Here is a 56,263-nt window from a genome sequence, read left to right on the forward strand (position 1 = left end):
AGCTGCTGCGCCGCCGCTGCGATGCGGGCGCGGCCGGGCTGCTGGTCACGCACGACGCGCGGCACGCGGGCTGGGCCGACCGGGTGGTGTTCCTCCGGGACGGACGCATCGTCGACTCCTCCGCGCCCGCAACTGAAGCCGAGTCGCTGCTCGAAGGGACTCGATGATGCTCGCGAACCAACGCCTGGCGTTCAGGATCGCGCGCCGCGAAGCGCTGCGCTACAAAGGACGCTCAGTCCTTTCCATCACCCTCCTCGGCCTGCCGCTCCTCGCCGTCGCCATCGGCGCGACCGCCTACGACACGGCGAAGCTCTCCAAAGAGGAGACCGCCGAGCAATACCTCGGCGCGAACGACGCCTACATCGAGTTCGCGATCCCCGGCGCGGCCATCGAGCAGTTGAACTGGGACGACCGGTGGGTCTCCTACGACGTCCCGGGCGACTCCGGATTCGAGGAAGTCCCGGAACGGGACGTGCCCGACACCGAGATCCTGGCGGCGCTCCCGGACGGAACCCGCCTCGCGCCCTACAGCCCGCAAGGCGGCGTCGGCATCGCCCTCCAAGCGGAGACCGACGACGGCATCGCGTCGGTCCAGGGCTACGGCTACGACCTGAGCGACGACCTCTATGCGAACGCCGGCATCGAATTCCTCGAAGGCGCGGCGCCCGGCGACGGCGAGACCGTGCTCAACGAGGCCGCCGCGGAACTCCTCGGCTTGGGCGTCGGCGACGACCTGGTCGTGGAAGGTGAGAACGGCCCCACCGAGATGCCTGTGAGCGGCATCGTCGAGATCCCGTGGAACCTCAACGAACCCATGGCGATCGCCGATTCGTTCGAGCCCGAGCCCCTGGGCTGGTTGGTCGACACCCCCGACACGCTCACCAAGGACCAGGCCCTCGCGCTCAACGAACTGGGCTTGACCGTCTGGGCCGGGTCGCTCTTGGACGAGCCGCCCGCGCCGCAGTTCGTCCAGTCGACGGCGCCGATCGACCAGGCCGAGCTCATGATCTACGGCCTCATCGTCGTCGCCGTGATCATGGAGGTCGTCCTCCTCGCCGGACCCGCGTTCGCGATCAGCGCGAAGCGGCGCACCCGCGAGTTCGCCCTCATGAGCGCCAACGGCGCGACCCCGGCCCAGATCCGCAGCGTCGTCCTCTCCGGCGGCGTCCTGTTCGGACTCATCGCCGCCGTGGCGGCGATCGCGGTCGGCGTCGGCATTGTCGCCGCGGCCACGCCGTGGCTCGAGGGGGTGCTCGGCTACCGCATCGCGGGTTTGCGGGTCATGCCCGGGCTCCAGGCGTCGCTCGTGGCCGTCGCGATCGCCACGGGCCTGCTCTCCGCGCTCGCCGCCGCGATCAGCGCCTCCCGCGTCAACGTCGTCGCGGCGCTCATGGGGCGGGCCGGCAGGCGAAGCGGATCGAAGCGTTGGATGGTCGTCGGCGTCGCGATGGTCGCCGCCGGCATCGCCTCCGGTCTGGGCGGCATCGCACTGTGGAGCCTGCCGCTGATGGCCGCGGCGATCGTCCTGGCCCAGCTCGGCCTGGTCACGTGCACCCCAGCGCTGCTCGCGCTGGCCGCGAAGCTCGGCCGGTGGATGCCGCTTGCGCCGCGCATGGCGCTGCGAGAGGCCGGCCGCAACCGCGGCTCGGCCGCCCCCGCGATCGCCGCGGTACTCGGCGTCGTCGCGGCGGGCATGGCCTTCTCGATGATCGCCGCCGCCACCGAGGCCCGGTCGGAGCAGGAGCAGGACCGGGACCTCCCTCAGGGGGCCATGACGTTGACGCTCATCAACAACGGCGGCAGCGACGTCGCCGTCGACTGGGACGCGGCCCTCGCGGAGGTCGAGCCGCGGCTGCGGACCCGCCTGGACGACCTCGAGCTGACGCCCGTCCCCGAGTACTCCGGCTGGGGCGGCTGCGGCGTCGTCACCGCCGGGCCGGGCCAGGACGTCGACTGCCAGTGGACCGCCGTGCGCCCGGAGGAGAACCGGTGCCCCTTCTGGAGCGCCGAGATCTCGACCGAGGAGGCCGAGCAGGCCGCCGTCGAGGCCGCTCGCGAGGACCCGCGCTGCGACGAGACCGTGGATCCCGCATGGGCCTATGTCGACAACGTCGCCGGGACGACCGATCCCGCCGTCGTCGCCGCCTACACCGATCTCGAAGGCGCCGAACTCGACAGCGCCGTCGATGTCCTCGAACGGGGTGGTGTGATCGTCGCCGACGAATGGGCCGTCACCGACGGCAAGGTGGCCTTCCAGCAGCAGATCACGATCTGGGACGAGAACGGCGGTTCGTCCGAACCGCAGGACACGTTCCTCGAACTGCCCGCCATCGCCGTCGACAAGGGGCAGCTCGGGATCAACGGGATGCTCCTGAGCCCGGCCGCGGCCGAGGCGATGGGCATGGAGCTCTCGCCGTGGCAGCGGGAGTACCTGGTGTCGACCTCGACCGAACCCGATTCCGCCGACCTCGAATCGCTGGCTGCCTCCCTCAACCAGGACTTCGCGGACGGCACCGCGCGTGCGAGCTTCGAGGTGGTCGATTACACCGACCCGTTCGTGTTCTACTTCGTGATCGCCGTGACCGGGCTCTGCGCGCTCGTGGCCCTCGGCGCCACGGCGGTGTCGACCGGCCTCATCGTCGCCGAGCAGCGGCGCGACATGTCCACCCTCGGCGCGATCGGTGCGGCGCCCAGTCTGCGCAAGCGGTTCGCCATGTGGCAGACGGTCGTCATCGCGGTCTTCGGCGCCGGCCTCGGCACGGTGGCCGGGTTCATCGGCTACGCGCTCATCCGCGAGACCCTGAACCGGCCGCTCCAGTTCCAGTACCCGTTCGCGGCCCTCTACGGTTGGGAACTCCCGTGGGCGAGCTTCGCGATCATGCTGATCGCGGTCCCGCTCACCGCCGCCCTCGGCGCGGTCGTCTTCACCCGGGCCACGCTCCCGAGCGAACGCCGCCTCACCTGACACCTGCGATAAAGGGCCCGCCCGCACCCGCGGGCGGGCCTGTGCTCGGTTCTAAAGCTTGTCCCGTTATCGAGTGGTAGCTGTTGCCACAATCCTTGAGCTATGCGAGATGGGCGAAATCGTCCTCACCTGGTCGCCATACCATCCAAGCGCGGTCGCTGAATCCCGAAAGCATGGCGATTTCGGGGCCGACAAGATGCGTGGGGGCCGGGTTCACGATGATCGTGCTGGTCCGCAGCTGAAGAGTCAGGCCGGTACCTGACGCTGCGGTGGCCGCTCGCACTTCCTCACCTATCAAGGCTCTGAGAGCGTCGGCATACCCTGGGGAGCTCTCCGTGATCCCCTGCGCACGTTCGCTCTGCAAGCCCCGAATCTCTGGCATGACGTAGCAGGTGAGGTATGGCGCCTCTCCCAGGCTCTCGAAGTGAAGTTGCATGTTGTCGCGAACGAACTGCACCGAGTACAGCTCGCCCCCAACGAGTCGGGTCAGTAGATCGTCGTCTTGGCCCTCGCCCACCGCTCTCGATCCTCCCGGTGTCGGCGGTCTTTCCTTCTGCGCTCAGGCTAAAGGAGCCACACTTCGCGCACTCCGAGGAGAGTTGTGTCTCATTCCCGAGTGCTTGCAGGGCTGCGGCTTCGGGTACCACCACCAGTAGAGGTGCGGGTGCCGCAGGTTCATGACCTGATGCGCTGCAACCCATCTGGGAATTCACGGCCGTCCCCTCGGCTCGTGCGCTCAACTACACTCGCAGCGAACCCCCACTCCCGATGAACACTCGAACTGTGGATGCCCGGCCGAAGCGGATCGCCCGTGCCTCGTGCACGCCAGACCCGTTCACGGAACTGGAGGTCTTGGTGACAGTGCCAGTAGACAGTTGCGGTGGTGACACCGACGTGTTCGGCGGCCGCCAGCAGCGACTGGCCGGCAGCGACAGCGTCAACAACCGCATAGCGCTGCTTGACTGTCAGTCTGCGGAAACGCTGGACTTTCGACGATGTGATGGGCCGCGTTCGGTGTGGTGCGTTGGGGGATCGCATCAGCACTCGCCTCCCGTGCGAGGTGCCTGGAGCCACTGCGGTCGTGACTGATGGGGGTGGCAACGGTAGCGCGCAGTTACGTTCCTCGGCTAGTGAGCGCGCAGTGCTTCCGCCTGCCAGCGTGTGCATCATGCGGCGGCGTACCAGGTCAGGAATCATGAGAGGAGGAACTGGCAAAACGCTCGGAGGTGCGGTGTGAAGTTCGATAATCGTTCTCGTCGCCGGTTCACTGTCGCCCTTGCCCTGCTCAACCTGGCCTTGCTGGCAGGTATCTGGCTCGCGCCGACTGAACGGCTGCACACGATCGCGACGATCACCTTGGTGATGTTCGTGATCGCTTCCGCATACCTTGTCGTCTTCGTGGCGACGCGGCCACGAGGAGACGACGAATGAAACTGTATGGGCACCTGCTGGTCGCTGCCGCGGTGGGACTCCTCCTGTCGGTCACGGCGACGAGTCCGGCCGCAGCCGCACCACTCACACCGCTCGAGCGGGGTTGCGCAGGCGAACAAGGCGACGACGGCCCGGTGAACGCCATCAACGCGGACGAACTCACACAGCGCACGAAGGCGCTCGTTGAGGATGGCGCCATTGCTCTGAAAGCGACCAACGCAGCTGATCTTCACTGGGGCCACGCCAACGCATACGAGTGGCCTGCAGGTTCATTCATCGGCATCCCGGCGACGAAGTTCAATGGTGACGCCTCCAGCCTCGCGGTCTTCTACGACCATGATGGCGGGCGCACAGACACAGTCGAAACATTCGTCGACCAGCGGGACGGGCGCCTGTGGGTCCAAGTGTGGCGAGACGGTGAGCGCACCCTCAACGCTGCCGTTGACGTCGAGGAAATGCCAGCGTGGTGGGGCGAGTTCGAGGGCTGCTTGAACCAGCACGGCAACGTATCGGCCTCGACCGCAGCTACGCTCGGCGCTATTTGCGCTGCTTCGTGCATGGGCACGCTCGGCACCGGATGTGTGATCTGCCTTGGAGCGGCTGGAGGCATCGGCGCAACTGCTCTTGGCTACTGCGCTGGGAAAGTCATGAACGATTGACGCGGGCCGCGCTCACGCTTCCGTGTGGCGCTGCCTGCTCCGCGCGCCAAGGCCGTCCATATGGCTTGTTCGATCGGGTCAAATTCCATGTCTCGCACGGTGAACCCGTGCCGTGCGTATGCGGCGATGACGTCATAGGCGAGGCGTGAAGCGAGGTCGCGGGCTGCGGCCAGGCTCACTGGGGTGGGCTCGCGAGCCGAGCGGTCCCGTTCCAGACGGCGATTGAGGTGGTCGATGAGGCGCGGATGGCCGCGAAGGCGGACTCCGCCTCCTGCGCGGACAGGCCGCACCCGGCCAGTACGACGTGAGGGCGCTACACCCTCTCGATTCGGGTCGCCTTTGACCCGGTGCGCAGACACGATGTGTCTTGCGCGCCGCAATGCTCAGGCCGCCCACTACTCGCACCAATGGTGACGCTGTGCGCGCGCCTTGGGGGATTTCGTCGCGTCCACTTGCGTGCACGAGCTCATCGTTCACAGCCACAACGGCTTCGGCTCGCCGTCGTGAAGGGAGGCGGTCGACATCGAGACGGACCAGCGTGCCTTCACGAACCGGCAGCGCACTGGTGTGGCCGGCCCAGGCGCCCTGGCGGGCCAGACGGGGATGGAGCCGTGGATCTCCGACGCTTCGACGTGCCGTCACGCCGGCTCGGCGAGACGGCTGAATCCGCTGCGGTGGAACACCAGTGGGCCGGAGGTGTCGGCGTGCTCCGCCGCGTGCAGTCGCAACAGGACGATCACATGGTCGCCCGCCTCGACCTCTCGGTAGATCGAGCAGTCGAAGCGCGCCAGGCCCTCGTCGAGCGTCACCGCGCCGTCCTCGCTGACGGTCAGGGCAAGGCCTTCGAAGCGCCGCTCGGGCGCACCGGCCAGTTGGCGGCACACCCCGCCGTGGTGATCGGCGAGCACGGTCAGGCCCAGTCGGGTCGCGCGGCGCAGGTCCGGCCAGGTCTTCGAGGTGGTCGCGACCGAGAACGACACCAGTGGCGGCTCCAGGCTCACCGAGGTGAACGAACTCGCCGCCAGGCCGGTGACCCGGCCGTCCACGCGGGCGGCCACGGCCACCACGCCGGTCGGGAAGACCCCGACGCTTCCCGCAGCCGCCGCGGGTCCAGGTCCTGGTTGGTCGTCATCGAGGGAGTGGTCATGGGGTGTCTCCAAATTGTGTCAGTCGGTGAACGGGACCGCCGCGGGTCTGCGGCGCCGCGGCGAAGGGTGCTCCCACAGGCCGCGCCGGGACAGCTCGGGCAGGACGCCTTCCCCGAACCAGTACGTCCCTTCCAGATGCGGGTAGGCCGAGAGCACGAACTCCTCGACCCCCACCTGGTGGTACTGCTCGATCAGATCGGCCACTTCGGTGTGCGAGCCGACCAGCGCGGTCCCGGCCCCGCCGCGCACCAGGCCGACCCCCGCCCACAGGTTCGGGTGGATCTCCAGGTCCCGCTTGGTGCCGCCGTTGAGGGCGAGCATCCGGCGCTGGCCCTCGGACTCGCTGCGCCGCAAGCCCGCCTGGACGCGGTCGATGGCCGCCTCGTCGATCCCGGCGAGGAGCCGGTCCGCCTCGGCCCAGGCCTCCGCGGCGCTGTCGCGGTTGATCACGTGGACGCGCAGCCCGAACCGGATCGGCCGCTCCCGCCCGGTCGAGGCCGCCAGCTCCCTGATCCACGCGATCTTCGCGGCGACCGCCTCGGGCGGCTCGCCCCAGGTCAGGTACACGTCGGCGTGCTCGGCGGCCACGGCCCCCGCCGCCGGTGACGACCCTCCGAAGTAGATCTCCGGAAGCGGGTCGGGCAGCTGCTGGAGCCGTGCGCCTTCCACCCGCAGATGCTTGCCGGAGAAGTCCACGGTCTCGCCGGTCCACAGGCGCCGCACGATCTCCAGGAACTCGCCGCACCGCTCGTAGCGCGCGTCCTTGTCCTCGAAGTCGCCGTACATGCGCTGCTCGTGCGATTCGCCGCCGGTCACCACGTTGAGTAGCAGCCGTCCGCCGGACAGCTCCTGGAAAGTCCCGGCCATTTGCGCGGCCAGGTACGGCGAGACGACCCCGGGCCGGAAGGCCACCAGGAACTTCAGTCGCTCCGACACCTGGCTGAGCATCGCGGTCGTGACCCATGCGTCCTCGCACCACGCGCCTGTGGGGGTCAGCGCGGCGGCGAACCCGTTGTCCTCGGCGGCCCGCGCGACCTGCCCGAGGTAGGAGACGGAGGCCGGCCGGGACGAGTCCCCGGCTTCGACCCCGTGTCCGCCGTCGACGACCTGGCGGCCGTCGCCGCCGTTGGTCGGCAGGAACCAGTGGAATTGCAACGCGCTCATGGTGTGCAGTCCTCTCGTCGCGTCTATGGGAGTTGTTCGGAAGGCCCCGACGGCGGCTCCCTACAGCTGGCCGTGCCGGGGCGGGGGCGCGCCGTCGAGGGCCCACCGGCCCAGGTGCTGGACCTTCCATGCGGCCGGGTCGTGGAGGGTGTGGATGCGGGCGTTGCGCCAGTGCCGGTCCAGGCCCACGCCCGCCAGGGCGCTGCGCGTCCCGGCGACCTCGAAGACCCGGCTCGCGATCGCGACCGATACCTGCGCGCTGGAGGCGCGGGCGGCGGCCACGGCGAGGCTCGCCTCGGCCGCACTGGCCTCGTACCGCTCGGCGTCGTCGAGCACGGCGTCGGCCGCGTCCACCTTGCGTGCAGCCTCGGCGAGCAGCGCCTCGTTCCCGCGCAGCGCCAGTTCCATCTCCCCGAAGGCGTGCACCGTGAGGGGATCGTCGGCGGCGCGCTCGACCCCCGCGTCCGGGTACGGGCGGCTCTTGTTCCGCACGAACTCGGCGGCCTCCTCCAAAGCGGCCCTGGCGATCCCGGCGTCGATCGCCGCGTGCAGCACTTGCGCGAACGCGCCGTACGTCTGCGGCCCTTCGAAAGTGGCCGCGTACGGGGTGATCCACTCGTCGGTCACCGCGACCTCCCGCAGCCGCACGGTGCCGCTCGCCGTGGTGCGCTGGCCGATCCCGTCCCAGTCGTCCACGACCTCGACGCCCTCGGCGTCGCGGCGCACCCACGCCACGTGCATCGGCCCGTCCACGCCCAAGTGGGTGAGGACGGGAATCCAGTCGGCGAACAGCGCCCCGGTGCAGTAGAACTTCGTGCCGTTCAGACGCCAGCGCCGCACCCCCTCGCCGGTGCGCCCGTCCGGCGTCAGCGCCGTGCGGTGATCCCGCACGTGCTTGGTGCCGAACTCGGTCTGCGCGTTCCCGAACCGTTTGCCTTGCAGCACTTCGGTGAACAGCCGGGCCCGCTGGTCGAGGTCGCCCTGCCAGCGCAGCTGGTTGACGTACACGAAGTGGCTGTGGGGGATCTGCGCGATGTTCGGGTCGCCTTGGGCGATCAGGCGGAACACCTCGGTCACGGTGGCCGCGTCGAGGTCGGCGCCGCCGTAGGCGGCGGGGACGGTGATCGCGAGGAGCCCTGAGGAGGCGAGGCGGTCGAGTTCGGCGTAGGGGAGGGCGCGGCGGGCGTCGCGTTCGGCGGCTCCGGCGGCGAACTCCCCGGCCAGGCTCGACGCCGCGGCGATGGCCGCTGCGGCGTCGAGCACCGGCACCTGCGTACAGGCGGGGTCGCTCATGACACCTTCTCCCGTTCTGCCGCTTCGAGTTCGCGCACGATCGGCAGCACGTGCTCCCCGAAGTACGCGACGTCCTCCAGGTAGTGGAGGAACCCGAGCAGCAGCAGGTTCACGCCGCGGCGCTTGTACTCGATGATGCGGTGGGCGATCTGCTCGGGCGTGCCGATAAGACCGGTCCGGAACCCGTCGTTGTACTGGACGAGGTCGGCGAACTCCGAGTCCTGCCACATGCCGGTCTTGTCGCCTGTGGACTGGCCGGCCTGTTTGACGGCGGCCCCGAAGCCCGCGACGGCCTCGCGGTCGGCCTTGTCGATGATCTCGCGCAGCACCTCCCGCGCCTCGGCCTCGGTGTCGCGGGCGATGAGGAACCCGTTGACGCCGAAGCGGACCGTGCGGCCGTGGACCTGCGCGACCTCCCGGACGTCCCGGATCTGCGCCTCGACGCCCTCGGGGGAGTTCCCGTTGGCGAAGTACCAGTCCGAGACCCGCCCGGCCATACCGCGCGCGTCGATCGAGTTGCCGCCCTGGAAGACCTCCGGGTGCGCCCGGCCCTCGCCCGCGACCGGCTTCGGCTTCAGGTCGAAGTCGTGGAGCCGGTAGAAGTCGCCGCTGAACTCGGCGTGCTCGGAGGTCCAGATCTCCTTGACGTACCGGATGAACTCCTCCGAGCGCCGGTAGCGCTCACCGTGTTCGAGCCACGGTTCGCCGAGCTTGGTGAACTCGTCCTTGAACCAGCCCGAGACGACGTTGACCGCGGCACGCCCGCCCGAGAGCTGGTCGGCGGTGGCCACCCACTTCGCCAGCACCCCCGGGTGCCACAGTCCCGGATGGATCGCGGCGATCACCTTGAGCCGCTCGGTGGCCAGCAGCAGCGCGAGACTGAAGCTGGTGGACTCGTGCTGGTATGCCGCCCCGTACGAGGCGATGTAGCGGACCTGCGAGAGCGCGTACTCGAAGCCGTTGTCCTCCGCGAGCCGGGCGAGCCGCTTGTTGTAGTCGTACCCCCAGTCGGTGCGCTGCTCTATCTTGCTCACCACCAGGCCCCCGCTGACGTTGGGCACCCAGTAGGCGAATTTCAGCGGCTCGGAAGCCGATGCGTTCATGGACTCCTCCAAAGGGATTGGACTGAATGGACGGTCACGTGTACCAGGTGGGCGCGGGCAGCTCGCCCGTGAGCGCGTAGCGGCCGACCTCGGCCCGCTTGTGCGCCACCGGGTCGTGGAGCGAGTGGGTGCGGATGTTGCGCCAGTACAGGTCGAGCCCGACCGCGTTCGCACTGGCGCGGGCGCCGGTGACCTCGAAGATCCGGGTGCCGATCTCCAGCCCCGCGTCGATCGCGGTCTGCTTCGCTGCGGCGATGACCACCGCGGCCTCGCCGCGTTCCTCGGGTGTCACCGAATCGGCGTGGGCGTTGATCGCCTCGATCTGCGCGGCGGCCCGCTCGGCGAGGGCTTCGGCGGCCCATAGCTTCGAACGCAGGTCGCCGTAGGCCTCCTGGACGTAGAACTCGTCGACGCCGCGGTCCTTCCGGTCGGCGGCATACGGCCAGGCGCGGGTGTGGGCCACCGTGTACGCCGCGGCCCGGGTGAGCGCGCCCTCGGCGATGCCGAGGTAGAAGTTGGTGAAGACCAGCTGGATGAGCGGGACGTTCAGGGTGTTGTAGATGCGGGGGACGAATTCGTGGCCGCCGTCTGCGGTCTCCGTGTACCCGGCCGCGGCGGCCCAGGGAACGCGGACGCCCTCGATGAGGGCCGAGCCGCTCTCGGTGAGGCGCTGGCCGAGGTTGTCCCAGTCGCCGGGGAAGGTGATGCCGTCCTGGTCGGTGGGGACGATCGCGAAGACGTGGTCGTCGGTGCCTTCCAGGATGCCTTCGAGGACGGTGACGTTGGAGACCTTGCCTCCGGTGGAGAAGGTCTTCTTGCCGGTGAAGACGAGTTCGCCGTCCTCCTCGCGGATGACCAGGTCGTCATCGCGCGGGTTGACGGCCCCGCCGAAGAACCAGTTCTCCTGGGCCGCTTGGCGTTCGACCGCCTCGATCTGCTCGGGGGTGGCAACCAGGCGCGCGGCCCAGGCCCACAGATAGTGGTAGCCGATGAGCTGGCCGATGGAGCCGTCTCCGGCGGCGACGGCGCGGATGACACGGTAGGCGGTGGTCCAGTCCTGGCCGCCGCCGCCGTATTCGGCGGGGGCGAGGAGCGTGACGAGGCCGGCGTCCTTGAGCAGCTGGACCTCTTCGTAGGGGGTCTGCCCGGCGCGGTCGCGTTCGACCGCGTCCTCGGCGAGCAGCGCCGCGACCTCGTGGGCGCGCCGCACCCATGCGTCGGCGGTCTGCGGTCGCTGCGACCAGTCGGGAGCGGTCCCCGGTGCTTCCTTCGTCATTGTGCTCGAGCCCTTCCTCGTAGTAACCTTTTCCTATCAACTTACTAGGAAATGCAACGGGGGAGTAGCTCTCGAACATCGGTTCGGCCGATACCCCGATCGGCGGTGCCGATGGGTCTCTCGAAGGCGGGCAACGGATGCGCATCGAACAACTGGAGTACGTCGCGGCGGTGACGCGGTACGGGTCGCTGCGGCGCGCGAGCGAGCACCTGCACGTCTCGCAGCCCGCCCTGAGCGAGGCGATCAGCAAGCTTGAGCGCGAACTCGGGGTGACGCTCTTGGAGCGGCGCCGCGAGGGCGCTCGGATCACCTTGCGCGGCAAGGAGCTCCTGGAGCACATGATGGGCGTGTTGGAAGCGGTCGATCGCCTCCAATCGGCCGCGGGCGTCCCGGGCGCCGCGAGCAGCGCCATCCGCGTCGGCACCGTCAACGCCGGAACGGCGAGTCTGCTCCTGCCCGCGATCCGCGACTTCCACCGGGACCGCACCGGCGCGCGCGTCGAGGTCCGGGCACTCCAGCAGGGCGAGATCGAGGCCGGACTCGCCGACGGCTCACTGGACCTGGGTCTGGTGAACGCTCTCGACGACTTCGCGGTGCCCACCCGCCTCGACGGCGCCGTGCTCCGCGAAGGCCGCCCGGTCGCGGTCCTTCCCGGCGCCCATCAGCTCGCCTCGCAGGCCGAAGTGAGCGCCGCGGACCTGCGCGCCGAGCCGTTCGTCGGGATGCGCTCGGGATACGTCATGCACCGCTTCGCCCTGCTGCTCTTCGAAGGCCGCCTGCCGACCGCGTGGCACAGCGTTGACGGCGCCGAGATGGGCAAGATGCTCGTCGCCGAGGGACTGGGCGCGACGATCCTCCCCGACTACTCGGTCCACGGCGATCCGCTCGAACGCAGCGGCCTGATCACCGTGCGGCCCATCAAGGACGACCGGACCCGGGTCACGATGTGGCTCCTGCGCCGACGCGGCGGACGGCCCCCGGCGGTCGTGGACGACCTAGTCGCGCGCTTCAGGGCCCGATCGGCCGCCGCGGGAACCTGGCGGTGACACCACCTGTCACGGCAGCCGTAATCTGTTGTGTTGCAGGTGTTTCGCTGGTAGTGCGATCTCCTTGCGCGAATTCGGTGGCGCCTGCCGGCCTCCGACTGGGCAAGGCGTCGACCTGGCGGAAGCGAAGTCCGAACAGGATCTGACCGCCGCCGACGAAACGTACAGACAGGACACTCTGCGGCTGGCTCAGCTGTTCCCGGTCAGCGAGCACAACCGCCCGGCAGAGACCGACGAGGACGACAGGGTCAACGAGGACGTCGAAGTCGACGAGTGGGACGTGTTCCGACAAGGGCCATCCGTACGAGTTGGACACATGCACAGAGTTCGAGTGGACGGAGGACTGCGAGACCGAGGACTGACCTCCGGACGAAAAGTGACGAGATCGCCACGGATCGTGGGCGATCAAGGAAGAATCTGGAACGCCGCCGACCGCTTGCCGAGCGGTCGGCGAAGTCCGACGCTGAAGGAGCATCGCCCATGACCCGCATACCGCGAACCCGCCGCCTGCTCATCGCCGCACCGCGCTGCTGCTCGCCGCGGCATCGACCGCGCTGGCTGCGAGCCCGGCGTACCGGCGGCGCGGGCGATTGCGGCAATATCAACGGTGGCAACGGCACCGACACGGTCATCGTCACCGCCGGGATCGGCTTCCCTACCGGGGAGGCTCAGACCGACACCGGCAGCCTCGACGGGGGAGCAGACACCGACGTCTGCCAGCTCCTCCTCGGCACCGTCGCCGGATCCGTCACCGACTGCGAACTCTGACCGACCCGGGCGGGCCGGGTCGCCCGGCGCGCCCGGACTTGCATTGCCCGAGACACGGATTCGCGGCGAGCGGATCGAACAGGAGCGTTCATGGCGGCAAGAATCGTCGCGGCGGTCGCCGCGCTCGCAGTCCTCCTTATCGTCGCTCCGGCGGCCGGAACCGAGACGGAGTCCGTGGAGGAGCGCCGGTTCGTCAACGCGCACTTCGGGACCTGCCTGGAGGCCAGCTCGTTCCAGGAGACCGTCGAGGGCGCGCCGTGCTCAGCCGAAGCCGGTGACTACCAGATCTGGTACGCGATCCAGAGCGAGCAGGGCGGTCCCATGCAGATCATCAACAAGGCCACCGGCTACTGCCTTGAGGGATACCTGCCGACCGTCCTCCAGCTTCCCTGTTACGGCTCGTCCAACCCTTCGCAGCAGTGGAAGCCCGTCCCGGGGGACGGCGGGGCCGTGGCCTACGAGAACCTCGGCTACCCCGGGCGGCTCTCTCAGGGGAACCCGAACTGGTTCACGATCGGCCTCTCGACCGCCCCGCTCGGTCCCGAGGGCCTCTGGGTGAAGTGAGCATGCGAAAGGCCCCGGGCGCCGCACACGTCTTGACCAGGCGCCCGGGGCCTTTCGGGTCTCGCTAGCGCGTGATGCGGTCCAGGTTGGGCCCTTCACCGGCAGGGCCGCAAGCGCCTCGGAGAGGCCGGGGCCGGCGAGACCGAACGGGCCGGTCAATGTCCCTGGCCCCATGGGACCGGGTCGCGCTCCAGCTGTCGGTGGTTGCGAGCACCAGCGGTAACGCGATCTTCTACGACGCGGACTCGCCCGCGCGCCCGCTTGCCGTGGGGTCGCAGGTCTGGGATCCAGATTTATTGACCGTATGGTCAATAGAGGGATACTATTGACCGCATGGTCAATAGTATTTCCGCCGTCCGCGTCGGGGCGATGCACCGGGCCGTCGGTGCTTACGCAACGGTTGCGCTCGGCACGCTCGCCGCGCTAGCGGTCATGTCAGTCGTCGCGCCACGACTCGCGACCTCCGAAGCCTGGGGGCATGCCGTCATCGTCGGCGTCTTCGCGCTCCTGCTGGTCATGCGGTCGCGTGCCGCCCGCGGCGGCAGTGCTGCCGGGCTGCGAGCGGTCGTTGTCATCGCCGGGATTCTCACCGCCGCGAACCTCGTCGAAGCCGCGATCCCTGGACTCTTCCCATCCTGGATGCGGGTGGAGATGCTCGCCGTGGCCGCGCTGACTCTGCTGGTCATGGTCCTCGCAGTCAAGGCCCGAAGGGCCGCATGAGCGCGCCGCCCGGAGGCCCGCGCCGGCGGCTCGATGAGGACCGCCGCCGAGCCCAGATCATCACCGCAGCCGTCGAGGTGCTCGATGAGGTCGGCTACGGGGCGGCGACGCTCACGCGGATAGCCGACTGCGCCGCTGTCTCAAAGGGCCTGATCTGGCACTACTTCACCGGCAAGGATGATCTGATGACCGCCGTCGCCGAGTCCACACTCACGACGCTCACCGACGGCATCGCCGACGGTCTGGACCGCACCGCGCCGGTTCCCGACGTCTTGCGCTCAGCTTTGCGCGGTGCCGCCGACCTGAGCCGGACGCACCGCAAGGAGTTGAACGCGCTTTACCGCATCGTGCACAATCTGCACGGCCCCGACGGCACACCGAAGATGACGCTCGCCTTCTACGAGACGACGTACCAGGCGCAGGAAAACCTGTTCAGGCGCGGCCAGGTGGAAGGTTCGCTCAGGGACTTCGACACCCGCGTCATGGCCGTCACCTACCAAGGCGCCGTTGACATGATGCTCGGGTACCTCAACGAACACCCCGAAACCGAACCGCGCGCGTACGCCGACGCACTCGCCGACTTGCTCCTCAACGGCATCGAGCGCAGTTGAAATGATCGCTCGTGCGAGGGCGTCGCCCTGGGAACATCGGTCCGAAGAGCCAATTTCGGAGCCAAGTTGGCTCCTGCTTTCTCCTTTGTGGTCTGTTGCGGGTCGCCGGGTCGCCTTGTCGAGGAGTTCTTTGGAGTTTCGATTTCTGCCGTGCAACGCCGCCGGGCCGCGGGAATCCGGAGTGGATTCGCGCGGCCCGGCGGCGTGCCTGTCGGTCGGTGGTCAGGCGGGGAGCTTGTTGAGCTTGCGGATCGCCTTGTCGAAGACCCCCGCCGGGACGAAGCGGCGCTGGCCGCTGATACGCCGCGCGGTCGCGCCCGCGGTGTACCGCAGGCGCGGTTTCCGGTCGGTGGCAGCGGCGACGATGACGTCCGCGACGACCTCAGGGGCGTCGCCGCCCTGCATCGCGACCGCCATCACCTCGTCGAAGGTCGTGCGGCGCTTCGCATAGAGCGGCAGCGACACCTCGGGCGGGACGGCATTGGCGTCGAACGAGGTCTTGGTGTACGCGGGCTCGACGATAAGCGCGCGGACGCCGAACTCGCGGACCTCGTGGTCGAGCGATTCGGTGTAGCCCTCGACCGCGTGTTTGGACGCGACATAGGAGGCCATGTACGGGTTCGGGATGAGACCGAGCACGGACGAGAGGTTGATGATGCGGCCACCGCCCTGGGCCCGCATGTGCGGCAGCACGGCCTTGGTCATGCGGATGAGACCGAAGACGTTGATGTCGAAGACGCGCTCCTCCTCGGCGACGGAGCGTTCCTCGACGGCGCCGACCGAGCCGATCCCGGCGTTGTTGACCAGGACGTCAATACGCCCGTGCCGCTCGATGACCTGCTGGACGGCGGCCTGGACCGAGGACGCGTCGCCCACGTCGAGCGGGACGAAGGACACGCCGACGGCGCTCCCGGTGCCGCTGCGGCTGGTGCCGACGACCTCGAAGCCCTCGTCGGCGAGGGCTAGGGCCGCCGCCTCGCCGATGCCCGAGGATGCTCCCGTCACGAGCGCTACCTGCTTCTTCACTGCCATGCCGAACTCCTCAAGGATGGTATTATGATCATAATACCATGATCGCCAGGGGCGCCGGATCGAACGGAATCCGCGGCGGGAGAGGATGGCGGGATGCGGTACACGGACGACCACAAGCAGACGACGAGGCAGCGGATCATCGCGGCCGCGGGCCGCCGTTTCAAACAGAACGGCATCGACGGCTCCGGCATCGCCGCCGTCATGAAGGACGCCGGGCTGACCAACGGCGCCTTCTATGCGCACTTCGCATCGAAGGACGACCTCGTCGCCAACGTGATCGCCGACCAGCTGCGGACCCAGATCGCGGACCTCGACGCTCTACCGCCCGGCCGCGCCGGGATCGAGGCCTACGTGCGCTCGTACCTGTCTCCCAAGCACCGCGACCACCCTCAGGACGGCTGCCCCTCGGCCGCCCTGCTCGACGAGATCGGACGCTGCGGCGACCAGGCGAAGGCCGTCTACTCGGACGGGACACAGGCATTCGTCGGCGAGATCGCCGCGCGCCTGGCCCCTGAGGACCCGCAGTCGAAACTCGAGCAGGTCGCCAGCGCCTTCGCGCTGATGATCGGCACGCTCCAACTCTCCCGGGCCACCACCGATCAAGCCCTCTCCGCCCAGATCCTCGAACGGGGCGCCCGCAACGCCCTCGATCTCATGCACGCCGAAAGCTGAAGCTCCACAGGGGACTGAACGGTGTGCCTGCATGGTGTCTGCACCCGCCCGGCTCGGGGTCGACGATGCCCGCGTCCGCGCTGTGCGATCGCCCGTGGCCGATAGGTCCGCTGCGGATCTGCGCCGAAACCGGAGCATTCCTGTTGCGAATGGGCCGTTCGGCCCCCGAGTTCCAGCGGTCCGCCTGAGCCCATTTCGCCTCAGCAGTGCCATGCTCGGGCGATGAGCCGAGTGGACAGCGACGAAGCGTACGTACTGGACCTCTGCGACGAAGTCCTCGGCAGCGCAGGTCTGCGCCAGCACCGGTTCGACTGGCTGGTGGGCGATCCCGACGGACAGGGCCGCCGAGTCCAACTCCCGGTGGACGGGTACTGGCCCGAGCACCGACTCGTCATCGAATACCAGGAACGCCGGCACGAGGAACCGGTCGCGCACTTCGACAAGCCCGACCGCCCCACGGTGAGCGGCGTGCACCGCGGCGTGCAGCGCGCCCGCTACGACGCCCGCCGCCGGACTGAGATCCCCGCCCACGGCCTGCGCCTGGTCGAGATCCGCCACACCGACCTGGCCGCCGGACCCCGTGGCCTGCACCGCGAGCGCGTAGCCGACCTGAAGGTCGTCGGCTCCCTGCTCCTACCCGAACCGGTGGCCTCCGAAGTGGCCGGTGCGGCCGATCGCGTGCTGGAAGCCTTCCAGCGCTGGCTGATCGCCGAGGGCTGGGAGCCGACCGTCCCCGAGTCGGGGCGGCACCTCATCGAAGCCGTCCGGGGCGAGGAGCGTCTGATCGGACAGGTGAAGGGCCACACGGCGTCTGTCGGCACGGACGTCGACACCGGGTACGGGCAGCTCCTGCGCCGGATGGCCGACGCCCCGGGCATCCGCTACGCCTTGATCGTGCCCACTTCCGTGCTCCCGCATGCCGAGCGCGTTCCCGATCACGTGCGCCGCCGTCTCGGCATCGACCTCTACGAAGTCACCGACGCCGGGGCGGTGACCCACCGCGCGAACTGGCGCCTCTGAGCGCGCTTCGACCGGCTGCGGCGGCGTGCGGATCGCGGATCCGGGAGGCTTGGAGGAGGAAGTAGCCGGCCACCAGGACGAGGCCCGCGGCCGGGGCCCAGAAGACGGTTCCTGCTGCGGGCCAGACGATGCCGGTGACCGTGGTGATGCCCAGCCAGGTTCCGGCGGATTCGGCGCCGCCTCTGACCGCTCCGGCGACGCCGTAGGCGGCCACGTTGGACATGCGGCCCCTCACCTCGGCGACCTGGGCGTCGTAGGCGGGGCCGAAGACCAGCTCGGCGAGCGTGAACACCACCATCGCGGCGTAGGCGACCGCCAGGGACGCGTGGCCGGTGAACCCGAAGAGGAGCACCGCGATCGCCAGCGCCGCATGGGCTCCCGGGAGGATCGCGAGTGCGGCGGCGCGCGGCCGGGCGCGGCGGCGGCGCTCCAGCCAGGCGGTGAGGGGGGTCTGGAGCACGATCACCATGACGGAGTTGAGGACGAAGAGGTACGAGATCGACTTCGAGCCGACGGTGTCCGCGGTGAAGGTCGGCAGCACGTTGAAGACCTGCGCGTACGCGATCCAGGTGATCGCGGTGAACCCCAGGAAGAGCCAGAAGGCCCCGCGTCCGCCGGTCGCCGGTTCCTCTCCCGCGCCGGCCGCCGGCCGCTCGTCGACGCTCGGCACCAGCCGCAACGCGGCCAAGGCACCCGCATACAGGGCCACCGCGCACCAGATCAGCAGCCCGGGGGCTTCGGCGATGACGTAGCCGCCGGCGGCGATGCCCGCCGCTGAGCCCGCGTTCACCGCCAGGTTGAGCTTGGAGAAGGCCCACAGCCGCTGTTCGGGGGAGTACGCGACGACGACGAGGGCCTTCAACGCGGCGGTCGCTGAGGAGAACGCGAGCCCGAGCACCGACGCGAGTGCGATCCACGCGGCGAGGTCGTCGCCCGCGTAGATCGCCATCGCGCCCGCGGCCGTCACGGCCGTGAGGTACGCGATCACGACCGACCGTTTGAGGCCGATGCGGTCGAGGACCCGCGCGGCCATCATGCCGCCCGCGCGTCCGAAGAACAGGCAGAGCGCGACGACGGTGGCGGCCTCCGCGCCGGCGAGGCCGCGTGCGTCGATGAGCCACAGCGCCAGGAAGGGCACCAGCAGGAAGTAGGCCGCCGCGCTGCACCCGCGTACGGCGAGGAACGCCAGCTCGGCGCGTTTGGTCGACACTCAGTTCCCTTCGCTCACGTGCGGTCCACCAGCACCTGGTCGAGCGCGTGGTTCGCGTTGTCAAGGGCCTCTTGCGGATCGCGGCCGATCGCGACGACGCCGAGGGGCCGGTCGAGTGAGCTTTCGGCCTCGTGGAGCTCCAGTCCCGGTTCCAATGCGGACTCGACGAGGTTGACGCCGGGCATGTGCCGGGCGATGTCGATGCCCGCGACCCTCGCGACCGTGCCGGCCTCGAAGGCCCGGTACTGGGTCGTCGCCCAATAGGTCTGGCGCGCTGCGAACTCGGGGTGGCCGCCGGTCGCGGCGGTGACGCTCTCCGCGATCGGGTCGATGCCGGTCGCGAGGGTGACGAGTTTGGCGATGTGGTCGCCGCCCGAGCGAGTGTGGGTCTCGATGACTCTGGGGCCCTTGGGCGTCAGCTTCAGCTCGGTGTGGGTGACGCCGAGCCGGACGCCGAGGAGGTCGAGGAAGTCCACGGTGAACGCGGTCAGCTCCGCGGTCTCGGCCGCGGTGAGCCTGGCGGGGAACAGGTGCCCGGACTCGACCACGGTGCCGGGGAACAGGAACTTCTCGGTGACCCCGAGGATCCGGTGCACGCCGTGGACGCTCAGGGCCTCCACGGAGTACTCGGGTCCTTCGAGGTATTCCTCGACGAGCACCGGGTAGTCGAGGTCGGCGGCCTTGCGGGCGTCGACGAGGACCCGGACGCCGATCGAGCCCGCGCCGTCGCGCGGTTTCACGACCACGGTGCCGTGCAAGGCGATCATGTCCGCCACGTCGCCGGGGTCGTTGGCCATGCGGTTGGCGACGGCGAAGCGCTCGTCGCCTTGCAGCACCGCCCGCATGGCGCTCTTGTCGACGGCGGCGGCCGAGGCCCGGGCCGGGTTGGACGGGAGTCCGAGCCGCCGGGCGAGTTCGTCGGCGAGGACGAGCGCGGCCTCGCTGTGGGTGATCACTCCGGCGATCCGCTCGCGCAGGCCGGCCGCGTTCAGTTCCCCGATGACGACGCCGGCGTCCCCGGCGTGCTCGATCACCAGCGCGCTCAACGGTTCCGCATACGCGGGCGCCGCGGCGGTGAAGACCGAGACGGCTTCGAAGCCTTTGGCGCGCACCCTGTCGAGGAGGTTGGGTTTGGGGTTGCAGACGAGGACGAGGTCCTTCCGGTCGCTCATTCGCTGCTCACTTCGACCCGGTAGGCGCCGTAGATCTCCTTGGTGAGCCGGTCGACCTCGGCTCGGCCGTCGGCTTTCGCGAAGACGAGCATCGCGGCGGTCGCGGAGTTCTGGCGGGTCGGCACGGTGTCGCCGACCTTGAAGTTGGTGACGACGTCGACGACGCCGTCGATCTGCCGCAGCTGGTCCTCATCGGTGAGTTTCACGATCCGGCCGGGCGGCACGGTCAGGTACCAGTGGGCGATCGGCCCGTCCCCGGGCGTCTCGGCGGTCTTCGGGGCGCGGCCGAGGGCCATGTCGAGGCAGGCGGTCCAGATGTCGACGCCGGTCTGGAGCGCGATGGCGTGCGGGATGCCGCCTCCCGCAGGGCGGCAGGCGATCTCGCTCGCGAGCAGGCCGTCGGCGGTCTTGAAGAACTCCATGTGCGTCACCCCGTCCTGGAGGCCGGTGGCGGCGACGGCGCGGCGGTGCAGTTCGAGGATCTGCGCGGTGGCCTCGTCGTCGTCCGGGAGGATCCGGGATCCGAACTGCTCGCCGTGGCCGAGCACGGGCACGAGGTACTCGCTGGCCTTCGCGAACCGGACCTCGCCGCCGTCGACGATCCCGTCGCAGTGGTATTCGGTCTTGATGTCGACGAGGGCTTCGACGACGAGCGGGCAGGTGAGCTTGCGGATCGCGTCGGCGTCGTGGCTCGCCGCGAACGCCCGGGCGTCGGCGGCGGAGTCGAACTTGTAGATGTCGAGCGAGCCGCCGCCGACGGCGGGTTTGACGACGGCGGGCCAGCCGACCTCGTTCCCGGCGTGCTCGATCCGGTCGACGCCGGCGGCCATCGCGAACGCGGCCTGCGGGAGCCCGGCCTCCTGGAGCCGCAGTTTCATCACGTACTTGTTGGTGAGCGCGTTGGCGGCCGTGAAGCCGATCCCGGGGATGCCGAAGTACTCGCGCACGAACGCGGCCTGGGCCTGTCCGAGCTCGAAGGGCATGAACACGCGGTCGATGCGGCGGTTGCGCAGCACCGTGAGGACTTCGGCGCGGAGGCTTTCGAGGTCCTGCACGTTGTCGACGAGCCGCACGTCGACGCCCGGTCCGTAGGCCTGGAGGTGCCCCGGTTCGGTGATGACGGTGAGGAACTGGGGGAACAGGGCCTTGAGCACGTGGTCGGGGAGTCGGTTCTTCTTGACGTGGATGAGCAGGATGTTCATGTCAGGCTCCAAGGGTGTCGGCGGAGGTCTGCTCGCGCCAGAGGCCGAGCGCGGTCTGGGCGGCGCGGTCGCTGTAGGAGAAGACGACGGCCGCGCCGTCGTCCACGTGGTGCGCGTAGGGGGTCCAGGCGGGGATGACGAGCACGTCGCTCGGCCCCCACTCGTAGGTCTGGCCGCCCACGGTGGTGGTGCCGGAGCCTTCGACGGGCACGAACACGGTCGCGTCGGTGGACCGGTACGCGCCTTTGCCGGGCCCGGCCGGGAGCAGGCTCAGGAAGGCGCTCATGGTCTTGAGGATCGGCCCGCCCGTCGACGGGTCGATGTACTCGGCCTCCCAGCCGCGCACCGGGTGCGGCAGGTGGTGGGCGGCGAACTGCTCGAGCCGCTGCAGCGCGTCCCGGTACGGGTAGACGGCGACGGGGTTGGTCCGCTGCGCCCGGTCGGTCGGCTTCAGGCCCGCGGCCCAGAGGCCCGCGCGTCCGTCCGGTTCGGACTCCTGGGTCCTGGCCGGGAAGTTCTCCATGAACGAGGCGTCGTAGAACGCGACGGTGGGGATGTCGAGCGCGTCGAGCCAGATCGTGTCCTCGGCGGGCGCGCCGTCGTTGCCGTGGTCGTGCCAGGACCACGGCGGGGTCACCACGACGTCGCCGAAGCCCATGCCGATCTTGTCGCCGTCGACGGTGCTGTAGGCGCTCTCGCCTTCGAGGATGAGCCGCAGCGCCGATTGCGTATGCCGGTGCGCGGGGGCGATCTCGCCGGGTCGCACGAGCTGCAGTCCGGCGTAGAGACTCCGCGTGATCGAGGAGGTGCCGGGCAGGGCCGGGTTCTCGAGGATGAGGACGCGCCGCTCGGCCTGTTCGACGCTGATGAGTTCGCCGGCGCGCATGAGGTGTTCGCGGGCCTTCGCGTACGGCCAGTGGTGCGCCGCGGCGGCACCGGCCGGCTCGGGGCGGACGAGGTCTTTGAAGCGGTCCCAGAGGGGGACGAGGCCGTCTCCGGCGATGGACGTCGAGTACTGGTCGAGGCGTGTGCTCATGCGGTTCCTCCGAACGGGGTGTACAGCCAGGTGAGGTGGTCGAGCAGGCGCTCTTCGTCGAGGCCGAGGAGCATGGCGTCGCGGCGCTTCGCCGAGGCCGCGCTGGGGTGGTAGACCTCCGTGGCGAGCCATCGCGAGAGCCGCTGGACGCGGGCGGTGCGGTCGCGGCGCTCGGCGGCGTACCGGTCGAGGGCCGCTCCGGGATCGGCGTCGTCGGCGAGGCGGTCGGCGAGCACGGCGGCGTCCTCGATCGCCGTGCACGCTCCCTGGGCCGCATATTGGAGCATCGGGTGCGCGGCGTCGCCGAGGAGCGCCGCGCGGCCCTTGACCCACGTGTCGGCGGGCTCGCGGTCGCGCAGCGTCCAGCGCCGCCATCCGGTGCCCGCGTCGAGGAACGCCCGGGCCTGGTCGCCTACGCGGTCGAACAGTCGCCGCACGTCGGCGTCGGGCACCGGTTCGCCGCGGGCGATGTCGGTCGACCCGTCGTTGACGGTGATGACGGCGTTGTAGACCTCGCGGTCCTTGAGCGGGTAGTGCACGAGGTGGCAGTCCGGCCCGGCCCACAGCACGGCCCCGTCGACGCGGCAGTGCTCGGGCATCCGCTCCGGCGGGATCAGGCAGCGGAACGTGGCGTGGCCGGAGGGGATCGGGTCGCCGTCGCCCACGATGCGCTGCCGGAACCGCGAATGGAGCCCGTCGGCGGCGATGAGGCACCGGCCGTTCCACCGGCGCCCGTCGGCGCCGCGCGCCTCGACCCCGTCGGGGTGCTCCTCCCAGTCGGCGATCTCGGCGGACGGCACGAGCAGGATCCGATCGGAGGCCAGGCAGGTCTCGTAGAGCGCCTTGAGGAGGTCGCCGCGGTGGATCACGCCGTACCCGGCGGCGAACCGCTCCCGGAAGGCCCCTCGCAGGTCGAGCCTGATGAGCCTCCGACCTTCGAGCGCGTCGCGGATCTCCAAGTAGCCCACCGGGATCAAGCGCTCGCGCACCCGCCCGCCCGCGCCGATCAGGTCGAGCACGGCGAGCGCGTTGGGGCCCAGCTGGATCCCGGCGCCGATCTCGTCGAAGGCCGGGTTCCGTTCGAGCGCGATCGAGGCGATCCCCTTGCGGGCCAGCGCGACCGCCGTCGCCAGGCCGCCGATGCCGCCGCCCGCGATCAACACGGGGAGGCCGCTCATGCCGCCACTCCGCGTTTGAGCAGGATCGGCGCGAGCCGTTCGAGCGCCTGCCGGGTCGTGGCGAGGTCGTGGACCATCGCGACCCGCACGTACCCGGCTGCGGGCCAGGTTCCGTCGTGCGCCTCGGGCCCGAGGTAGGAACCCGGGACGACGCGGAGCCCGGCGGACTCCCAGCATTCGACGGCCGCCGCCTCGTCGTCGTCGACGCGCAGCCACAGGAACATCCCGGCCTCCGGGGACCGGTACCCGGGCAGTCCGCCGAGAATCGCGTCTGCCGCGTCGAACAGCTCCCGGTAGAAGCCCCGAATCCGCTCCACATGCGACTCGTCGTCGAGCAGGTCCGCGGCGGCGGCCATGTTCGGGCAGCCCACGGTCCCGGCAGCGTAGGCGCGAAGATCGATGAGCCCCTTGACGAGTTCGCGGTCGCCGGCCGCGAAGCCGATGCGCAGGCCCGGCGCGGAGGACCGCTTCGACAGCGAGTTCACCGCCAGCACCTGCGCGTACGGGTCCCCGTCCGCGCCGAGGTCGGCGCAGGCGCGCAGCACGCCGTACGGCGCCTGCGTCCGGTAGATCTCGCTGTAGCACTCGTCCACGGCGAGCACGAACCCGTGCCGCCGCGCCAGCCGGACCGCCCGCCCGAGGTACTCCCGGTCGGCCACCGCGCCTTCGGGATTCGTGGGGGAGCAGACGGTGAGCAGCGCGATCTCGGGGCCGAGCCGGTCCACCTCGCCCAGGTCCGGCAGGAATCCGCCGTCCTCGGCGGACGGCAGGAAGACCGCGTCCAGCCCGGTGAGCCGCGCCGCGGCCCGGTACGGCGCGTAATGCGGGGTCGGCATGAGCGCCAGGCGGCCTCGGTCCCTTGCGGCGAGCAGACCGAGCTGGAACAGCACTTCGCGGGCCCCCGAACTCGGCATCACCGCATCGGGCGCGAGCGGCGGGTCCAGTTCGAACCGGCGGTTGAGCCAGCCCGACGCCGCCTCCCGGAACGCGGCCGTGCCCTCGTTGCGCGGGTAGGACCCGAGCGTCGACCCGTGCTCGGCGAGTCGGGCGCCGAGCCACTCCGGGGGGGCGACCCGCGGCTCTCCGATCGTCAGGTCGACGACGGGCCCGGGCGGCGGCTCGATCCCTTCGAGCAGGGCCGCCACGCGCGGGAACGGATGCGCGCCGAGCCGCGCGATCTCCGGGTTCACCAGTGTGCCGCTCAAACCCGCACCGCCGCCCCGCCGACGACGGCCTCGATCTCGACCAGCAGGTCTCCGCGGCAGATGTCCACGTTGAACACCGCCAGTGCGGCGCCGCCGAAGGTCGCCTCGCAGAAGGCCTGCACGAACGGCACGTGATGCGCATGGCGCACATACGCCTTCACCGTGTCCACATCGGCGAGCGCCTTCGACGGCCCGTAGCAGTTCGCGATGAGCTCGGCGATGTTGTCCGCGGTCGTCGCGCACTGCTTCTCGATGTCGCCCTCGAACACCGTCTCGTGGCCGAGGATGCTCGCGGTCCCGGAGACGAACAGCGTCGGCGGTTCGCCGCGGCGCGCGGTCATCGCCGTCGCCCGCGCGAAACTCGGGCTGCGCGGGCCGTACCGCTCGGGGTACCGGTATGCGGGCGTCTGCCTGCGGTTCTCGATGTGCCGCACCTCGGTGTCCTTGACCGCCAGCAGGAAGAACGAGATCCCGCTGCCGGTCGTGCCGATGCCCGTCGCGGCCGGCATCGAGTTGTAGAACTCGGGGTGGGCGGCGAACGCGTCCGAACGGCCCTTGCAGAAGTCGCGGTAGACCTCCAGGCCGTCCGCGTTCGCGGCGTTGATCGTCTCGATGAAGTTCCAGACGCGCAGCAGCCGCCGGTAGCCGTGGCCCTCGAGGAAGTCGAAGACCTCGCGGTAGCGCCGCTCCACGACCGGCGCGTACACCGACCGGTGCTCGATCGTGGCCGCGCAGAACGCCACCTCGTCGCCGAGCGCGAACCGGATCCCGCCCGCGGCGCCGATCTCGGGCGGCTCCTCGCACCACCAGGTCTCCCGGTGGCCGGGCTCGCCGGGCCGCGCCATCGGCACCGTCATCGCGACGTGCCCTTCGCCGAGCTCGAGCGAGGCGGGAGCGCTGCGGAACTCGACCGCGGCCATGCGGAACGCGCCGCCGGGCGGCGGGGCCGCATCCTCCTCAGTACAGGAATGCAGGGTGGAACTGATCAAACTGGTCACCTCGCCGGGAAGTCAGACTTGCGCGCGAAAGGCGCAGGCCGAGGCGGAAGCGCACACGCCTTCGTGATCGCCTTCCGCAATACAGTGAACAACTCGAGAATGAGGTTCGACGCCAGGGGAAAGGTTCGCAATGGCAGTTTCGGCGCCGGTAGAAATCCTCCGAGAATCTAGCATGACGCACCGATCATGTCCGATCACAGTTCTCTGGCAAAACAGTGAACGAGGGAATATTTGCAGTTCAGCGGCGTAATGAATCTTGAAAAGTGTTCTGAGTCACAAGAATCATGCGACGCAATCGCCTCATTTGAAACTCCTATCAAGATCAACTTCCGCGTTATCGATCACCGCTATCGGTAAACGATCTTGCCGGTAGATCCACCATTCGGTTAAGTGCGTCACAACGAGTGGAGTTGATCTTGCAACTCTGCTTCCCTTGCTCCGGACCGACCCCATTCTTCGGAGCAGGAAATGCCAAACCCCAATTCCTCTGTCCCCACAGTAGAAGCAATCCGATACCGACGCGGCTATTCCACCCCCGCCCGCCTCCGCGAGGACATCAAGGCCGCCCACCAGACCGACCCCTGGCGCACCGCCCTCACCGCGCTCGCCGACCAGCTCGTGATCGTCGCGGCCTGCATCGCCGCCGGCGCGCTCCTCATCGCCCAGCCCCTCGCCGGAGTCCCGCTCGCGCTCCTCGCGGCCGTCCTCGTCGGACGCCAGCTCCGCGCCCTCGAATGCCTCGTCCACGAAGGCTCCCATTTCAACTGGAGCCGCAAGCGCCGCGCGCTCAACGACTTCCTGGCGATCGCGCTGGCCGCGTTCCCGACCGGCGCGCAGCTCTCCGGCTACCGCGAGAGCCACCTGCGCCACCACGGCGCCTTCGGCACCGACGACGACCCCGACCGGCAGCGGTACCGCGAACTCGACCTCGAATCGCTCGACCGCTCCCGCCCCGGCGCGTTCGCCCGCGGCCTGCTCGTGCGCCTCCCCGCCTACCAGCGCACCTGGTGGCGCGACAGCCTCCAGGCCTCCCCGGCCGTCGCGCTCCTGCCGCTCGCCTGGGGCGCCGCGTTCACGGCCGCCCCGGCATGGGCCGTCGCCGGAGCCTCCGCGGGCCTCGCCGCCGGAGCCGTCTGGCTCGCCGGATTCGCCGTGGCCCTCCCGATCCTCCGGTTCATCGGCGAGGCGAGCGAGCACGTCTACAGCGACGCGGACACCGTCTTCGACGCCACCGTCAGCAACCTCGGCACGACGCAACGCGCGCTGATCCACCCGCACGGCGACGGTTACCATACGGTGCATCACATGTGGCCCGGTGTGCCGCATCATCGACTCGCGCGGCTCCACCGGCGGCTCATGGCCGCCGACCCCGAGTACGCCGCACGCCTGCGCCGCCGCTCGGGGATCCTCGCGACGCCCGTCCGGGGCTCGCGCATGACGCCGGCGGGGCCCGCGACCCTGACCGAGAGGACCAGTACATGAGCCGCGAGTTCACCGTCGCCGACGGTGTCGCCGAGGCGTTCCCGCAGTTGCGGATCCACCTGATCGCCGTCGAAGGGCTGCGCAACGGCGAGGACTGGCCGAAGGCCGCCGACGCGATGGACGAGCTGGAAGCCGATGCCGCCGAAGGGAACTGGACCGCCCTCGACGCCGCGGACCCGCGCATCGCGACCTGGCACGCCGCCTACCGATCGTTCGGCACCAACCCGAAGCGAATGCGCCCCAGCGTCGAAGCGCTCCAGCGCCGCCTCGGCAAGAGCGGCCGCCTGCCCCGCATCACCCCGGCCGTCGACGCCTACAACCTGGCCTCGGTCCGCTTCGGCGTGCCCGCCGGCGCGTTCGACCTCGACGCGCTGGAGGCCCGGATCGACATCCGCCACGCCGTCGAAGGCGACGCCTTCACACCCCTCGGCGAACCCGAGGTCCGCGAGGAGCCGAAGCCCGGCGAGGTCGTCTACGCCCAGGGCACCGAGGTCCTGACCCGCCACTGGAACCACCGCGACGCCGACGCCACCAAGGTCACCGCCGAGACGACCCGCGCCGTATTCATCTTCGACAGCGTCGGCGAGGAGGCCCACGAGGCCGTCGACGCGGCGGCCGAGCGGCTCAAGGAGCTGCTCTCCGAGGGCGCCTCGGTCACCGACCACCAGGTGCTCGACGCCGACCGCCGTTCCGTGCGGATCGGAGCCGAAGGGCCGCAGGCGCAGTGACCGCCGCGTTCTTCACGGGGCTCGCGATCGGGCTGGCGCTCATCGTGCCGATCGGCGCGCAGAACGTGTTCGTGTTCGGGCAGGGCGTCTCGCTCGGGATGCCGAGAGCATTGTGGGCGGTCGTCGGCGCGGGCGTGTGCGACACCATCCTCATCGTGCTCGGCGCGGCCGGAACCTCGGCGCTCCTCAACTCCGTGCCGGGCCTGCGGCCCGCGATGCTCATCGCGGGCGCGCTGTTCCTCACCTACCTCGGCGTGAAGTCCTTGCGCACCAAGCCGACCGAATTCGACGACGAGACCGGAGTCTGGTCGCGCGGCCAAGTGCTGCGCCGGACCATGGCCGTCTCGCTCCTCAACCCGCACGCCATCCTCGACACCGTGGGCGTGCTCGGCGCGGCGATCACGGCCCAGGCCGTGGCCACGCGGGTGCCGTTCGCGGTCGGCGCGGTGGTCGCCTCATGGACCTGGTTCCTCGTACTCGCGACCGCCGCACACGCCCTGCGGCGGTTCATGACCAAGGAGCGGCGAGTCTGGTTCGACCGCGTCTCGGGCCTGATCCTGCTGGTGTTCGCCGGGTGGCTCGCCGTCGAGTTCGTCCAGACTCTCGTCTAGGCCGTGTTCGAGAGACTCCGGTGCCGGCCTCGGTGACAGGCAACCTGAGACGGCTACGGCGCCTGGGCCGGCGAGGCCGCCGACGCCCGGGACTCAGGGAGACCCCTGCGCGCCGGGCGGGCACCGGCCCCGGCGCCCGCTGAGTGCTCCTTCCGACCGCTACCAGGAATTAAACGCAGGCCAAACTGCCGCCAACCCGCCACGGGAACACTGCATTCACGACGATCCCGCCGGGATCGATCCGACTAGGAAGGACTGGTACCCATGGCGAAGCACACCACGGCACACGTCAAGGCCGACAAGCCCGTTGAGGCTCCGGCCCGCAAGCTGGCGATCCGCGTGCTCGACAAGATCGAAACCACGAAGATCTGCACGATCACCGGCGACTAGTCCGGCCTCTCGCGCGCCCGGACCGGACTCGCTCCGGTCCGGGCCGCTTTCCGTTCCCCCCAACGCCATCTGGAGTCGAATCGTGGAGCAGCCGCGCATCAAACCCGAGCACGACGCCTTCCGCACGCGCGGCGGCAATGTGCGGATCGGCGGCGGCGTGCACGGCATCGCCGCGGAGATCGAGGACCCCGACGGCTGGGTGTGGTCGCTCGTTGTCGCGTGCGACGGCACCCGGCGCCGCGACGCGATCGTCGCCGAAGTGCGCCGGACCCACCCCGCGCTGTCCGAAGCGGACGTGACCGGCGCGATCGACGATCTCATCGCCGCCGGGCACGTCGAGGACGCCGCGGCCCCACCCCCTCCCGGGCTCAGCCCCCGGGAGCGCGAGCGCTACGGGAGGAGCGCGCAGTACTACCGCTGGACCGATCCGCTGCCGCGCGAGAGCATCTGGGAGGTCCAGATGCGGCTCAAGGAGTCGCGGGTCCTCGTCGTGGGCCTCGGCGGGGCGGGCGGGGCGGCGGCCATGGCGCTGGCGGCCGCCGGGGTCGGGGACCTGCACTGCGTGGACTTCGACCGGGTCGAGCTGTCGAACCTGAACCGCCAGATCCTGTACACGGAAGGGGATCTCGGCAGAAGCAAAGTGGACGTGGCGGTGGAACGGCTGCGGCAGCTGAACTCCGACATCACCGTCACGGGCGAGCACGCCCGGATCGAGCGGCTGGAGGACTTCCTCCCGCTGCTGGAAGGCCGTGACCTCATGGTGCTCGCCGCGGACGGTCCCGACGGCATCCGCCACTGGGCGAACCGGGCCTGCCTGAAGACCGGCACCCCTTGGGTCGAAGGCGGCTACCACGGACCCCACATGGTGACCGGCGGATATGTCCCCGGTGAGGGCGCGTGCTGGGAGTGCCTGCGGCTGGGGGAGCAGCGCCGGCTCGACCTCGGGCTCGTCTCGGACGACGCCCGCGCGAAGGGCCAGCCCAGGGCTCCCGGCCATCCCGTCACCGCGGTCACGGCCGTCATCTCGGGCCAGCTGAAGGCGCACTGGGCCATCGCGCTGCTGACCGGAGCGGCCCGTGTGCGGCCCGGAACCGCTTGGGGGCTCAACCTGATGGCCCCGGACGAACCGCCCGTGGTGTCGTATCCGCGGCAGCCCGACTGCCCCGCCTGCGGCGACCGGCCGTGAACGCCGCCGGGACGATCCGCGCCGACTCGGTCGTAGCGTTCCCTCCGCTCGCGCGGCGCGTGGACGGCCTCGAGGTCGTCATCGGCCGCAGCGGCTCTGACGTGTTCGTCGCCCTGCCGCTCATCGGCGCCGAGGCGATCGACATGCTCGGCGCCGGCGCGAGCGTCGGCGAGGTCGAGGACCGGATCGCCGCGGACACAGGAGACCGCATCGACGTCGGCGACCTCGTCGCGACCCTCATGGCGCTCGGGATGGTCGCCGAGGTCGACGGCCGTTCCCTCCCCAGTGGACCTCCGGCGCGGGTCACGCTGCCGTGGCTGCGGCCGAGCCATGTGCGGTGGATGCTGCACGCCCCCGTCCAGGCCCTTCTCGACGCGGGACTCGCGGCGCTGGTGCTCGCCGCGCTCGCGCTCGCCGTCCGCGCGGACGCGCCGTTCCCGAGCGCGGCGAGCCTGCTCTGGAGCGACAACGGGAGCCTGGTGCTCGCGACGCAGGTCGTCATCGGCTGGACCCTGATCCTCGTTCATGAAGCGGCGCATCTCATCACGGCGCGCGCGGCCGGAGTCCCCGGGCACGTCGGGTTCGGGACGCGCCTGCAGTTCCTGGTGGCGCAGACGAACGTGACGGGCATCTGGGCGGCACCGCGGCGGCACCGCATCGCGGTCTACACCGCCGGGATGCGCTCGGACCTGGCCGTTGGGGCGCTCGCGCTCCTGGGCTCGACGCGGCTGGCGCCCGGCGGCGTTCCGCACCGCATCGCCCTGGTCGTCGCCGTCCTCGCGGCCACCGGTCTGGCCGTGCAGCTGCTGATCTTCATGCGGACCGACGTCTACTTCATCGTCCAGGACCTCTCCCGCAGCCGCAACCTCTACGGTGACAGCGCCGCCTACACCCGGTACCTCGGCCGGCGGCTCGTGCCGCGCGGGCGGGCCGCCCTGGAGACGAGTCCGCTCGACGGCCTGGAAGCGCGGGAGCGACGCGTCGTCAAGGGCTACACCGCGCTACTCGTGACGGGCACCGGCGTCTGCCTCGGCTATGCGGCGATCGTGCTGGTGCCGTTCGGCATCGGGCTCCTCCACGGCGCCGTCGTCGCGGTCGCGTCCGCCCGGCCGGAGGCGGTGCTGGACGGACTCGTGGTCCTCGCGGTCCAGGGCGCGCTCCTCACGATCTGGTCGCGGGCCTGGTGGGCCCGCCACGGCCACCGCCTCCGCCGGCGCGTCACCGAGGCGTCGTCATCGCGATGAGCTTGGCGCGCAACGCCTCTGCCTTCGGGTGGCCGAGGTCGTCGAAGACCCGGAATGCGCGCCGCCAGACCCCGGACGCGGCTGCGCGGTCTCCGGCGGCGAGGTGGGCGTCGCCGAGCCGGTCGAGTGCCGCGGCGGCGCGGACCCGCTCGCCGCACTGGTGCAGCAGGGCGGCGGCTTTGCGGTAGCAGTCGATCGCCCGGTCGTACTCGCCGAGTCCGGTGTAGGTGAAGCCGAGACTGTCCAGAATGGTGGCCTCTCCGTCCGCGTCGCCGATCTCGCGCGAGATGCGCAGCGCGTGCCGGATGGCGTCGAGGGCGCGGGCGTGCTCGCCGCTCGCGGCGTGGATGTACCCGATGTTGTTCAGCGCGCGCACCTGCCCGTGCTCGTTGCCGTCTTCGCGGTACATGTCGAGACTCCGCTGCGCGGACGTGAACGCCGCGGCGTAGTCCTGCGCGGCCTCGGCGATCAGGCACAGCTCCGCGTGGACGTTCGCCTGCCCGCCGCGGTCGCCCAGCTCCTCGAAGTGCCGCAGGGCCGCACGGAGGTGCGGCTCGGCCTCCTCGTGGTCGCCGAACCTGACGTGGGCCGCGGCGAGCCCGTGGTGGGCGACCGCCTTCGCCCGCGTGTCCGCGGTGCGGTGCGCGGCCGCCACGGCGAGACGCTGGGTCGCGATCCATTCCGCGCCGAGTCCCATGCGCCGCTGATGGGTCGACAGGAACCACGCCAGCTGCCACCTGTACCGGTCGGCCGTCGGACCGTGCGCGCCGTCGGGGGCCCTGTGGAGCGATCGGACGAGTACCGGGCGCTCGGCGTCGAACCAGGCCATGGCCCCGTCCTTGCCCTCCGGAGCGTCGACGACAGTCGCCGCGACGGGTTCGTCGATGCGGATCGGGCGCCGATGCGGCGCCAGGAGGCGCGCGGCCGTGTCGGCGGTGTGCAGGTAGTGGTCGAGCATGCGTCGCGTCGCCGCCCACTGCGTCTGCGGATCGTCGATCGCTTCGGCCAGTTCGGCGGCGTAGGCGGCGAGCAGGTCGTGGAGGTCGAACCGTCCGGGGGCGTGCTCGGCGACCAGCTGCATACGGCACAGCTCCCGGAGCCGCCGCATGACGGCGGGGACCGGGACCCCGGCGAGGCTGGCGGCGGCGCCGGCCCCGAAGTCGGGTCCCCAATGGAGTCCCAGGAGCCGGAACAACTGGGCCGCTTCCGTACTGAGCCGCAGATACGACCAGGAGAACACGGTCCGCAGGTCGATCGTCGCGTCCGGGCTCTCGAAGGCGTCGAGCACGACCTCGCTGCTCTCGAGTTCGGCCGCCAGCGAGGCGAGGGCGAAATCGGGCTGGACGGCGGCGCGGGCGGCGACCATCGTCAATGACAGCGGCAGCCCGGCGCAGCGCTCGATGATCTGCGCGGCGGCTTCCGGCTCGCGGCGGACGCGTGCGGGGCCGAGCCTCCCGATCAGGAGATCGCGGGACTCCGCGGGGTCGAAGACGTCGAGCGCGAGCGGGTGGGCGCCGCGCGCGACCAGCCCGGCCAGTTCGGTGCGGCCGGTCACGAGCACGCAGCACCCCGCCGACCCGGGAATGAGCTCCCGGACCTGTGCCTCGTCCCGGGCGTTGTCGAGTACCACCAGCATCCGCCGGTCTGCCAGCAGGCTGCGGTACAGCGCCGAGCGGGCGTCGGCGTCAGCAGGGATCGCGACCGCCGGAACCCCCAGCGCGCCAAGGAACTGCAGCACCGCCTCGGCCGGATCGACCGCGTCCCCCGAGGCGTCGAAGCCGCGCAGGTTCAGGTACAGCTGGCCGTCCGGGAAGCGGTCCCGGACGCGATGGGCCCAGTGCACCGCCAGCGTCGTCTTCCCCGACCCGGGGATGCCCGCGATGGTGGCGACGAGCATCGTGCCCGATCTCGTCGCCCGGTCCAGCAGACCGTCCAGATGCGACAGATGCGCCGCGCGTCCCGCGAAGACCGCCACATCCCCGGGAAGCTGCCGCGGCAGCGGCGCCTCGCCCGGCGGGTCCTCGCCCTCGTCAGCGGTGCGGAGGAGCCGCTGGTACTCGTTCCGGAGGGCGGCGCTCGGCTCGATGCCGAGCTCTTCGACCAGCCGTTTCCGCATCCGGTGGAACACCGCGAGGCCTTCGGCGACACGCCCGCCGCGGCGCAGCGCCGACATCAGCAGCCCGGCCGGCCGCTCGCGCAGGGGGTGCTCCGCCACGAGCACCGACAGCTCGGAAACCGCGCCCCGGTCGGTGCCGGAACGGAGGTCCCAGGCGATTCGGTCCTCCACCGCCGCGAGCCGTTCGTCCTCCAGGCCTTCGGCAACGGCCCGGACCAGCCGGTCTCCGGCCGCGTCCGCGAGGGCCGGACCACGCCACAGCGACAGCGCCTCGCGCAGCAGCCGCCCGGTCTCCTCGGCGCCTTCTCCGCCGGCGCGGACCAGGTCCCGGAACCGGTACAGGTCCACGCGTTCGCGGTCGCATGCCAGCCGCCACCCCTCCCCGACGGTGACGATCTCGATCGTCGGATCCGCGGCCAGGAGTTTGCGCAGCCTCGTCACGTGGACCCGGACGGAGTTGCGGGCGGACGCGGGCGGACTCGCGTCCCACAGGGCCGAGACCAGGCGCCCGGTGGAGACGACGCGGCCGAGGTCGAGCAGCAGCATCGCGAGCACGCACCGCTGCTGTGCAGTGGTGGGGCCCTTGCGCTGTCCGTCCTGAAGGATCTCGACCGGTCCGAGCAGCCCGAACTCGATTCCCGCCACCTGGACCGCGCCCCCATCGACATGCTGATGCGTTGCGCACCAGGACTACCGGCTCGACACTACCGCTCTCGGCGAACCGCCCGAGCGACCATCGGGTCCCCGGTCGGGACCAGGGCGCCGTCGACGATGAGCGCCGTGTCGGGTGCGGAGCTTTGGAGGGGCGGATCCTTCGAACCCGCACACCGCGACTATCGCGCGGCATCACCGGTCTGCGTCGGCGAGGGCTCCGTCCAGGTAGGCGCCGAGCGCTCGCTTGACTTCCGTGATGACTGCCGGCAGGTCCTCCTCCGAGGCCGCCATGATCAGCGGGAGCAGGCCGCGGAAGAGATGCACGGCCACTTCGGCGGTTCGTCTGCGCTGCTCGGGCGGTTGACCGTGGGCCTTGCGCTCGAGGATCGCGTCGAGGCGGTCGAACATGACCGCCTGCGCCGGGCGCTTCGCGCCGACCAGGTCCGGCGAGGTGTGCGGGTCGGCCAGCAGCGCGTAGAAGCCCGGGTTCGCCCGGTCGAAGGCGATGAGCGGGTCGAGGATCCGGTCGAGCATCACGTTCAGCGGCAGGTCGGCCACCGACAGGTCGAACGCCTCGCCGTGAGCCGCGCGCAGCCGCTCGACATAGCGGGCGGTCAGTGCCTCCGCGATCGCCTCCTTGTTCTTGAAGAACTGATACAGCGTCCCCGGTGAGGCGCCGGCCTCGGCGGCGATCGCGTTCGTCGTCGCGCCCTTGAAACCCTTGGCCGCGAAGACCCGCTCCGCCGCGTCGAGTAGTTCGGCGATGCGCTTCTCGCCTCGCGCCTGCCGCTTCCTGGACGGCTTCTCCGTGTCCTCGGTCACTAACTGTCTCCCGGTCTCGAAAATACGAGCAATTACTCGTATTTTTAATACGAGCAACCACTCGTGTTCAGTCTACGCAGGTCGGGAGACCCTGATGACCTCCACTGCCACCCCACAGCCGAGACTCCGCGCCCCGGAAGACGCCTTCATGCGCCGGCTCGGCCGCTTCGCGATCCGGCGCAGCCGCAGCCTCCTGACCGCCTCGCTGGTCCTCTTCGCCGCGAGCGCCGCCGTCGCCTCCGGCACTCTCGACGCCCTCATGCTCTCGCGCTACGAGGTGCCGGGATCGGAGTCCATCGTCACCGGCGATGAACTCGACGACGCCTTCGATGTCGGCAGCGCCAACTTCCTCCTCCTGGTCACCGCCGACTCCGGCGACGTGGATGACGCCGAGGCCGCCGCCGCGGGAGCCGAGATCGCCGCCGAACTCGCCGCTCACGACCGGATCGGATCAGTCGAGTCCTATTGGGACACGGGCTCGCCGGTACTCCGCAGCGAGGACGGCGCACAGGCGCTCATCCTGGCGTACCTGCCCGGCGAGGTGACCGACGTCCGAGAGAACGTCCTTCCCGGTCTCAAGGAGGAGTTCGCCGTGGACCGCGGCGCCGTCACGGTCGGTGTCGGCGGCTCGGACGAGCTCTTCCGTGAAGGCGCGGAACTGGCCCGAGAGGACTTCCTCGTCGCTGAGGCCGTCATCATCCCCGGCCTGCTCGTCCTGCTCGTGGTCCTCTACCGCCGCCCCGTCGCGGCGCTGCTGACCATGGGCGTGGGCGTCCTCTCGCTCGTCGTCGCGCTGGCACTCACCAGGTTCATCGCCGCGTTCACCGAAGTCTCGACGTTCGCGGCCAATTTGATCCTCGTCATGAGCATCGGCCTGGCCGTGGACTACTGCCTGTTCATCGTCAATCGCTACCGCGAGGAAGCGGCCGGCCACGACCGCGCCACGGCCATCGCGAACACCGTCGCCACCGCCGGGCGCACCGTCCTCTTCAGCGCCGTCACCGTCGCCGCCAGCCTGTCCGTGCTCCTCGCGATGCCCTTCCCGTTCCTGCGGTCGTTCGCCTACGCCGGCATCCTGGTGCCCTTGGTCGGCGCCGCCGGCGCCGTCATCGTGCTGCCCGCCGCCCTCGCCTTGTGGGGCAGCCGAGTCGAACTGGCCCGCCCTCCCGCCCCGGTCGAGGACGGCCGCTGGCACCGGCTCGCCACCGCGGTCATGCGACGCCCCTTCGCCTGGGGCGCCGCCGCACTCGTGCTCGTCGCGTTCCTGGCCTCGCCGCTCCTCGGCGTGCGCTTCGGCGTCCCCGACGAACGCGCCCTCCCGCGGGACGCCGAAGCCCGCATCGTCACCGACCAGGTCACCGCGAACTTCACCGCCGAGGCCACCGACGCCCTCCAGATCCTCGCCGAGGCGCCCGACTCCGACGACCTCGCCCGCTATGCCGCCGACCTCTCGGCCGTCTCCGGCATCGCCCAAGTGGATTCGGCCGCCGGCCGGTTCGTAGACGGCGCTCTCGCCGCACCCGCCGATCCCGGTCGCTTCCCCGCCCCCGGCGGCACCGACACGTGGGCCTCCGTCGTCCCTACCGGCGAGGCGATGCGAACCGACCCTTACGCCATGGTCGAAGCGGTCCGCGCCGTCGAGGCCCCGTTCGCGACCGCAGTCTCGGGCTACCCTGCCGACCTCGCCGACTTCCGGGACGCTCTGCTGTCGAGGCTGCCTCTCGTGGCGGCCCTGATCGTGCTGGTCACCTTCATCATCCTGTTCTTCATGACCGGCAGCGTCGTCGCGCCGGTCAAGGCGACCCTCCTCAACATGCTGTCGCTGTCGGTCATGTTCGGCGCCCTGGTCTGGATCTACCAGGACGGCAACCTCTCCGGATACCTGGGATTCACGCCGCAGGGCTCTTTCGAGTTGAGCGTCCCGATCCTGATGTTCTGCGTCGCATACGGGTTGTCCATGGACTACGAGGTGTTCATGCTCGCGCGCATCAAGGAGGAGTACGACCGCACCGGCGATACGATAGGTTCGGTCGCGGCCGGACTCCAGCGCAGCGCGCCCCTGGTCACCGCCGCCGCGCTCGTGCTGGCCGCGACGTTCGCCGTCTATGCGACCAGCCAGGTCGTCTTCGTGCAGATGCTCGGCGTCGGCATGGCCCTCGCCGTCGTCGTGGACGCCACGGTCATCCGCGGAGTCCTGCTCCCCGTCGCCATGCGGCTCACCGGAAGACGCAACTGGTGGGCACCGGCGGCGCTGCGCCGGTTGCACGCCCGCATCGGCATCAAGCACTAGGACCTTGGGCGGCCGGCCATCAGGGGTACCGACCGGCTCGACGCGCGGGGCCGTTCAGCAGGTCGGCGGTCAGGCCTGCTGGCGGTCCAGTTCGGTCAGTCGGCGGACCAGGAGGTCGGCTTCGTCAGCGTCGGTGCGGATGTCGAAGACGTCGGCGAGGAGCTTGGGGACCTCGTGGGGGCTGACGGCCTCCTGCTTCGGGGCGCTGCCGGGGCGTTCGGTCGTCCAGGTGAGCGCGTCGAGCGTGTCGTACCGGTCGGGGCACTGCCGCTGCACGTATGGGCGGATGACGAACGGGGAGCGGTCGTTCGAGGCCACGAAGTGGTTCCCGACCGCGAAGTCCACGGGGTACTGGGGGTTCTCAGTGAAGACCTGCCGCACCTGCCACTCGTCCGCGCCGGCCCCGCGCTGGTGCACGGCCCATCCCGGCGAGCCGTGGGTGATCTCCTCCCACCGCAGCACGAGCGGCCAGAGCGCGGCGTCGCTGCGGGCGCCGTCGACCAGTTCGATGGGCTCCAGGGGGCTGGCGCCGAAGCCGACGTCGTTCAGCCAGCGCGCGCCGTCGAGCTCCACGATGAGCATCGCGTGCGTGGCCGGGCGGGGCTTGGTCGAGTCCGCACCGATCTGGCGCGGCGGCGAAGAGGGTGGCGTGCTCGAAGCAGTAGCCGCCGCGGCCGCGGCGGATCAGCTTGTCCTGCAATGCGGGCAGGTCGAGCCGCACCTGGTGGTAGAGGAAGCTGTCGAGCGTGTCCCACCGGATGTTCAGCACGTGCGCGCGCTGCAGGGCCCGCAGGGTCTCCAGGGTGGGTGTGCGGTCGCCCTCGTAGCCGAGATGGGCGAGGTAGGCGTCAAGATCGAGGTCGTCGCTGCTCCACATGCCTCGGGCAACGTCCTTGCGGCGGTCCGTATTCCGCCGGGAACGGGGGCGTGTTGGTGTCAGAGGGGGCCTGGGCTATTCCTCGCGGCACCAGAGCTGGCGCAGGTGTCCATTGAGGGCGGTGGCGGCGAAGATGATCACGCCAGGAACGAAGTACCACATTGCGGGGCCGGCGCTGTCGTCCAGTTCGGATCGCGCGGCTTCGATCGTGAAGCCGACCGGCACCAGCATGCCGACCAGCAGCAGCACGGCGACGACCGCGGCGGTCCGTGCCACGCGGGGCCCGGCCCAGCGCTGCCACTGGAGGCAGCAGACACCCACCGCTGTGGCGACGCACGCCAGGAGTATCAGGAAGCCGATCCCCGCCGCGACCCCGAAGCCTCCGAGGACCTCTGCCTCGCCGAGGGCGGCGACGACGTCGAGCGGTGCGGTCAGCAGGCGCACGATCGCAGGGTCGAACGCCCTGGCGTCAGTGAAGATCGGAAGGGTACTGCCGACCACTAGCAGTGCGCCCGAGGCGAAGGCGAGTGCCCGGATGGCGTTCGACTCGAGTGTGTGGACCCGGCCTTCCAGGTCCTGCAGTCGCCGCCGAATGCGCTCGTCGTCGGTTTCGATGTCGGCCATGCCGTTCTCCCTTGCTCGCTGCCCGGTTGCAGCAGCCGCACCGGAGCCCGTCTTCCGCGACCCGATCCTAGTCGACCCGCTCCACGTGCCTCACCAGTCAGAACGGTCGGGCTGGCCGGTCGCCGTCGGGGTGCTCGCTCTGATCGGCTTCGCCGCAGTGTCCGTGCCGCTCGGGCTCCTCTGAGCCCACGGGGATCCGTCCGCCGGCGTTCCGGGAGTTGCCTTGGCAGGCAGGGCGATCGGCTCGGTCAAGGAAGTCGGGCCCCTGGAGGCATTGATATCGGGGAGTGCCGGCTTTTCGACCAGCGCTCCCCGAACCACCTGCTCTGCCACCGATCTAGCGGGTAGATCCAATGTGCTCCCGTACGGTCGCCGCCTCGCTCGCCGCCGTCCCGGACCCCGGTTCGGCGCTCTTCGTGGCGAACCCGCGCCGGCCCGGCAGGAGCGCGAGGACGATCAGTGTTCCGGCGGCCATGATGATCGCGCCGATGAGGCTGGTCTGGGCGATCCCGTGGGCGAAGGCCTGGTGGACGGCGTCCACGGCGGCCTGGGCCTGCTGGGGCCCGGCGGAGGGATCCTGTGCGACCCGCTCCGCGACGGCCAGTCCGGCGCCGACGGAGTCCTTGGCGGTCTCCATCGCCTCCGCCGGAAGCCGGTCGCCCACCAGGTCGGTCAGCTCGTCCCGGTAGCCCGTGCCCAGCAGTGAGCCCAGCACCGCGATGCCCAGCGCCCCGCCCAGCTCGAGCGCGGTGTCGTTGACACCGCCGCCGACGCCCAACTCGGACTCGGGGAAGGAGCCCATGATCGTGTCGGTCGCCGGGGAGATGCTCAGACCGAGCGCGAGGCCCAGCATCATCAGCGGCGCCAGGAAGTCCTCGTACGTCGACCCCTTGTCGATCTGGGTGAGCAGGAACATGCCCGCCGTGCCGACGGCCATGCCGGTCACGACCATCGCCTTCACTCCCAGTTTCGGCGTGAGCATCCCGGTCACCGCGGACCCGAGGAACACCGCGCCGCCCAGCGGCAGCAGCCGTAGGCCCGTTTCCAAGGCGCCGTAGCCGATCACGAACTGCAGGAACTGCGTCGAGTAGTAGATCACCGCGAACATGCCGAAGAAGAAGAACATCACCGCGAGCATCGAGCCGGTGAAAGGCCGCAGCGCGAACTTGCGGACGTCAAGCATCGGGTGCGGGTGCCGCAGCTCCCAGGCGACGAAGGCGACCAGACCGGCACCGGCGACCGCAGCGGCGGCGACGGGGCCGGTGCCCCAGCCGGAGTGCGGGCCTTCGATGGCGGCGTAGATGAGGGAACCGACGGAGACGATCGACAGCAGGCCGCCGACGTAGTCGATGCGGCCCATGCCCTCCGCCTTGGACGGCGGTACCAGGGCGAGCGCGCCGAACACGGCGAGGAGGGCGATCGGCACGTTGATCAGGAAGGTCGAGCTCCAGGCGTGATCCTCGAGCAGCCAGCCGGAGACGAGCGGGCCGACTGCCACCGCCAGCCCGGAGGTCGCGGCCCAGGCGGTGATGGCCTTGGCTCGCTCGTTCCGGGGGAAGGTCGCGACCACCAGGGACAGTGTGGCAGGCATGACGACCGCGGCACCGATTCCCATGATCGCGCGGGCCGCGATGACCAGCGAGGTCTCGTCGACCATGCTTCCCATCACCGAGCCGCCGGCGAAGATCAGCAGGCCGAGCACCAGCGCGCCGCGGCGGCTGTACTTGTCGCCGATCGCACCCAGCACGAGCATCAGCGCCGCGTACGGAACGGTGTAGCTGTCGACGACCCACTGCAGATCACTGCTGCTCAGTCCCAGGTCGGTGGTCATGTCGGGGGCGGCGACGATCAGCGACGTGTTCGCCATCACCGTGATCAGCAGGCTCAGGCACAGCACGAGCAGCGCCCACCAGCGCCGCGCGTAAGGCCTGGTCATGCTCTCCACCGGTGTGTTCGCAAGGAAGGGCATCAGTAGCTCCTAGAAAAGGACGGGGACGCGTAGTCGTCCATCGTGTGGCGTCATGTTCTGCTCCAGAGCCCTCATTGGCTCGGGGCACCGGCCAGCTCGCGCAGGTGCGCATTGTTCTGCAGGGACCACCGCATGGTCCGCGGTGGGCGCCCGAGCAGGGTTTCCAGTTGGTCGGAGAGGACGTCGTACCGTCCGCCGGCGATCAGCCTGGTCTGGATCCTCAGGTGCGCCCCCACGTGCCGGGCCATGGCCGGATCGCCCAGGGTCTCCTGCAGGACGGTCTCGTTGATGAAGGTCTCGTTCCAGGACTCCACTTCCTGAGGGCGGTAGACGACCTGGCGTCCCAGCACGGCTGCGTAGTCCTCAGCGAACCCGTACATGTCCTTCAGTTCCGGGCCGGTGAGCGCGTAGGACTTCGAGAGGTGCGGTGCGGGGTCGACCAGGATCTTCACGCACACCTCTGCCAGGTCGTGAACGACGATGGGCGCGAGCCGCTGGTTGCCGAAAGGCAGGGGCAGTTCACCGTTGCTCAACGGGTCCAGGAGCATCCAGGTCAGATGGGGGTTCTCGGCGAACAGGGTCGCACGCACGTTGACCGTGGGGAGGCCGGACCAGTCCAGCACCTTCTCGCAGATCCAGTGCGCCCGCTGCTGCGGTGACCAGTCCGTGACCAGTCCGCCTAGCCAGGAACGCCGCTCCTCCTCCGATGCGGTCATCTTCTCGAGCGTCATGTACGACTGCTCGTAGTTGGACAGGTGCACGAAGGCTTCGATGTCGCCCTGGGCTCGCGCCGCCGAGGCCATCAAGGTGAGGGCATCGGCGTAGTACGGCTGCGGGGTCATGCTGAAGTAGATGCGCCGGACACCCTTCAGCGCGGCGGCCACGTCCGCGAGATTGAGCAGGTCGCCGACGAAGACCTCGGCCCCGGCCTCGCGCAGCGATTGCGCGCGTTCGTCGTCCCGTCGCACGAACGCGCGCACCGGGTGGCCCTGTTGGAGCAGCATGTCGACCATCAGCCTGCTCACGCCGCCGACTTGGCCGCCGGCGCCGGTGATCAGAATGGGATTGCGTTCCGTCATTGTTCTGTCCTCCATCTGGTTTGGTGGGTTGGTCGTTCAGGAAGCCGAGGATTCCGCAGGCGCACAGCCGCCCGTTCGACATTGAGGGTTCAGGTGCGCGCGGGCGTCGTCTGCAGGAACAGTTCGAGCAGTGCCAGCAGCGTCTCGGGAGCGTCCTCGGTCGGGAAGTGGCCGGCGCCCGGGATCTCGACCACGGGCGCGTCGGGGTAGCTGAGCTTGAACGCCGGGATCACGTACTCGGGCAGCAGCGCGGTGTCCCGCATCCCGACCGCCAGCATCGCCGGCACGGCTCGCAGCGCGGCGACGGCTTCCATGGGTGGCGGGCCGGGCGGCGGACCCTGCGGACCCTCCAGGACCTGCCGGGGGAAGGCGATGACACCGCGGGACTCCGCCGGGGTCGGAAAGGGGCTGGAGTACGCGCGGATCCAGGTCGGCGTGGCGATCTCGGGCCGGGCGACGTGCTGCAGGTCGATCATCAGGTGGGCGATGGTGCGGCCCGCGTTTCCGAGGATCTGCTCGAACGAACCGTCCGCGATCGCCGACCCGGCCCACTGGAACCACCGGCTCGCAGCGCCGTTGGCCTGCATGAGAGGGCCGATGTCGTCGGTGAGTGGAAGCACGGTGTTCGTGGCGAAGATCCGGGAGATCCGGTCGGGGTTGCGCAGCGCGAACCCGGTGCCGATGGGGCCGCCCCAGTCGCGGAGCACCAGCGTGATGTCGGTGAGGTCGAGCGTGTCGACGAGCAGCGATTCGAGATTGAGGATGTGTTCGCTCGCGTCGTACGTGCGGTCCTGCGGTGTCTCGCTCTTGCCGAAGCCCATGTGGTCGGGAACGACCACGCGGTGGCGGCGTGACAGCGGCCCGATCAGGTGGCGCCATTCGTAGCCCCACGTGGGCTCGCCATGCAGCATGACGATCGTCTGATCGGGCCGTTCGGGGCCCTCGTCGACGTAGTGCTGGCGGAAGCCGGCCGCTTCGTTGAAGCGGGCGGGATACGGCCACGTGCCGTCGAACGTCGCTTCAGCGGCGATCATGGGACTTCGTGCCTTCCTGGGATTCGGTGGTTTCGATGTCGGCGCGTTCAGCAGTCATCAGACCGGTCCCGCCGCGTGCAGGGCCGCGTCGGTGTCCGCGATGGCCAGCATCATGTTGATGTCGGCGCCGGCCAGTGCGCCGGCCGCTGCGGAGGCCCCGACCTGGGCGACCAGATCGGTGACGTTGCCGGCCACCCACACACCCGGCACCTCGGTGGCTCCGGCCGGGCCGGAGGCGAAACCGCGGCCTTTCGGCAGGTCCTGCACCGTCAGGCCCAAACCCTCCAGGCCCTGAGTGCGGGCCTGCATCGGCGCGGCGACCGCGAGGACGCGACGGGCCACGACCTGGCCGTCGGCCAGGCGCACCCCGGCGAGGGCGCCGTCCTCGTCGTCGACGACCTCGGCGACCGGGGTGTCGATGACGCGGATGCCACGGGCGGCGAAGCGGGCGCGGCTGTCCTCGTCCAGGTCGGTTCCGTGCGTGAAGTAGGTCAGGTCATCGGTCAGCTGACGGAACAGGAACGCGTGGCCGATGGAGGCCGGGCCGGTGGCGAGGACGCCGATGGGCTCATCGCGCACTTCCCAGCCGTGGCAGTACGGGCAGTGCACCACGCTGTGCCCCCAGTGCTCGGCGAGCCCGGGCACCTCCGGCAGCACGTCCTTGAGGCCGGTGGCCACCAGGACGCGGCGGGCGGTGATGTTGCGGCCGTCGGCCAGGGCGACGGTGAACCGCAGGTCCCCCTCCGCCGACGGGGCGGCGGGCTCGGCCGCGACCACCTGGCCGTGGACGACGCGTCCGCCGTACTGGCGCACCTGCTCCCGGCCCCGTCGAAGGATCTCGGACGGCGGGGTGCCGTCCAGGGCGAGGAGGCCGTGCACGGCCTCCGCGGGCGCGTTGCGCGGGGAGCCGCTGTCGATCACGACGACCGAGCGGCGTGAGCGGGCGAGGATCAGCGCCCCGTTCAACCCCGCGGCGCCCCCGCCGATCACCACCGCATCGACGGTCCCCTCGGCCAGTTCGTCACTCTCGTACTGCGAAGTCGTCACAGCCATGGTCTTCTGCCTTTCCTTGCCAGTCATCGTTCGGTCAATCTTTCAAGTCCTGTGTGGATGGAGAGGGATCTCGCCCGCGGGTCGAGGGTCCACTACCGGGCCCATGCCGCGATCCGTTCCGCGATCGCCTCGGGGGCCTCGATATGCGGGAAGTGACCGACATCGGGGACGATCTCCCGCGCGTGCGGAGCGGCGAACCGGTGTCGGTCGTCGACCCGCTGGGGGAGGATGCATTCGTCGTCGGCACCGTGGAGCTGCAGCAGGGGCACCTTGATCGGCTGGGTCAGGCGGCGCGCCGCCGCGAGCATGCCGGGCCGCAGCATCCCCCGGTAGTACTCGAGGGGCGAGGGCATGCTCGCTTTCAGGTGCTCGTGCAGCTGGGCCTTGAGTGCCGGATCGAGCGAGAAGCCCGGGGACCACTGGCGCCAGAGGCGGTCGATGAGGGCGAGATCGCGGGCGCCGACGATCCAGCCGCTTCCGGGCAGTTGAAAGAGCCCCATGTACCAGCTCCGGCGGAGCTGGGCGAGGCGCGGCCGGCTCAGGAACGTGAGCGGGTGGGGGAACGCGAGCGTGACCGCGCGTTCGATCCGCTCCGGCGCGGTGACGCTGACGTCGTAGACGATCGCGCCGCCCCAGTCGTGGCCGATCAACTCCACCGGCCTCCCGGGAGACCAGCGGTCGATCAGCGCGAGCACGTCGCCAGTGAGGGACGCGAAGTCGAACGGCCCCTCGGTCGGGGACGGCGCGTAGCCGCGAAGCCACGGTGCGAGGACGCGACGTCCGCGGCGGCCGAGCTCGGCGAGGAAGGGCGCCGCAGTCGGCGGATGGTCCGGGAAGCCGTGCAGGACGATCGTCGGCTGGCCGTCGGGATCACCGCCCTGGAGCGCGTGGAAGGTGCCGTGCGGCAGGTCGAAGGTGACGTGTTCGAACTCCATGTTCGTCCTTTCTTCGAGAGCGGTCGGACGAATGGTGCCGATGCTCGCTTCGATTGCGGTGGTGCTGGACATGTGCGTCTCCTTAGGCACTGGGTATGCTGCCCGATCAGCCGGCCAGTCGGTTGAGCTTGCGGATCTGCGTGTCGAAGGCGCGCGCGGGCACGATCCGGCGCAGGAGGCTGACGCGTCCGGCCATCGAGCCGGCGGTGTACCGGAGCTTGGGCTTGGCATCGGTGGCGGCCGCGACGATCGCCTTCGCGACCACGTCCGGGTCGTCGGCGTTGCGCAAGGCGTTGGCCAGGACGTCTCGGGACACTTCCCGCTGTGCGGCGTAGACCGGCAGGGGCGAGTCGGGTGCCAGGCTGCTCGCCTCGAAACTCGTGCTGGTGTAGGCCGGCTCGACCAGCAGCATTCGGACGCCGTGCTCGCGAAGCTCGTGGTCGACCGACTCGCTGTAGCCCTCGACCGCGTGCTTGGTGGCGGCGTAGACGGCCATGAACGGGGCCGGGATCAGACCGAGCACCGAGGAGACGTTCACGACGCGGCCGCCGCCCTGGGCGCGCATGTAGGGCACCACGGTGTTGGTCATCCGCATCAGGCCGAAGACGTTGATGTCGAAGACCTCCCTAGCCTGGTCGATCGAACTCTCCTCGCCGGCACCGACCGCGCCCACGCCCGCGTTGTTGACCAGGACGTCGATCCGGCCGAACCGCTCGATCACTTCCTCGACCAGGGCGCGGACCGACTCGTCGCTGGACACGTCCAGATCGAGGAACGTCACCCCGGCGAGCGCCTTGGCCTTCGCCGCATTGCGGCTCGTGCCGACCACCGCGAAGCCGGCGTCCACGAGGGCGAGCGCGGCCGCCCGCCCGATCCCGGAGGAGGCGCCCGTCACCAGGGCCACTGGGGGAATTGTCTGCATGTCGGTTCCTTCCGTGTCGTACGCCGCCATGACCGGCCCTCCTGCTTGCTCGATGAAACCTCTAGAGGAAAGTTCTACCTCTAGAAGAAAGTTCTAGCACGGTTACCGAGGATTCTTCTAGCCGATGTAAGGTAGATCAATGACCAGGACTCCCACCGCCAGCACAGACCGACGAGCAGCCAGGCCCGCCTCGCGCCGCGAGGAGATCGCGGACGCCGCGATCGACCTGTTCCTCGAACGGGGTGTCGCCGCGACCCGGGTGGAAGACATCCTGACCGCGGCCGGCGTGAGCGTGGGCAGCTTCTACCACCACTTCGGCGACAAGCTCAACCTGGCAGCCGCGGTCTATCTCGAGTACCTGCAGCGCTTCCAGGACGACCTGCTCGTCGAGCTCGACCGCCACGAGCGCACCGAGGACGCCGTCCGAGGGATGGTGCTCGCCTTCCTGCGGTGGGCCGGTGCCGATCCGCGCGCCATGCGCTACATGCACCATTGCCGCGAGTCCAGCGTCGCCGAGATCGCCGAAGGCGAAGAAGCTCGGCTGAAGCAAGGCTTTTACGGTCGGCTCGCCGACTGGCTCAGCGAACGCGCCGCGACTGGGGAGCTCCGGGCGTTGCTGCCCGAGCACAGCCTCGCGCTATGGCTCGGACCAGCCGAACAGCTCGTTCGGGCAGTCCTCGATCCCTTCGGGCACATCACCGCACCGGATCAGGACACCCTGGTCGCACACCTCACCAACGCCGAACAAGTCCTCGCCGACGCCGCCTGGGAAGCCCTTCGACGCCCCGCCCCCGGCGACGATGCCGCTCAAGCACGCTCGTAGTCGCCCGAGGAAGCCGCTGCAATCCCCGCTGATCTTGGACGAGGACAGAGGCGACGCCTTCCTGCGTCCCGGTTACGGCAGCGGTCAAGTTCTCGGTCGAGTGCTTGCGTCAGCGAGTTGAACCGGGTCCAGGTGGGCACTCAGTTGGGTTCCCAACTCGCGGAAGCCGAGGGCTCGCGCGACTCGACGGGACGCCGGAGGCCGCGCACGCCACTGCGGCAGTAGGCCATCGGCAAGGGCCCGAGCAACCGCGGCCGAGGCCACCCGTTGCGCCAGACCGCGGTCTCTCATGGCCGTGTCGGTCAGCACGCACATGTGCGCGGTCTCGGCGGGCCACATCTGGTGACCGGCCGCGGCTACGACCTTCGCACCTACGCGCGCCACAACCGCTGGAGCGGTGATCTCGCCGATCCCGCTCTCCTCCGCGTCCTCCGGGCCCACCGACGCCAGCAGCGCTTGCAGATCCGGATGCCCGGGGGCAAGCTGTTCTGTCACCGTGTCAGACCCGGCCGGGCGGAAGGTGTCCGGTGAGACGTACCCCAGATTCGCCGGGCCCAGCACCTCCTTCACCGGCAATATCGCCTGCAGGACATCAGGGTCGGTGAGAGAGTCGGGCGAGCGTCGCTCGAATGCACGGACTACCGGCTCGACCATCGCTTCGCTTGGAACGGTCACGATCGCCGAGCCGCCCAATGCCACGATCCCGACCCATGACGGCGGGCAGAGCTGCGAATCCGGGGACGCGACCACGCTCGGGCGGTTGAGCGTGAACGAGACCGGTACGGCCGCGAGCGTCTCCCACAGCGACTGAGCTCGCGCCAGCAAGGGATCAGAGATCATGATCCGATCCTGCCATCCGCGCAAAATGAATAAAGCCGCCGACGCATCAGTCTCCGGCGGCATGTGCAACGGGCAGAACGTCTGTGTGCACCGTCGTGCAAGCGGCGGCGGTCGGACAACAGGTACGCGGTCGGCCGTCCGAAGATCTCGAGCTCAATGCGCTAACCGCTTGTACCCATACATGAGCACTGCTCACCTACTCTCGTTGGCATATGCCCCAACGTGAAGGAGGTCGAGCCGATGGATGCGGCGCGGCAGCGGCTGGACGAGTGGAAGGCGCGCATGGAATCCCATGCCGCCGATCTCGCGGCCGCCAACGAAGAGCTCGCTTCGGTGAAAGCGACCTATCAGGACCCCAACGGCGTCGTGACCATCACCGTTGACTCTTCAGGGAACCTCACCGACCTGGTCTTGTCCACCCGGGTCCAACGCCAGGCCCCCGAGGAGACCGCGCGGCAGATCAAAGACGCGCTCGCGGCTGCGAAACGGCAAGCCGCGCAACTCACCTCGGAAGTCGCAGCGCGCAGATTCGGCGCGGACTCGCCGACGACGAAGGCGCTGACCGACTACGCGAGATCCGGACTCGACCCGGAGGAGTCCTGACATGGGCGAGGGCTACCAAGTCGACCCCGAGCAGCTGCGGAACCTCGCTTCACGGCTGTCGGCGTTCTCCGAGGAGTTCGACGCCCTCATCACCGCGTCGCAGGCGATCAGCCAGGACGACGAGGCCTACGGGCTCCTGTGCTCCTGGATGCCCGCGATTCTCGAAGGCCGCCACCAGGAATTCGACGAATGGGTGAACTTCGGCCAGGAGAACATGGAGCTGCTGTCCCAGGCCCTCGCGGGTACCGCCGACGACTATGAGGCCGCGGATGAGGCGAATGCGAAAGCGTTCGACAACCTCAGCGAGGGGCTGGGCTCATGAGCGATCTCGTGGCCTCCCCGACACCGGACCCGACGCAGCCGTTCAAAGGGATCTCCGCGATGGAGACCGGCTACGATCTGGCCCAGCAGTTCTCTGAAGGGAACTGGGTGCAAGGCAGCCTGTCCATCGTCGGCGCCGGACTCGAAGTCGCCTCCGCCGCGCTCGACCCGGTCGGGTACCTGTTCAGCAGCGCCGCATCGTTCCTCATCGAGCATTTCGACCCGCTCACCGAGGTCCTCGACGAACTGACCGGCAAGCCCGATCTCGTTGCGGCGCACGCGCAGACGTGGTCGAACATGGCCGAGCGGCTGACCGCCATGTCGGTCGATCTCGACCAGTTCGCCCGCGAGATGTCGAGCGACTGGGAAGGCGACGCCAAGGACGCCTATCTGACCCTCATGGACGCCAACGTCGGCGGCACCGCCGCGATCGCCGGCGCGGCAACGGCCATGGCTGCCGCAACCCAAGGGGCGGGCACGCTCGTGTCCGTCACCCGCGAACTCGTGCGCGACCTGATCGCCGAAGCCGTCGGGCAGGCCATCAGCATCCTCATCGAGCTGGTGTTCCCGCCGCTCGTGCTCGCGAAGATCCCCGCGCTGATCATGAAGTGGACGAACCGGATCTACTCCGTCGTCACCGATCTCTTCGAGTCCCTCAAAGCCCTCATCGCACTCCTCGGGGGATGACCTTGCGACACTTCCTGCGGCACACCCTTGCCCTCATCGCGCTGTCGGCTGTGCTCTTCACGCGCCACGGCTCCACCAACTCCAGCAACAGCAGCTCCAACTCGAACAACCCGAATTCGAGCAATCCCAATAACACCGTCAACACGGCGAACACCGGCGGCCAGACCACCGTGACCGGGATCCTCCGCTACGCCGGCGCCGAATACCAGCGCGGCAGAGTCGCCGAAGCGCAGGTGAACAACGACAATCCGAACGAGCGGCGCGGGACCGACAACGACGAGGCATGGTCGCAGCAGCCGACCCAGTACCAGCCGAACTACGGCGAGCTCGACGAGCACGGTCGCGCCACCGGCATCAGCATCACCATGAACGACAGCGTCCGCCAGGCGACCAGGCACCCGACGAATCCGACCGGGCGCCCGGACATCCCGCCGGGGTATGACTCGAACGACCACCAGAAAGGCCACCTGCTCGGGGCCCAGTTCGGCGGCTCGAACAACGACGCGCGCAATTTCGTGCCGCTGTTCGACCGGGTCAACTCGCCCGACATGCGGCACTACGAGAACGCGGTGCGGCGGCACATGGCGGCGAACCCGAACGAGGACTTCACGTACACGGTCACCCCCGTCTACAGCAACACCCCTCCGGGCAATCCGGTCCCCACCAGTGTGACAATGCAGCTCACCGACTCCCAAGGGAACCCGGTCCCGCTCAACGACCGTGACGGCAACCCGCACACCACGGTCTCGATCCCGAACGTGCAGCGATAGAAAGGCAGACGGATGAGCGACATCGACGACCTCCGCGGACTGCTCGGCTTCGTACCCTATCGAGGCGCGCCGGTCGACTGGGACGCGGCGGGCAGGGCGCTCGGCGCGAGCGTGCCCGCCGACTTTCGGGAACTGATCGACGCCATCGGCCCGGGGAAGATCGGCTACGACACGCTCCTGCTCCAGCCGGCCGCCTCGGACCGGCGATACGACCAGATCCGCCGGCACCGCGAGCGAATGGAAGACCTCCAGATCATCTGGGAGGACGAGGAGCAGGACGAACCCGAAGACCAGACCAAACCCCAGGTGTTCAATGAATCCGGCGTCCGGCCGATCCTCTGGGCCACTTCCGGTCTGGGATTCAATCTGTTCTGGGTCGCCCGAGACGGCGTCGCCCCCGCCTCCTGGCAGATCGCGGTAGAACCCGCGCGCGGCGGAGAGTGGGAATTCCACGCCGGAACCGCCACGAACCTCCTTGTGCGCCTGCTGCGCGGCGAAGAACCCACCACGTACCTCTCCAGCCTGGCGAGCGCCGACCAGCACTCGTTCACCCCCGCCGAATAGCAACGCTGGCATGCAGGGGCCCGGCGTTGCGAGTGCCGACGCCGGGCTCTTCCTCTCGGACAGGTCTACAAGCCGGGACCGTTCTGGGCGGGCTATTTCCCTTGGGGCTAAGGGGGAGTCGCCGCTGTAATCGCTGCCGGTGCGGTTTTCCCAGTCGACGACCGCTTCTCGGAGCATATCGGGTAGGTCCCAGAAGTCGCTAAGCGTTGTCCCACAACTCCGTCGACGGGCGGCTCCTCGAGTACCTCGCGGGATGCCGCTTGATCCCGGTGGGGCAGCTTAGAGCGGCCTGGGCGCGTCAGCAGGACACGGATCGCTCGCCTCGGGTATCTCCCTCGAAAATTCCCTCGCTTTCGTTGCGCCACAACCCCTACGATGACGCGACCAATGCGCGCCGCGAGCCGTCGGACGTATACCCAAGAGGGAGACCAGCGACATGCTCATCCGAGAGACGGTAGTTCCCGCGGAAATGAAGGAAGTCCATGAGCGGTTTCGGTATGCACCCGGTGTGAAGGCCGGGCCCTTCCTGTTCATGGCCGGTCAACTCGGTCGCGACGAGAACTTGAACGCCGTCGAAGACAAGGAGGCCCAGTTCACGCAGGCTTTCGTGAACGTCGAGAAGGTGCTGGCCGAAGCCGGCGCCACATTCGACGACGTCGTCGACATGGTCACGTATCACACCGACATGCGCGACCTGGAACTCTTTATCAAGGTGAAGGACAGGTTCTTCACCAACCTGGAGCAACTGCCCGCCTGGACCGCGCTCGGTGTGGCCGCCTTGGCCATGCCGGGGCTGTTCGCCGAGGTCAAGTGCACGGCAATGCTGCCTGATTGACGCAACCGAGAGAGGGCCGCTGACTCGCCTGATGGCGGGTCAGCGGCCTCGATCGTGTCGCGGTCGATGTCCATGACCCGGGCGGGAGCCGAACCAGACAAGACGCAAATCCAGTCCTGGGGGGCCAGAGTGGAATCATCCAACACGATTTGAGATCAATTGCAACACAGCGAATCTCAATGATAGTCATGAAGGTGAATATTATGTGGACCTTTCGGTTGCTCAGAGCGCCTGACATATTGCGCTTATTTGAGGGTCTCGGTGATGGTCGGGGTGCTGTCGTTCGTCTCAGGTCAGGACAAGGTCGAAGATGTCGCGGTGCGTGAAGAGGTAGGCGTGTTCGCGCCTGCTCCATTCGATCCGGTCGGCGATCTGCGAGGTGGTGGCAGGGGCGGTCTCCGGCCTGGCCTGGAAGTCTGCCCAGAAGCGCACGTTCCTTTCCTGGCGCTCCAGGATGCAGTCGACCAGGGCGTGCCGCTCTGACGGTTCGAGGCCGTATGCATCGGCGACGATCCGCACTTGCTCTGCCTGACGGGGCAAGGGCAGCGACTCCTTCGAGGAGATCGACCAGGTCCAAGCGAGGTAGGCCACGTCCTCCAATCGGCTGCCGGGGGCGGCCTCGGCGAAGTCGATGAAGGCTGCTGGCAGGCCGTTCTGGAAGACGACGTTGTTCGGTCCCGGATCGTGGTGGCACACGACGTCGTATCGCCCGGCCAAGTCGCTGCCTCGGGTCGCGTCGTGCATGCCCCGCAGCAGCGAAGCCGCCACCTGCACTTGGCGGTCAGACCAGACCCCGAATCGGGCGGGGACCGTCCCGGGGATGAACGACAGCAGGTCGGCCCCGCCCTCTTGCCCCAGGTACCTGGGCGCACCGGTGAAACCTCCACGTGCGAGCAGGTCGAGCAGAGTTCAAATCCCCCCTCGCGCACAGATGAGAAGGCCCCGGTCATCCGGGGCCTTCTTTTTCGCGTTTGCAATGAGCTTCCGTCTTTGGCGCTCGTCGGCATGGAGTCGGGCGGGACCACCCTGACCGGGTGGCCCCGCCCGCGTCGCGGGAGTGCGGCCAGCAACTCTCGCAACGGTGTTAAGGCTCGTTGGGCGGGTAGGACGGCACACCTCCCATCACGTACGCCACCTGCTGCGCGAGCGGGATCGTGCCGCTCGGCTCGGGTGCGCCGAAGGTGACGGTGACCGAGCCGTCGCTGGAACTCGTGTCCACCTTGTTCACCGAGTAGTTCGACGAGGCCGAGCCGACCCGGAACAGTCCGAACAGGTCCACCGACGCCGTCGCTCCGACCTTCATGTCGCTGGTGACCTTGCTGGCGTTGCCGCCCTTGAAGGTCATCGACATCTCCGGTTGCCGGGAGACGACGAAGGTCTTCAGGCGCGAGAGCTTCCCGCCCTCCCCGAACAGCTCGTCCACGCTGAACTCGCTGCCATGCAGCTGGTACCCGGTCGCGTCCTGCCCGGTCTTCGATGCGATCTCGCTGAGTATCTGCCCGTCGTACCAGCCCACCGTGCCGTCGGGCGCCAGGGCCGTGGGCGCCGAACTGATGATCGTGACGCCCTTGTAGTTGAGGTCGATCGTGACGGTGGACGAGCTCGACGTGTAGGTCGACAGGTCGTAGGACGAGGACGCGCCGAAGTTGATGCCCACGGCGTCCATGATCGGGACCGAGAACCCCACCTTGCCCCCCACGCTGAGGTCGGTCGACTTCGAGGAGAAGTTCGACAGCTCCAGGTGGAGCGACACGGCGTTGCCGTCGGTCTGGAGCTGCCCGATGAGCTGGTTCGCGCTGGGCAGCTTGTCGGGCGTGTAGCCGACGTAGAACTGGCCGGGGCCGATCTCCTCGCCGCCGTTGGCCGCGTTCGCCTGAATGATGTTGGATCGGGCGGCCTTGAGCAGGGCGGTGGCCTCGAAGTACTTGCGGTGCAGCAGGATGCTGTTCGCCGCCACCTCCTTGTAGCTCGCGATGGCGCTGTAGAGCGCGATGAGCGAGTCGGGCATGTCCTCGAAGGAGCCGTATCTCGTCAGCAGCTGGTCGAAGACGTCCTGGAGCTTCCCGCCCATCGGCAGCGGGTTGGTGTAGGTGAACCCGGCATTGCTGAACTCGGTCAGGATCGACCCGATCTGCGCCGAGGCGGCCGTGTCCTCCTTGTTCATCATCTCCTGGTCGGCCTTGGAGAAGCCGAAGACGGTCGCCCCCAGGACGTTGCGGTAGAGCGTCGAGAAGCGGTCGGTGCCGATCTGGAGCTGGCCGCTGCTAGAGGTTCCCAGCAGCGAATCGAGGTCCTGGAGCGTCGCCGCGTTGTAGTACGCGTTGGGACCGTAGGTGATCCCGTAGTTGAAGCCGGCCGGGTACGACACGGTGCTGAACTTGCCGTCGAGCTTGGTGCCGAGGAAGTCGCCGATCTTGCCCTCGAGCTCGTCGGAGAAGGCCTGCTGCGCGGCGGTGGTGCCGGTGCCACCGGCGACACCGCCGGCGCCGCGGAGAGTCATACCCCCGGTGCGGCTCAGGTTCTCGTACAAGTAGGAGCAGTTCTCCCAGCGAGTCGCCCGGGTCGCCGGGAAATGGTTCTTGAAGACCATGAAGGCGGCCTGCTTCGCCCTATCGTCGTCGACGGCCCAGACCGTCGTCTCCCAGGAATCGGAGCGGTAGCTCACCCTGACCCAGTACCTGTCCATGATGTTCCTCCTTCTTGGATGGGCGACCGAACCGTGATGATCGATCGCGTTGCATCCAGAATCACCAGCCGCACCGGCTTGCGAGGCCGCTCGGAGATTCCCGCCCGAAGCCGATACGACAGCCGCATTTCGTGATTCTTATTATTGAAAGGTGCCCAATAATGTTGCCCCGCAGGAGATCACGGACTGGCGTTCACGATTGGACGAGCTTTTCTCTACGGTCGCGGGGTTGTTCGGGAGAGTCGAGTTGCGACGAAGAGCCAGGTCCTATCTGATCGGACTCTTGGCGCCGGTGGAGCGCAAGAACGGCTGGCAGCTCGCCGAGGCCGCCGGCGACGCGACGCCCGTACAGGTGCAGCACTTCCTGAACCGGGCCGTGTGGTCAGCCGACGCGCTGCGCGACGCCCTCCGGGCCTACGTCGCGGCGAACCTGGCGAGCCCGAGCGGGGCGCTGGTGATCGACGAGGTCGACTTCGTCAAGCGCGGCCCGGCCTCGGTCGGCGTGCACCGGCAGTATTCGCGTGAGGCGGGCAGGGTCGAGAACTGCCAGGTCGGAGTGTTCCTGGCCTACGCCGGCGAGCACGGCGAGGTGCTGATCGACCGGGAGCTGTACGTGCCCGCCTCGTGGATCGAGGATCCCGAGCGCTGCGCGGCCGCGGGGGTCCCCGTTGAGCGGATGGACATCGGGGCACTGGAGAAGCCGCGCCTGGCCGAGGCGATGATCGCCCGCGCGGTGGCCGCCGGAGTCGAGGCCGGGTGGGTCGCCGCGGACGCGACGTACGGCCGCGACAGCGACTTCCTGGCGTTCCTGGCCGCCCGCCGCCTCTCGTACGTGGTCGAGGTGCCGCTCACGCAGACGGTGCCGGAGCTGGAGGAGGGCGGGTGCGTGGACGCCCTGGTGGGCGGCGCTCCCGCCTCGGCCTGGCACCGGCTCGCGGCGGGCACGGGCGGGCGGGAGCGGCGCGAGTACGACTGGGCATGGGCGACCCTGCCCGCCCCGGTCGGCCTGCCCGCCGGATTCGTCCGCACGCTGCTCGCGCGGCGCTCGGTCGAGCGTCCGGCCGAGGTCGTCTACTTCCTGTGTTTTCACTCCGATGCGCTGGCGCGCAAGGACATCGTTCGCACCGCGGACACCAGGCCGGCCATAGCGGCGTGCGTCCGGGCCGCGAAGGTCAAGTGCGGGCTCGATCACTACCAGGTCCGCAAGTGGGAGGGCTGGTACCGGCATGTGACCCTGGCGATGCTGGCCCATGCCTTCGTCGTCGTGACCGCGGCGTCCGGGGCGGGGGTTGACGCGGACCTGAGCGGCGATTCCTCGGTCGTCCGGGCGGTCCGCTGGCGTTGAGCGAGCCACCCGGGAGGCGAAGGTAACGAAATACGGCTGTCGTGCCGTCGGAAACGGGCCTTTCGGCCCCGAAGGGCGCCTCGGGCGCGGCTCACGTGCCCTCTCCGTCAGTGTCCGGCGAAGTGGCAGGTGCCCGTTTCAGGGGCCGCTACGAGCCCCAACGTCGGTTCAAACGCCTGGGAGTCGTGCAGGCTCGCCGCCGGGACCGCCAGGGAAAGCGGCAGGCCGGCGCGGTCGGACAGGACGTGAATCTTCGAGCCCGGCTTGCCGCGATCGATCGGGTTTGGCCCGGCAGCGATCCCCCCTTCTGGCCCGCAGTCTCGCGGCGTCCACGATCGCGCGGGACCAGTCGACTTCGCCTTGCGCTCCGAGTCTGTCCAGCACCGCCCGATGGAGATTGGCCCACAGCGCTGCCTCGGACCATTCGGCGAAGCGACGGTGTGCGGTCTGGTGCGAGACGCCGAAGGTCGGTGGTAGGTGCCGCCACGCGCACCCCGGTTGTCAGCAGGAACACGATCGCAGCGAAGACCTGCCGATCATCGACCCGCTGGATGCCGCCACCCTGCGCGCGCTTCGGCGTCGCCGGGATCAGCGGTTTGGCAATCTCCCGCAGCCCATCGGGCACCAGGCGTCTGGTGAACTCGTCCAAACATGGTCCATACTAGACCTACTTCGTGCCACAAGAGACACGGGTTTTACAGACCCATTGCGCCACAACCAAACACATGCTTTGTATCTGCTTCAGCCGGCGAAAGCTCCACGGTCAGTGCAGATCGCTGATGCTTCCCCGCGCGTGCCAAGGCCGTTCGGGCACGTATGCTGCCGGTGTGACGACACAGGAAGGCCCCCAAGCCGATGTGCTTCGATGGGCAGCAGTCCAGCTCGGGGCCACTGCCGCGGTGGTTTCGGCCACCGGAATGCGCGAGGGCGGCAACCCCTGGCTGCTGCGGATCGATCACGATGGTCAGGTGATCGACGCAGTGCTGAAAACCGTCACCCCGGAAGGCGTTGCGGGCATGGCGACCGAGGTCGCTGCGTTGCGAGTCGCGAACCGGGCAGGCGTGCCGGCGCCGCGCATCCTTGCGGTGGACGCCAGCGGCGAAGCCGCCGGGACACGAGCCGTCTTGGAGACTGCGGTGCCCGGACGCAGCCGGATCCCGCTCGATGCGTCCCCGCAACGGCTGCGCGGACTCGGGGCAGCGGTCGCTGCCCTGCATTCGATCACGACCAGGCCTTCGCCCGAACTGCCACGGCGGACGCGTCCCATCCCTGCCAGCGACTTCGCCCGTGACCGGCGCGA

Annotated in this window: 51 protein-coding genes and 4 pseudogenes (1 of these 55 cut by a window edge); 27 read left to right on the forward strand and 28 right to left on the reverse strand. The window is 69.5% G+C overall.

The annotated features are described in order from the left end of the window. From O2L01_RS25770 to O2L01_RS21235, 4 genes and pseudogenes are all read left to right on the forward strand, one after another. A pseudogene (locus O2L01_RS25770) lies at nt 1–167 on the forward strand (ABC transporter ATP-binding protein); the annotation flags it as partial. Further along, nucleotides 167–2,965 (forward strand): FtsX-like permease family protein, encoded by a 2,799-nt coding sequence (locus tag O2L01_RS21225; protein ID WP_270124037.1) that lies wholly within the window; start codon nt 167–169, stop codon nt 2,963–2,965. The pseudogene O2L01_RS25770 and the gene O2L01_RS21225, both read left to right, overlap by 1 nt. Nucleotides 2,966–4,198: 1,233 nt before the next feature. Further along, nucleotides 4,199–4,396 carry a hypothetical protein gene (locus tag O2L01_RS21230; RefSeq protein WP_270124038.1) on the forward strand — a complete coding sequence of 66 codons (198 nt, stop codon included), beginning with the start codon at nt 4,199–4,201 and terminating at the stop codon, nt 4,394–4,396. Further along, nucleotides 4,393–5,055 carry a hypothetical protein gene (locus tag O2L01_RS21235; protein ID WP_270124039.1) on the forward strand — a complete coding sequence of 221 codons (663 nt, stop codon included), beginning with the start codon at nt 4,393–4,395 and terminating at the stop codon, nt 5,053–5,055. The genes O2L01_RS21230 and O2L01_RS21235 overlap by 4 nt, the downstream gene beginning before the upstream one ends. Nucleotides 5,056–5,693: 638 nt before the next feature. Here O2L01_RS21235 and O2L01_RS21240 read toward each other — a convergent pair. The 5 genes and pseudogenes from O2L01_RS21240 to O2L01_RS21260 form a co-directional block, all read right to left on the reverse strand. Continuing rightward, nucleotides 5,694–6,202: pseudogene (locus O2L01_RS21240) on the reverse strand (flavin reductase family protein). Between the two features lie 19 nt (nt 6,203–6,221). Then, a complete protein-coding gene (locus O2L01_RS21245; RefSeq protein ID WP_270124041.1) occupies nt 6,222–7,367 on the reverse strand; it encodes an LLM class flavin-dependent oxidoreductase in 1,146 nt (381 codons plus the stop codon). 60 nt (nt 7,368–7,427) lie between these two features. Next, nucleotides 7,428–8,660: an SfnB family sulfur acquisition oxidoreductase gene (locus O2L01_RS21250; RefSeq protein WP_270124042.1), complete on the reverse strand. Its 1,233-nt coding sequence runs from the start codon at nt 8,658–8,660 to the stop codon at nt 7,428–7,430. Further along, on the reverse strand, nt 8,657–9,763 hold the full coding sequence (gene sfnG, locus O2L01_RS21255) for a dimethylsulfone monooxygenase SfnG (protein ID WP_270124043.1): 1,107 nt from the start codon (nt 9,761–9,763) through the stop codon (nt 8,657–8,659). Before sfnG ends, O2L01_RS21250 begins: the two co-directional genes overlap by 4 nt. A 34-nt stretch (nt 9,764–9,797) precedes the next feature. Further along, nucleotides 9,798–11,039: an acyl-CoA dehydrogenase family protein gene (locus tag O2L01_RS21260; RefSeq protein WP_270124044.1), complete on the reverse strand. Its 1,242-nt coding sequence runs from the start codon at nt 11,037–11,039 to the stop codon at nt 9,798–9,800. A 137-nt stretch (nt 11,040–11,176) separates the two neighbouring features. Between O2L01_RS21260 and O2L01_RS21265 the strand changes: the two genes are divergently transcribed. From O2L01_RS21265 to O2L01_RS21285, 5 genes are all read left to right on the forward strand, one after another. Beyond that, nucleotides 11,177–12,085, forward strand: a complete 909-nt coding sequence (locus O2L01_RS21265) for a LysR family transcriptional regulator (RefSeq protein WP_270124045.1) — start codon at nt 11,177–11,179, stop codon at nt 12,083–12,085. A 480-nt stretch (nt 12,086–12,565) separates the two neighbouring features. Next, a complete protein-coding gene (locus tag O2L01_RS21270; RefSeq protein WP_270124046.1) occupies nt 12,566–12,853 on the forward strand; it encodes a hypothetical protein in 288 nt (95 codons plus the stop codon). A 90-nt stretch (nt 12,854–12,943) separates the two neighbouring features. Further along, on the forward strand, nt 12,944–13,417 hold the full coding sequence (locus tag O2L01_RS21275) for a hypothetical protein (RefSeq protein ID WP_270124047.1): 474 nt from the start codon (nt 12,944–12,946) through the stop codon (nt 13,415–13,417). 333 nt (nt 13,418–13,750) lie between these two features. Continuing rightward, nucleotides 13,751–14,137 (forward strand): hypothetical protein, encoded by a 387-nt coding sequence (locus O2L01_RS21280; RefSeq protein WP_270124048.1) that lies wholly within the window; start codon nt 13,751–13,753, stop codon nt 14,135–14,137. After that, nucleotides 14,134–14,748 (forward strand): TetR/AcrR family transcriptional regulator, encoded by a 615-nt coding sequence (locus O2L01_RS21285; protein ID WP_270124049.1) that lies wholly within the window; start codon nt 14,134–14,136, stop codon nt 14,746–14,748. The genes O2L01_RS21280 and O2L01_RS21285 overlap by 4 nt, the downstream gene beginning before the upstream one ends. A gap of 222 nt (nt 14,749–14,970) precedes the next feature. Here O2L01_RS21285 and O2L01_RS21290 read toward each other — a convergent pair whose 3' ends face one another. Next, entirely contained in the window at nt 14,971–15,780 is an 810-nt protein-coding gene (locus O2L01_RS21290; protein ID WP_270124050.1) for an oxidoreductase, read from the reverse strand. A 93-nt stretch (nt 15,781–15,873) separates the two neighbouring features. Between O2L01_RS21290 and O2L01_RS21295 the strand changes: the two genes are divergently transcribed. After that, complete coding sequence (locus O2L01_RS21295) at nt 15,874–16,452, forward strand: TetR/AcrR family transcriptional regulator (protein WP_270124051.1); 579 nt, start codon at nt 15,874–15,876, stop codon at nt 16,450–16,452. Between the two features lie 222 nt (nt 16,453–16,674). After that, complete coding sequence (locus tag O2L01_RS21300) at nt 16,675–17,472, forward strand: hypothetical protein (protein ID WP_270124052.1); 798 nt, start codon at nt 16,675–16,677, stop codon at nt 17,470–17,472. On the opposite strand, the gene O2L01_RS21305 is transcribed toward O2L01_RS21300, so the two are convergent. From O2L01_RS21305 to O2L01_RS21335, 7 genes are read right to left on the reverse strand one after another with little or no spacing between them, the layout of a single operon-like run. Then, complete coding sequence (locus O2L01_RS21305) at nt 17,426–18,682, reverse strand: MFS transporter (protein ID WP_270124053.1); 1,257 nt, start codon at nt 18,680–18,682, stop codon at nt 17,426–17,428. The two genes, O2L01_RS21300 and O2L01_RS21305, sit on opposite strands and share 47 nt — an antisense overlap. A 14-nt stretch (nt 18,683–18,696) precedes the next feature. After that, the gene (locus O2L01_RS21310; protein ID WP_270124054.1) at nt 18,697–19,854 is read right to left on the reverse strand and encodes an ATP-grasp domain-containing protein; all 1,158 of its coding nucleotides are present in this window, start codon (nt 19,852–19,854) and stop codon (nt 18,697–18,699) included. Further along, nucleotides 19,851–21,056, reverse strand: coding sequence for an ATP-grasp domain-containing protein (locus O2L01_RS21315; protein ID WP_270124055.1), 1,206 nt, complete (start codon nt 21,054–21,056; stop codon nt 19,851–19,853). Before O2L01_RS21315 ends, O2L01_RS21310 begins: the two co-directional genes overlap by 4 nt. 1 nt (nt 21,057) lies before the next feature. Further along, nucleotides 21,058–22,092: a cupin domain-containing protein gene (locus O2L01_RS21320; RefSeq protein ID WP_270124056.1), complete on the reverse strand. Its 1,035-nt coding sequence runs from the start codon at nt 22,090–22,092 to the stop codon at nt 21,058–21,060. After that, on the reverse strand, nt 22,089–23,270 hold the full coding sequence (locus O2L01_RS21325; RefSeq protein WP_270124057.1) for an FAD-dependent monooxygenase: 1,182 nt from the start codon (nt 23,268–23,270) through the stop codon (nt 22,089–22,091). Before O2L01_RS21325 ends, O2L01_RS21320 begins: the two co-directional genes overlap by 4 nt. Next, the gene (locus O2L01_RS21330) at nt 23,267–24,475 is read right to left on the reverse strand and encodes an aminotransferase class I/II-fold pyridoxal phosphate-dependent enzyme (protein ID WP_270124058.1); all 1,209 of its coding nucleotides are present in this window, start codon (nt 24,473–24,475) and stop codon (nt 23,267–23,269) included. Before O2L01_RS21330 ends, O2L01_RS21325 begins: the two co-directional genes overlap by 4 nt. Next, the gene (locus O2L01_RS21335) at nt 24,472–25,464 is read right to left on the reverse strand and encodes an FkbO/Hyg5 family chorismatase (protein ID WP_270124059.1); all 993 of its coding nucleotides are present in this window, start codon (nt 25,462–25,464) and stop codon (nt 24,472–24,474) included. Before O2L01_RS21335 ends, O2L01_RS21330 begins: the two co-directional genes overlap by 4 nt. A gap of 477 nt (nt 25,465–25,941) precedes the next feature. Between O2L01_RS21335 and O2L01_RS21340 the strand changes: the two genes are divergently transcribed. The 6 genes from O2L01_RS21340 (at nt 25,942) to O2L01_RS21365 (ending at nt 31,114) form a co-directional block, all read left to right on the forward strand. Continuing rightward, nucleotides 25,942–26,955, forward strand: coding sequence for a fatty acid desaturase family protein (locus tag O2L01_RS21340; RefSeq protein WP_270124060.1), 1,014 nt, complete (start codon nt 25,942–25,944; stop codon nt 26,953–26,955). Further along, on the forward strand, nt 26,952–27,683 hold the full coding sequence (locus tag O2L01_RS21345; RefSeq protein WP_270124061.1) for a B3/B4 domain-containing protein: 732 nt from the start codon (nt 26,952–26,954) through the stop codon (nt 27,681–27,683). Before O2L01_RS21340 ends, O2L01_RS21345 begins: the two co-directional genes overlap by 4 nt. Next, nucleotides 27,680–28,294, forward strand: a complete 615-nt coding sequence (locus tag O2L01_RS21350; RefSeq protein ID WP_270124062.1) for a LysE/ArgO family amino acid transporter — start codon at nt 27,680–27,682, stop codon at nt 28,292–28,294. The genes O2L01_RS21345 and O2L01_RS21350 overlap by 4 nt, the downstream gene beginning before the upstream one ends. Nucleotides 28,295–28,558: 264 nt before the next feature. Further along, complete coding sequence (locus O2L01_RS21355) at nt 28,559–28,684, forward strand: hypothetical protein (RefSeq protein WP_270124063.1); 126 nt, start codon at nt 28,559–28,561, stop codon at nt 28,682–28,684. Nucleotides 28,685–28,766: 82 nt separating this feature from the next. Continuing rightward, nucleotides 28,767–29,870, forward strand: coding sequence for a HesA/MoeB/ThiF family protein (locus O2L01_RS21360; RefSeq protein WP_270124064.1), 1,104 nt, complete (start codon nt 28,767–28,769; stop codon nt 29,868–29,870). Next, nucleotides 29,867–31,114 (forward strand): hypothetical protein, encoded by a 1,248-nt coding sequence (locus O2L01_RS21365; protein WP_270124065.1) that lies wholly within the window; start codon nt 29,867–29,869, stop codon nt 31,112–31,114. Before O2L01_RS21360 ends, O2L01_RS21365 begins: the two co-directional genes overlap by 4 nt. On the opposite strand, the gene O2L01_RS21370 is transcribed toward O2L01_RS21365, so the two are convergent. Further along, a complete protein-coding gene (locus O2L01_RS21370; RefSeq protein WP_270124066.1) occupies nt 31,089–33,875 on the reverse strand; it encodes an AfsR/SARP family transcriptional regulator in 2,787 nt (928 codons plus the stop codon). The genes O2L01_RS21365 and O2L01_RS21370 overlap by 26 nt on opposite strands. A 201-nt stretch (nt 33,876–34,076) precedes the next feature. Then, the gene (locus O2L01_RS21375; protein WP_270124067.1) at nt 34,077–34,706 is read right to left on the reverse strand and encodes a TetR/AcrR family transcriptional regulator; all 630 of its coding nucleotides are present in this window, start codon (nt 34,704–34,706) and stop codon (nt 34,077–34,079) included. 94 nt (nt 34,707–34,800) lie between these two features. Between O2L01_RS21375 and O2L01_RS21380 the strand changes: the two genes are divergently transcribed. After that, a complete protein-coding gene (locus tag O2L01_RS21380; protein ID WP_270124068.1) occupies nt 34,801–36,996 on the forward strand; it encodes an MMPL family transporter in 2,196 nt (731 codons plus the stop codon). Between the two features lie 69 nt (nt 36,997–37,065). Here O2L01_RS21380 and O2L01_RS21385 read toward each other — a convergent pair whose 3' ends face one another. The 9 genes and pseudogenes from O2L01_RS21385 to O2L01_RS21420 all read right to left on the reverse strand — a co-directional run bounded on the left by O2L01_RS21385 (nt 37,066) and on the right by O2L01_RS21420 (nt 45,489). Continuing rightward, a complete protein-coding gene (locus O2L01_RS21385; protein ID WP_270124069.1) occupies nt 37,066–37,578 on the reverse strand; it encodes an arylamine N-acetyltransferase family protein in 513 nt (170 codons plus the stop codon). A 91-nt stretch (nt 37,579–37,669) separates the two neighbouring features. After that, nucleotides 37,670–37,873 (reverse strand): annotated as a pseudogene (locus O2L01_RS25775) (arylamine N-acetyltransferase); the annotation flags it as partial. Nucleotides 37,874–37,948: 75 nt separating this feature from the next. Beyond that, entirely contained in the window at nt 37,949–38,497 is a 549-nt protein-coding gene (locus tag O2L01_RS21390; protein WP_270124070.1) for a hypothetical protein, read from the reverse strand. Nucleotides 38,498–38,834: 337 nt separating this feature from the next. Next, complete coding sequence (locus O2L01_RS21395) at nt 38,835–40,466, reverse strand: MFS transporter (RefSeq protein WP_270124071.1); 1,632 nt, start codon at nt 40,464–40,466, stop codon at nt 38,835–38,837. A gap of 71 nt (nt 40,467–40,537) precedes the next feature. Continuing rightward, a complete protein-coding gene (locus O2L01_RS21400; protein ID WP_270124072.1) occupies nt 40,538–41,545 on the reverse strand; it encodes an NAD(P)H-binding protein in 1,008 nt (335 codons plus the stop codon). Between the two features lie 89 nt (nt 41,546–41,634). Beyond that, on the reverse strand, nt 41,635–42,579 hold the full coding sequence (locus O2L01_RS21405; RefSeq protein ID WP_270124073.1) for an alpha/beta fold hydrolase: 945 nt from the start codon (nt 42,577–42,579) through the stop codon (nt 41,635–41,637). 57 nt (nt 42,580–42,636) lie between these two features. Continuing rightward, nucleotides 42,637–43,632: an NAD(P)/FAD-dependent oxidoreductase gene (locus O2L01_RS21410; RefSeq protein ID WP_270124074.1), complete on the reverse strand. Its 996-nt coding sequence runs from the start codon at nt 43,630–43,632 to the stop codon at nt 42,637–42,639. 92 nt (nt 43,633–43,724) lie between these two features. Continuing rightward, a complete protein-coding gene (locus O2L01_RS21415) occupies nt 43,725–44,639 on the reverse strand; it encodes an alpha/beta fold hydrolase (protein WP_270124075.1) in 915 nt (304 codons plus the stop codon). Between the two features lie 34 nt (nt 44,640–44,673). Continuing rightward, nucleotides 44,674–45,489: an oxidoreductase gene (locus O2L01_RS21420; RefSeq protein WP_270124076.1), complete on the reverse strand. Its 816-nt coding sequence runs from the start codon at nt 45,487–45,489 to the stop codon at nt 44,674–44,676. A 139-nt stretch (nt 45,490–45,628) separates the two neighbouring features. Here O2L01_RS21420 and O2L01_RS21425 point away from each other — a divergent pair, with 139 nt between their 5' ends. Next, nucleotides 45,629–46,312, forward strand: a complete 684-nt coding sequence (locus tag O2L01_RS21425) for a TetR/AcrR family transcriptional regulator (RefSeq protein ID WP_270124077.1) — start codon at nt 45,629–45,631, stop codon at nt 46,310–46,312. A gap of 84 nt (nt 46,313–46,396) precedes the next feature. On the opposite strand, the gene O2L01_RS21430 is transcribed toward O2L01_RS21425, so the two are convergent. Further along, entirely contained in the window at nt 46,397–47,152 is a 756-nt protein-coding gene (locus tag O2L01_RS21430) for a GNAT family N-acetyltransferase (RefSeq protein WP_270124078.1), read from the reverse strand. Between the two features lie 222 nt (nt 47,153–47,374). Between O2L01_RS21430 and O2L01_RS21435 the strand changes: the two genes are divergently transcribed. The 6 genes from O2L01_RS21435 (at nt 47,375) to O2L01_RS21460 (ending at nt 50,932) form a co-directional block, all read left to right on the forward strand. Beyond that, nucleotides 47,375–47,755 (forward strand): YbaB/EbfC family nucleoid-associated protein, encoded by a 381-nt coding sequence (locus O2L01_RS21435; protein ID WP_270124079.1) that lies wholly within the window; start codon nt 47,375–47,377, stop codon nt 47,753–47,755. Nucleotide 47,756: 1 nt separating this feature from the next. Beyond that, a complete protein-coding gene (locus tag O2L01_RS21440) occupies nt 47,757–48,077 on the forward strand; it encodes a type VII secretion target (protein ID WP_270124080.1) in 321 nt (106 codons plus the stop codon). Continuing rightward, complete coding sequence (locus O2L01_RS21445; RefSeq protein WP_270124081.1) at nt 48,074–48,763, forward strand: WXG100 family type VII secretion target; 690 nt, start codon at nt 48,074–48,076, stop codon at nt 48,761–48,763. Before O2L01_RS21440 ends, O2L01_RS21445 begins: the two co-directional genes overlap by 4 nt. Further along, on the forward strand, nt 48,760–49,533 hold the full coding sequence (locus O2L01_RS21450) for a DNA/RNA non-specific endonuclease (RefSeq protein WP_270124082.1): 774 nt from the start codon (nt 48,760–48,762) through the stop codon (nt 49,531–49,533). The genes O2L01_RS21445 and O2L01_RS21450 overlap by 4 nt, the downstream gene beginning before the upstream one ends. Before the next feature lie 12 nt (nt 49,534–49,545). Beyond that, the gene (locus O2L01_RS21455) at nt 49,546–50,097 is read left to right on the forward strand and encodes a hypothetical protein (RefSeq protein WP_270124083.1); all 552 of its coding nucleotides are present in this window, start codon (nt 49,546–49,548) and stop codon (nt 50,095–50,097) included. A 436-nt stretch (nt 50,098–50,533) separates the two neighbouring features. Further along, nucleotides 50,534–50,932: a RidA family protein gene (locus tag O2L01_RS21460; RefSeq protein ID WP_270124084.1), complete on the forward strand. Its 399-nt coding sequence runs from the start codon at nt 50,534–50,536 to the stop codon at nt 50,930–50,932. Between the two features lie 288 nt (nt 50,933–51,220). On the opposite strand, the gene O2L01_RS21465 is transcribed toward O2L01_RS21460, so the two are convergent. Continuing rightward, the gene (locus O2L01_RS21465) at nt 51,221–51,676 is read right to left on the reverse strand and encodes a phosphotransferase (RefSeq protein ID WP_270124085.1); all 456 of its coding nucleotides are present in this window, start codon (nt 51,674–51,676) and stop codon (nt 51,221–51,223) included. A gap of 340 nt (nt 51,677–52,016) precedes the next feature. Continuing rightward, nucleotides 52,017–53,618, reverse strand: coding sequence for a hypothetical protein (locus O2L01_RS21470; RefSeq protein WP_270124086.1), 1,602 nt, complete (start codon nt 53,616–53,618; stop codon nt 52,017–52,019). A 151-nt stretch (nt 53,619–53,769) separates the two neighbouring features. Here O2L01_RS21470 and O2L01_RS21475 point away from each other — a divergent pair, with 151 nt between their 5' ends. Then, a complete protein-coding gene (locus O2L01_RS21475; protein WP_270124087.1) occupies nt 53,770–54,963 on the forward strand; it encodes an IS701 family transposase in 1,194 nt (397 codons plus the stop codon). Nucleotides 54,964–55,174: 211 nt separating this feature from the next. Here the strand turns inward: O2L01_RS21475 and O2L01_RS25780 are convergent. Next, nucleotides 55,175–55,612, reverse strand: a pseudogene (locus O2L01_RS25780) (transposase); the annotation flags it as partial. A 178-nt stretch (nt 55,613–55,790) separates the two neighbouring features. Here O2L01_RS25780 and O2L01_RS21480 point away from each other — a divergent pair. Continuing rightward, nucleotides 55,791–56,263, forward strand: the 5' portion of a protein-coding gene (locus O2L01_RS21480; RefSeq protein WP_270124088.1) for a phosphotransferase family protein. 445 nt of this gene lie beyond the right edge of the window; 473 of the gene's 918 nt are visible here — the first part of the coding sequence; its start codon is at nt 55,791–55,793; its stop codon lies off the right edge, out of view.

It is taken from the genome of Glycomyces lechevalierae (assembly GCF_027622945.1).
Classification (GTDB): domain Bacteria; phylum Actinomycetota; class Actinomycetes; order Mycobacteriales; family Micromonosporaceae; genus Glycomyces; species Glycomyces rutgersensis.

Bases quoted from the DNA above. Each gene is read 5' to 3' on its own strand.
- O2L01_RS21380 (WP_270124068.1), top strand. From the start codon at position 34,801: ATGACCTCCACTGCCACCCCACAGCCGAGACTCCGCGCCCCGGAAGAC.
- O2L01_RS21460 (WP_270124084.1), top strand. From the start codon at position 50,534: ATGCTCATCCGAGAGACGGTAGTTCCCGCGGAAATGAAGGAAGTCCAT.
- O2L01_RS21390 (WP_270124070.1), bottom strand. From the start codon at position 38,497: ATGGCCGACATCGAAACCGACGACGAGCGCATTCGGCGGCGACTGCAG.
- O2L01_RS21285 (WP_270124049.1), top strand. From the start codon at position 14,134: ATGAGCGCGCCGCCCGGAGGCCCGCGCCGGCGGCTCGATGAGGACCGC.
- O2L01_RS21290 (WP_270124050.1), bottom strand. From the start codon at position 15,780: ATGGCAGTGAAGAAGCAGGTAGCGCTCGTGACGGGAGCATCCTCGGGC.
- O2L01_RS21225 (WP_270124037.1), top strand. From the start codon at position 167: ATGCTCGCGAACCAACGCCTGGCGTTCAGGATCGCGCGCCGCGAAGCG.
- O2L01_RS21320 (WP_270124056.1), bottom strand. From the start codon at position 22,092: ATGAGCACACGCCTCGACCAGTACTCGACGTCCATCGCCGGAGACGGC.
- O2L01_RS21295 (WP_270124051.1), top strand. From the start codon at position 15,874: ATGCGGTACACGGACGACCACAAGCAGACGACGAGGCAGCGGATCATC.
- O2L01_RS21430 (WP_270124078.1), bottom strand. From the start codon at position 47,152: ATGATCTCTGATCCCTTGCTGGCGCGAGCTCAGTCGCTGTGGGAGACG.
- O2L01_RS21445 (WP_270124081.1), top strand. From the start codon at position 48,074: ATGAGCGATCTCGTGGCCTCCCCGACACCGGACCCGACGCAGCCGTTC.
- O2L01_RS21465 (WP_270124085.1), bottom strand. From the start codon at position 51,676: ATGCACGACGCGACCCGAGGCAGCGACTTGGCCGGGCGATACGACGTC.
- O2L01_RS21340 (WP_270124060.1), top strand. From the start codon at position 25,942: ATGCCAAACCCCAATTCCTCTGTCCCCACAGTAGAAGCAATCCGATAC.
- O2L01_RS21425 (WP_270124077.1), top strand. From the start codon at position 45,629: ATGACCAGGACTCCCACCGCCAGCACAGACCGACGAGCAGCCAGGCCC.
- O2L01_RS21410 (WP_270124074.1), bottom strand. From the start codon at position 43,632: ATGGCTGTGACGACTTCGCAGTACGAGAGTGACGAACTGGCCGAGGGG.
- O2L01_RS21415 (WP_270124075.1), bottom strand. From the start codon at position 44,639: ATGTCCAGCACCACCGCAATCGAAGCGAGCATCGGCACCATTCGTCCG.
- sfnG (WP_270124043.1), bottom strand. From the start codon at position 9,763: ATGAACGCATCGGCTTCCGAGCCGCTGAAATTCGCCTACTGGGTGCCC.
- O2L01_RS21325 (WP_270124057.1), bottom strand. From the start codon at position 23,270: ATGAGCGGCCTCCCCGTGTTGATCGCGGGCGGCGGCATCGGCGGCCTG.
- O2L01_RS21245 (WP_270124041.1), bottom strand. From the start codon at position 7,367: ATGAGCGCGTTGCAATTCCACTGGTTCCTGCCGACCAACGGCGGCGAC.
- O2L01_RS21400 (WP_270124072.1), bottom strand. From the start codon at position 41,545: ATGACGGAACGCAATCCCATTCTGATCACCGGCGCCGGCGGCCAAGTC.
- O2L01_RS21310 (WP_270124054.1), bottom strand. From the start codon at position 19,854: ATGAGCGACCGGAAGGACCTCGTCCTCGTCTGCAACCCCAAACCCAAC.
- O2L01_RS21395 (WP_270124071.1), bottom strand. From the start codon at position 40,466: ATGCCCTTCCTTGCGAACACACCGGTGGAGAGCATGACCAGGCCTTAC.
- O2L01_RS21270 (WP_270124046.1), top strand. From the start codon at position 12,566: ATGACCCGCATACCGCGAACCCGCCGCCTGCTCATCGCCGCACCGCGC.
- O2L01_RS21470 (WP_270124086.1), bottom strand. From the start codon at position 53,618: ATGGACAGGTACTGGGTCAGGGTGAGCTACCGCTCCGATTCCTGGGAG.
- O2L01_RS21405 (WP_270124073.1), bottom strand. From the start codon at position 42,579: ATGATCGCCGCTGAAGCGACGTTCGACGGCACGTGGCCGTATCCCGCC.
- O2L01_RS21235 (WP_270124039.1), top strand. From the start codon at position 4,393: ATGAAACTGTATGGGCACCTGCTGGTCGCTGCCGCGGTGGGACTCCTC.
- O2L01_RS21420 (WP_270124076.1), bottom strand. From the start codon at position 45,489: ATGCAGACAATTCCCCCAGTGGCCCTGGTGACGGGCGCCTCCTCCGGG.
- O2L01_RS21345 (WP_270124061.1), top strand. From the start codon at position 26,952: ATGAGCCGCGAGTTCACCGTCGCCGACGGTGTCGCCGAGGCGTTCCCG.
- O2L01_RS21265 (WP_270124045.1), top strand. From the start codon at position 11,177: ATGCGCATCGAACAACTGGAGTACGTCGCGGCGGTGACGCGGTACGGG.
- O2L01_RS21260 (WP_270124044.1), bottom strand. From the start codon at position 11,039: ATGACGAAGGAAGCACCGGGGACCGCTCCCGACTGGTCGCAGCGACCG.
- O2L01_RS21450 (WP_270124082.1), top strand. From the start codon at position 48,760: ATGACCTTGCGACACTTCCTGCGGCACACCCTTGCCCTCATCGCGCTG.
- O2L01_RS21315 (WP_270124055.1), bottom strand. From the start codon at position 21,056: ATGAACATCCTGCTCATCCACGTCAAGAAGAACCGACTCCCCGACCAC.
- O2L01_RS21275 (WP_270124047.1), top strand. From the start codon at position 12,944: ATGGCGGCAAGAATCGTCGCGGCGGTCGCCGCGCTCGCAGTCCTCCTT.
- O2L01_RS21280 (WP_270124048.1), top strand. From the start codon at position 13,751: ATGGTCAATAGTATTTCCGCCGTCCGCGTCGGGGCGATGCACCGGGCC.
- O2L01_RS21355 (WP_270124063.1), top strand. From the start codon at position 28,559: ATGGCGAAGCACACCACGGCACACGTCAAGGCCGACAAGCCCGTTGAG.
- O2L01_RS21300 (WP_270124052.1), top strand. From the start codon at position 16,675: ATGAGCCGAGTGGACAGCGACGAAGCGTACGTACTGGACCTCTGCGAC.
- O2L01_RS21250 (WP_270124042.1), bottom strand. From the start codon at position 8,660: ATGAGCGACCCCGCCTGTACGCAGGTGCCGGTGCTCGACGCCGCAGCG.
- O2L01_RS21385 (WP_270124069.1), bottom strand. From the start codon at position 37,578: ATGCTCATCGTGGAGCTCGACGGCGCGCGCTGGCTGAACGACGTCGGC.
- O2L01_RS21440 (WP_270124080.1), top strand. From the start codon at position 47,757: ATGGGCGAGGGCTACCAAGTCGACCCCGAGCAGCTGCGGAACCTCGCT.
- O2L01_RS21455 (WP_270124083.1), top strand. From the start codon at position 49,546: ATGAGCGACATCGACGACCTCCGCGGACTGCTCGGCTTCGTACCCTAT.